Origin of the sequence: Peribacillus sp. FSL K6-5616, assembly GCF_038008245.1 — a bacterium.
GTDB lineage: Bacteria > Bacillota > Bacilli > Bacillales > DSM-1321 > Peribacillus > Peribacillus frigoritolerans.
This window is the reverse complement of record NZ_JBBOYT010000003.1, coordinates 1-57,671: the sequence shown is the minus strand read 5'-3', so window position 1 is coordinate 57,671 and position 57,671 is coordinate 1. Positions and strand designations below refer to the sequence as shown.

Annotated in this window: 65 protein-coding genes and 1 pseudogene (1 of these 66 running past the window's edge); 52 read left to right on the top strand and 14 right to left on the bottom strand. The window is 37.3% G+C overall.

Translation table 11 applies throughout. From position 1 onward, the window contains the following. A protein-coding gene (locus tag MHB45_RS27715) for a formamidase (protein ID WP_048687027.1) crosses the window boundary here: on the top strand, positions 1-680 show its 3' portion. The gene continues 319 nt to the left of window position 1, outside the view; 680 of the gene's 999 nt are visible here — the last part of the coding sequence; its start codon lies off the left edge, out of view; the stop codon is at positions 678-680. A gap of 2,326 nt (positions 681-3,006) precedes the next feature. Here the strand turns inward: MHB45_RS27715 and MHB45_RS27710 are convergent. Further along, positions 3,007-3,429, bottom strand: coding sequence for a hypothetical protein (locus MHB45_RS27710; RefSeq protein WP_260089164.1), 423 nt, complete (start codon positions 3,427-3,429; stop codon positions 3,007-3,009). Between the two features lie 324 nt (positions 3,430-3,753). On the opposite strand from MHB45_RS27710, the gene MHB45_RS27705 reads away from it, so the two are divergent. From MHB45_RS27705 to MHB45_RS27630, 16 genes are all read left to right on the top strand, one after another. Next, a complete protein-coding gene (locus MHB45_RS27705; protein ID WP_181151571.1) occupies positions 3,754-3,921 on the top strand; it encodes a hypothetical protein in 168 nt (55 codons plus the stop codon). Positions 3,922-4,117: 196 nt separating this feature from the next. Beyond that, positions 4,118-4,324: a DUF1657 domain-containing protein gene (locus tag MHB45_RS27700; protein ID WP_048689490.1), complete on the top strand. Its 207-nt coding sequence runs from the start codon at positions 4,118-4,120 to the stop codon at positions 4,322-4,324. A 75-nt stretch (positions 4,325-4,399) separates the two neighbouring features. Further along, entirely contained in the window at positions 4,400-4,873 is a 474-nt protein-coding gene (locus MHB45_RS27695; RefSeq protein ID WP_048689488.1) for a YhcN/YlaJ family sporulation lipoprotein, read from the top strand. Between the two features lie 20 nt (positions 4,874-4,893). Further along, positions 4,894-5,373: a stage V sporulation protein AC gene (spoVAC, locus tag MHB45_RS27690; protein WP_048689483.1), complete on the top strand. Its 480-nt coding sequence runs from the start codon at positions 4,894-4,896 to the stop codon at positions 5,371-5,373. Then, on the top strand, positions 5,373-6,386 hold the full coding sequence (spoVAD, locus tag MHB45_RS27685) for a stage V sporulation protein AD (RefSeq protein WP_338567185.1): 1,014 nt from the start codon (positions 5,373-5,375) through the stop codon (positions 6,384-6,386). The genes spoVAC and spoVAD overlap by 1 nt, the downstream gene beginning before the upstream one ends. Before the next feature lie 2 nt (positions 6,387-6,388). Beyond that, on the top strand, positions 6,389-6,739 hold the full coding sequence (gene spoVAE, locus MHB45_RS27680; protein WP_063596912.1) for a stage V sporulation protein AE: 351 nt from the start codon (positions 6,389-6,391) through the stop codon (positions 6,737-6,739). A gap of 12 nt (positions 6,740-6,751) precedes the next feature. Continuing rightward, the gene (locus tag MHB45_RS27675; protein WP_048883024.1) at positions 6,752-6,958 is read left to right on the top strand and encodes a DUF1657 domain-containing protein; all 207 of its coding nucleotides are present in this window, start codon (positions 6,752-6,754) and stop codon (positions 6,956-6,958) included. A 26-nt stretch (positions 6,959-6,984) separates the two neighbouring features. After that, on the top strand, positions 6,985-7,845 hold the full coding sequence (locus tag MHB45_RS27670) for a DUF421 domain-containing protein (RefSeq protein ID WP_048689589.1): 861 nt from the start codon (positions 6,985-6,987) through the stop codon (positions 7,843-7,845). 260 nt (positions 7,846-8,105) lie between these two features. Further along, complete coding sequence (locus MHB45_RS27665) at positions 8,106-8,681, top strand: YitT family protein (protein WP_338567188.1); 576 nt, start codon at positions 8,106-8,108, stop codon at positions 8,679-8,681. A gap of 210 nt (positions 8,682-8,891) precedes the next feature. Then, on the top strand, positions 8,892-9,233 hold the full coding sequence (locus tag MHB45_RS27660; protein WP_181151581.1) for a hypothetical protein: 342 nt from the start codon (positions 8,892-8,894) through the stop codon (positions 9,231-9,233). Positions 9,234-9,287: 54 nt separating this feature from the next. After that, positions 9,288-9,476, top strand: coding sequence for a hypothetical protein (locus MHB45_RS27655; RefSeq protein WP_048682493.1), 189 nt, complete (start codon positions 9,288-9,290; stop codon positions 9,474-9,476). A 195-nt stretch (positions 9,477-9,671) separates the two neighbouring features. Next, positions 9,672-9,872 (top strand): helix-turn-helix domain-containing protein, encoded by a 201-nt coding sequence (locus MHB45_RS27650; protein ID WP_048682497.1) that lies wholly within the window; start codon positions 9,672-9,674, stop codon positions 9,870-9,872. Continuing rightward, a complete protein-coding gene (locus MHB45_RS27645; RefSeq protein ID WP_048682500.1) occupies positions 9,860-10,183 on the top strand; it encodes a hypothetical protein in 324 nt (107 codons plus the stop codon). The genes MHB45_RS27650 and MHB45_RS27645 overlap by 13 nt, the downstream gene beginning before the upstream one ends. Before the next feature lie 375 nt (positions 10,184-10,558). After that, positions 10,559-11,035 (top strand): hypothetical protein, encoded by a 477-nt coding sequence (locus tag MHB45_RS27640; protein WP_048682504.1) that lies wholly within the window; start codon positions 10,559-10,561, stop codon positions 11,033-11,035. After that, a complete protein-coding gene (locus tag MHB45_RS27635; protein WP_048682507.1) occupies positions 11,001-11,609 on the top strand; it encodes a hypothetical protein in 609 nt (202 codons plus the stop codon). Before MHB45_RS27640 ends, MHB45_RS27635 begins: the two co-directional genes overlap by 35 nt. Positions 11,610-12,751: 1,142 nt before the next feature. Continuing rightward, on the top strand, positions 12,752-12,937 hold the full coding sequence (locus MHB45_RS27630; protein ID WP_048682513.1) for a hypothetical protein: 186 nt from the start codon (positions 12,752-12,754) through the stop codon (positions 12,935-12,937). A 12-nt stretch (positions 12,938-12,949) separates the two neighbouring features. On the opposite strand, the gene MHB45_RS27625 is transcribed toward MHB45_RS27630, so the two are convergent. Then, positions 12,950-13,606 (bottom strand): MerR family transcriptional regulator, encoded by a 657-nt coding sequence (locus MHB45_RS27625; protein WP_048682517.1) that lies wholly within the window; start codon positions 13,604-13,606, stop codon positions 12,950-12,952. A gap of 441 nt (positions 13,607-14,047) precedes the next feature. On the opposite strand from MHB45_RS27625, the gene MHB45_RS27620 reads away from it, so the two are divergent. The 5 genes from MHB45_RS27620 (at position 14,048) to MHB45_RS27600 (ending at position 17,517) form a co-directional block, all read left to right on the top strand. After that, positions 14,048-14,524 (top strand): hypothetical protein, encoded by a 477-nt coding sequence (locus MHB45_RS27620; RefSeq protein WP_048682521.1) that lies wholly within the window; start codon positions 14,048-14,050, stop codon positions 14,522-14,524. A 227-nt stretch (positions 14,525-14,751) separates the two neighbouring features. After that, the gene (locus tag MHB45_RS27615; RefSeq protein ID WP_053087381.1) at positions 14,752-15,117 is read left to right on the top strand and encodes an ankyrin repeat domain-containing protein; all 366 of its coding nucleotides are present in this window, start codon (positions 14,752-14,754) and stop codon (positions 15,115-15,117) included. A 367-nt stretch (positions 15,118-15,484) separates the two neighbouring features. Further along, positions 15,485-15,928 carry a hypothetical protein gene (locus MHB45_RS27610; RefSeq protein WP_048682525.1) on the top strand — a complete coding sequence of 148 codons (444 nt, stop codon included), beginning with the start codon at positions 15,485-15,487 and terminating at the stop codon, positions 15,926-15,928. A gap of 240 nt (positions 15,929-16,168) precedes the next feature. Further along, on the top strand, positions 16,169-16,312 hold the full coding sequence (locus MHB45_RS27605) for a hypothetical protein (RefSeq protein WP_153246113.1): 144 nt from the start codon (positions 16,169-16,171) through the stop codon (positions 16,310-16,312). Between the two features lie 686 nt (positions 16,313-16,998). Then, complete coding sequence (locus MHB45_RS27600) at positions 16,999-17,517, top strand: DUF4367 domain-containing protein (protein WP_053087382.1); 519 nt, start codon at positions 16,999-17,001, stop codon at positions 17,515-17,517. An 85-nt stretch (positions 17,518-17,602) separates the two neighbouring features. Here the strand turns inward: MHB45_RS27600 and MHB45_RS27595 are convergent, their stop codons facing one another. Then, positions 17,603-18,010 carry a hypothetical protein gene (locus tag MHB45_RS27595; RefSeq protein ID WP_048682532.1) on the bottom strand — a complete coding sequence of 136 codons (408 nt, stop codon included), beginning with the start codon at positions 18,008-18,010 and terminating at the stop codon, positions 17,603-17,605. 958 nt (positions 18,011-18,968) lie between these two features. Here MHB45_RS27595 and MHB45_RS27590 point away from each other — a divergent pair. Next, positions 18,969-19,454, top strand: coding sequence for a hypothetical protein (locus MHB45_RS27590; protein WP_048682536.1), 486 nt, complete (start codon positions 18,969-18,971; stop codon positions 19,452-19,454). A gap of 25 nt (positions 19,455-19,479) precedes the next feature. Here the strand turns inward: MHB45_RS27590 and MHB45_RS27585 are convergent, their stop codons facing one another. The 4 genes from MHB45_RS27585 to MHB45_RS27570 all read right to left on the bottom strand — a co-directional run bounded on the left by MHB45_RS27585 (position 19,480) and on the right by MHB45_RS27570 (position 21,434). Continuing rightward, complete coding sequence (locus MHB45_RS27585; protein WP_048682538.1) at positions 19,480-20,079, bottom strand: hypothetical protein; 600 nt, start codon at positions 20,077-20,079, stop codon at positions 19,480-19,482. A gap of 73 nt (positions 20,080-20,152) precedes the next feature. After that, complete coding sequence (locus MHB45_RS27580; protein ID WP_048682545.1) at positions 20,153-20,350, bottom strand: hypothetical protein; 198 nt, start codon at positions 20,348-20,350, stop codon at positions 20,153-20,155. A gap of 448 nt (positions 20,351-20,798) precedes the next feature. Beyond that, on the bottom strand, positions 20,799-21,074 hold the full coding sequence (locus MHB45_RS27575) for a hypothetical protein (protein WP_338567196.1): 276 nt from the start codon (positions 21,072-21,074) through the stop codon (positions 20,799-20,801). Positions 21,075-21,110: 36 nt separating this feature from the next. After that, a complete protein-coding gene (locus tag MHB45_RS27570; protein WP_048682552.1) occupies positions 21,111-21,434 on the bottom strand; it encodes a hypothetical protein in 324 nt (107 codons plus the stop codon). Positions 21,435-21,937: 503 nt separating this feature from the next. Between MHB45_RS27570 and MHB45_RS27565 the strand changes: the two genes are divergently transcribed. Beyond that, complete coding sequence (locus tag MHB45_RS27565; protein ID WP_048682560.1) at positions 21,938-22,147, top strand: hypothetical protein; 210 nt, start codon at positions 21,938-21,940, stop codon at positions 22,145-22,147. 204 nt (positions 22,148-22,351) lie between these two features. Here the strand turns inward: MHB45_RS27565 and MHB45_RS27560 are convergent, their stop codons facing one another. Then, positions 22,352-22,573, bottom strand: a complete 222-nt coding sequence (locus MHB45_RS27560; protein ID WP_048682563.1) for a hypothetical protein — start codon at positions 22,571-22,573, stop codon at positions 22,352-22,354. 173 nt (positions 22,574-22,746) lie between these two features. After that, positions 22,747-23,136 (bottom strand): hypothetical protein, encoded by a 390-nt coding sequence (locus MHB45_RS27555; RefSeq protein WP_142398518.1) that lies wholly within the window; start codon positions 23,134-23,136, stop codon positions 22,747-22,749. Between the two features lie 149 nt (positions 23,137-23,285). On the opposite strand from MHB45_RS27555, the gene MHB45_RS27550 reads away from it, so the two are divergent. Then, complete coding sequence (locus tag MHB45_RS27550; protein ID WP_048682569.1) at positions 23,286-23,822, top strand: DUF3967 domain-containing protein; 537 nt, start codon at positions 23,286-23,288, stop codon at positions 23,820-23,822. 106 nt (positions 23,823-23,928) lie between these two features. Continuing rightward, complete coding sequence (locus MHB45_RS27545; RefSeq protein WP_226990441.1) at positions 23,929-24,204, top strand: DUF5839 family protein; 276 nt, start codon at positions 23,929-23,931, stop codon at positions 24,202-24,204. Between the two features lie 390 nt (positions 24,205-24,594). Here the strand turns inward: MHB45_RS27545 and MHB45_RS27540 are convergent, their stop codons facing one another. Together MHB45_RS27540 and MHB45_RS27535 are read right to left on the bottom strand one after the other, a co-directional pair. Continuing rightward, complete coding sequence (locus MHB45_RS27540; RefSeq protein WP_048682577.1) at positions 24,595-24,960, bottom strand: hypothetical protein; 366 nt, start codon at positions 24,958-24,960, stop codon at positions 24,595-24,597. A 6-nt stretch (positions 24,961-24,966) separates the two neighbouring features. Then, a complete protein-coding gene (locus MHB45_RS27535; RefSeq protein ID WP_048682580.1) occupies positions 24,967-26,139 on the bottom strand; it encodes an Alp7A family actin-like protein in 1,173 nt (390 codons plus the stop codon). A 239-nt stretch (positions 26,140-26,378) separates the two neighbouring features. Here MHB45_RS27535 and MHB45_RS27530 point away from each other — a divergent pair, with 239 nt between their 5' ends. The 18 genes from MHB45_RS27530 (at position 26,379) to MHB45_RS27445 (ending at position 45,640) form a co-directional block, all read left to right on the top strand. Beyond that, on the top strand, positions 26,379-26,945 hold the full coding sequence (locus MHB45_RS27530; protein ID WP_048682583.1) for a hypothetical protein: 567 nt from the start codon (positions 26,379-26,381) through the stop codon (positions 26,943-26,945). A 407-nt stretch (positions 26,946-27,352) separates the two neighbouring features. After that, positions 27,353-29,281, top strand: a complete 1,929-nt coding sequence (locus tag MHB45_RS27525) for a primase C-terminal domain-containing protein (RefSeq protein WP_048682586.1) — start codon at positions 27,353-27,355, stop codon at positions 29,279-29,281. Positions 29,282-29,884: 603 nt separating this feature from the next. Further along, a complete protein-coding gene (locus MHB45_RS27520; protein WP_048682589.1) occupies positions 29,885-32,725 on the top strand; it encodes a hypothetical protein in 2,841 nt (946 codons plus the stop codon). A gap of 11 nt (positions 32,726-32,736) precedes the next feature. Continuing rightward, positions 32,737-33,633 (top strand): replication-relaxation family protein, encoded by an 897-nt coding sequence (locus tag MHB45_RS27515; protein WP_048682592.1) that lies wholly within the window; start codon positions 32,737-32,739, stop codon positions 33,631-33,633. 36 nt (positions 33,634-33,669) lie between these two features. Next, on the top strand, positions 33,670-33,828 hold the full coding sequence (locus tag MHB45_RS27510; protein WP_153246114.1) for a hypothetical protein: 159 nt from the start codon (positions 33,670-33,672) through the stop codon (positions 33,826-33,828). A 12-nt stretch (positions 33,829-33,840) separates the two neighbouring features. Further along, entirely contained in the window at positions 33,841-34,056 is a 216-nt protein-coding gene (locus MHB45_RS27505; protein WP_048682594.1) for a hypothetical protein, read from the top strand. A 12-nt stretch (positions 34,057-34,068) separates the two neighbouring features. Next, entirely contained in the window at positions 34,069-35,232 is a 1,164-nt protein-coding gene (locus tag MHB45_RS27500) for a conjugal transfer protein (RefSeq protein WP_048682597.1), read from the top strand. An 18-nt stretch (positions 35,233-35,250) separates the two neighbouring features. Further along, positions 35,251-35,520 carry a hypothetical protein gene (locus tag MHB45_RS27495; RefSeq protein ID WP_048682601.1) on the top strand — a complete coding sequence of 90 codons (270 nt, stop codon included), beginning with the start codon at positions 35,251-35,253 and terminating at the stop codon, positions 35,518-35,520. A 71-nt stretch (positions 35,521-35,591) separates the two neighbouring features. Further along, positions 35,592-36,029 carry a PrgI family protein gene (locus MHB45_RS27490; protein WP_048682604.1) on the top strand — a complete coding sequence of 146 codons (438 nt, stop codon included), beginning with the start codon at positions 35,592-35,594 and terminating at the stop codon, positions 36,027-36,029. Next, positions 36,026-38,572: an ATP-binding protein gene (locus MHB45_RS27485; protein WP_048682609.1), complete on the top strand. Its 2,547-nt coding sequence runs from the start codon at positions 36,026-36,028 to the stop codon at positions 38,570-38,572. The genes MHB45_RS27490 and MHB45_RS27485 overlap by 4 nt, the downstream gene beginning before the upstream one ends. 48 nt (positions 38,573-38,620) lie before the next feature. Further along, entirely contained in the window at positions 38,621-39,169 is a 549-nt protein-coding gene (locus tag MHB45_RS27480; RefSeq protein WP_048682612.1) for a hypothetical protein, read from the top strand. A 14-nt stretch (positions 39,170-39,183) separates the two neighbouring features. Beyond that, on the top strand, positions 39,184-41,430 hold the full coding sequence (locus tag MHB45_RS27475) for a CD3337/EF1877 family mobilome membrane protein (RefSeq protein WP_048682614.1): 2,247 nt from the start codon (positions 39,184-39,186) through the stop codon (positions 41,428-41,430). Positions 41,431-41,436: 6 nt separating this feature from the next. Further along, positions 41,437-42,051, top strand: a complete 615-nt coding sequence (locus MHB45_RS27470; RefSeq protein WP_048682617.1) for a hypothetical protein — start codon at positions 41,437-41,439, stop codon at positions 42,049-42,051. Then, positions 42,032-43,156 carry a C40 family peptidase gene (locus MHB45_RS27465; protein WP_275452467.1) on the top strand — a complete coding sequence of 375 codons (1,125 nt, stop codon included), beginning with the start codon at positions 42,032-42,034 and terminating at the stop codon, positions 43,154-43,156. Before MHB45_RS27470 ends, MHB45_RS27465 begins: the two co-directional genes overlap by 20 nt. Before the next feature lie 18 nt (positions 43,157-43,174). Next, entirely contained in the window at positions 43,175-43,657 is a 483-nt protein-coding gene (locus MHB45_RS27460; RefSeq protein WP_048682620.1) for a hypothetical protein, read from the top strand. Between the two features lie 129 nt (positions 43,658-43,786). Beyond that, on the top strand, positions 43,787-44,266 hold the full coding sequence (locus tag MHB45_RS27455) for a metal-dependent hydrolase (RefSeq protein WP_048682623.1): 480 nt from the start codon (positions 43,787-43,789) through the stop codon (positions 44,264-44,266). A gap of 52 nt (positions 44,267-44,318) precedes the next feature. Then, complete coding sequence (locus MHB45_RS27450) at positions 44,319-44,597, top strand: AbrB/MazE/SpoVT family DNA-binding domain-containing protein (protein WP_048682626.1); 279 nt, start codon at positions 44,319-44,321, stop codon at positions 44,595-44,597. Positions 44,598-44,611: 14 nt separating this feature from the next. Continuing rightward, on the top strand, positions 44,612-45,640 hold the full coding sequence (locus MHB45_RS27445; protein WP_048682629.1) for a hypothetical protein: 1,029 nt from the start codon (positions 44,612-44,614) through the stop codon (positions 45,638-45,640). A gap of 239 nt (positions 45,641-45,879) precedes the next feature. Here the strand turns inward: MHB45_RS27445 and MHB45_RS27440 are convergent, their stop codons facing one another. Next, on the bottom strand, positions 45,880-46,134 hold the full coding sequence (locus MHB45_RS27440; protein WP_048682632.1) for a hypothetical protein: 255 nt from the start codon (positions 46,132-46,134) through the stop codon (positions 45,880-45,882). Positions 46,135-46,433: 299 nt separating this feature from the next. Here MHB45_RS27440 and MHB45_RS27435 point away from each other — a divergent pair. The 5 genes and pseudogenes from MHB45_RS27435 to MHB45_RS27415 all read left to right on the top strand — a co-directional run bounded on the left by MHB45_RS27435 (position 46,434) and on the right by MHB45_RS27415 (position 52,881). After that, positions 46,434-47,395 (top strand): annotated as a pseudogene (locus tag MHB45_RS27435) (proline dehydrogenase family protein). A 72-nt stretch (positions 47,396-47,467) separates the two neighbouring features. Next, entirely contained in the window at positions 47,468-47,902 is a 435-nt protein-coding gene (locus MHB45_RS27430) for a GNAT family N-acetyltransferase (protein WP_048682635.1), read from the top strand. A gap of 235 nt (positions 47,903-48,137) precedes the next feature. Beyond that, positions 48,138-49,550, top strand: a complete 1,413-nt coding sequence (locus MHB45_RS27425) for an AAA family ATPase (protein WP_053087383.1) — start codon at positions 48,138-48,140, stop codon at positions 49,548-49,550. Positions 49,551-49,643: 93 nt separating this feature from the next. Next, positions 49,644-52,682: a Tn3 family transposase gene (locus tag MHB45_RS27420; protein WP_048682638.1), complete on the top strand. Its 3,039-nt coding sequence runs from the start codon at positions 49,644-49,646 to the stop codon at positions 52,680-52,682. Between the two features lie 13 nt (positions 52,683-52,695). Next, the gene (locus MHB45_RS27415) at positions 52,696-52,881 is read left to right on the top strand and encodes a hypothetical protein (protein ID WP_048682643.1); all 186 of its coding nucleotides are present in this window, start codon (positions 52,696-52,698) and stop codon (positions 52,879-52,881) included. 295 nt (positions 52,882-53,176) lie between these two features. On the opposite strand, the gene MHB45_RS27410 is transcribed toward MHB45_RS27415, so the two are convergent. Beyond that, positions 53,177-53,848: a hypothetical protein gene (locus MHB45_RS27410; protein WP_048682648.1), complete on the bottom strand. Its 672-nt coding sequence runs from the start codon at positions 53,846-53,848 to the stop codon at positions 53,177-53,179. A gap of 286 nt (positions 53,849-54,134) precedes the next feature. Between MHB45_RS27410 and MHB45_RS27405 the strand changes: the two genes are divergently transcribed. The 3 genes from MHB45_RS27405 (at position 54,135) to MHB45_RS27395 (ending at position 56,521) form a co-directional block, all read left to right on the top strand. Beyond that, positions 54,135-55,316, top strand: a complete 1,182-nt coding sequence (locus MHB45_RS27405; RefSeq protein ID WP_048682651.1) for a phosphotransferase — start codon at positions 54,135-54,137, stop codon at positions 55,314-55,316. Positions 55,317-55,540: 224 nt separating this feature from the next. Further along, on the top strand, positions 55,541-56,104 hold the full coding sequence (locus MHB45_RS27400) for a recombinase family protein (RefSeq protein ID WP_048682655.1): 564 nt from the start codon (positions 55,541-55,543) through the stop codon (positions 56,102-56,104). A 210-nt stretch (positions 56,105-56,314) separates the two neighbouring features. Continuing rightward, the gene (locus tag MHB45_RS27395; RefSeq protein ID WP_048682657.1) at positions 56,315-56,521 is read left to right on the top strand and encodes a hypothetical protein; all 207 of its coding nucleotides are present in this window, start codon (positions 56,315-56,317) and stop codon (positions 56,519-56,521) included. 148 nt (positions 56,522-56,669) lie between these two features. Here MHB45_RS27395 and MHB45_RS27390 read toward each other — a convergent pair whose 3' ends face one another. Continuing rightward, positions 56,670-57,530, bottom strand: coding sequence for an aKG-HExxH-type peptide beta-hydroxylase (locus MHB45_RS27390; protein WP_226990442.1), 861 nt, complete (start codon positions 57,528-57,530; stop codon positions 56,670-56,672). Positions 57,531-57,671 lie beyond the last annotated feature (141 nt).

Sequence of the window (57,671 nt, the reverse complement as noted above, 5' to 3'; positions counted from 1 at the left end):
ATCCCGATGGTGGAGATCCCTATAATACAGCGATCATTATTGATCCTCAAGGGGAGATTATTTTAAAATATCGTAAATTAAACCCTTGGGTTCCTGTGGAGCCATGGAAAGCCGGAGATTTAGGGTTACCTGTTTGTGATGGACCAGGAGGAAGCAAACTAGCAGTTTGTATATGCCATGATGGTATGTTCCCTGAAATTGCTCGGGAGGCTGCCTATAAAGGAGCGAATGTCTTAATTCGTATTTCAGGGTATAGCACACAAGTTAACGATCAATGGATTTTAACAAACCGTTCGAATGCTTGGCAAAACTTAATGTATACTGTCTCAGTTAACCTAGCTGGTTATGATGGAGTATTCTATTATTTTGGAGAAGGGCAAGTGTGTAACTTTGATGGGACAACTTTAGTACAAGGTCACAGAAATCCTTATGAGATTGTTACAGCAGAAATCTATCCAGAATTAGCTGATCAAGCCAGAATAGGTTGGGGACTTGAAAATAATATTTATAATTTGGGGGCTAGAGGATACGTATCTACTCCTGGAGGAGTAAAAGAAAATCCATATACATTTGTAAAAGATTTAGCTGAAGGAAATTATAAACTTCCTTGGGAGGACAAAATCAAAATAAAAGATGGATCCATTTACGGTTATCCGGTTAAAGACGAGATTCATTCATAAACATAAAAATTCCCTCCATTACAGAATAGTGGAGGGAATTTTCTCCGCCAAAATATTAATATTATTTTTTACAAACGAGAGGATGAGGAAATTGAAAGTGCTAAGACCTTTAGTTTAGTATTTAATTTTATTACATCTAATCCCAGCATTAATACTCTGATTTCATTTTTAAATTTTTTAACAAAAAAGCTCCGAAGCACCTACCCCATGCAGGCCTCCAGAAACCCTATAGCCTCCCCCACCAAACATTCCACCAGCATGGAATGTTTACATAAAAACATCGCGAATGCTTCAGCAAGATATTCTTGACATGTCAGAAAATATCATCTTGTACCATCCTTCTTTTCTCACTATTCTTAAATATCCAAGTCTTCACATTCGACTATAAACTAATTATATCACTGAAGTGTGCAAGCTTATGCAGGTCCAAATTGACAGAACCTTGCTCTCCTTTCACTTGCTCCGATTTTAACTAGTACGGTTAGTAAGATCTACCATTCCAGGTAAGATTCCGCGTGGTATCTGCATTTAGATACACCTGGGAATTTCATAACAATTATTGTCAATCATCACCATTTAGGAAATGAAAATAAATTGCATGTCGCGGCAATAACTTTTTGAAGAAAAAGGAATCAAGTTCTAATCTTTTTTCAGAAATAGAGGGAGGACACTCGCCGTCACAGCCTGACCGTCTCGAGTAGAATTTCATTACTTCACAGTTTGTGTCACCATCCGACTGCTTTTTTTGATTACCCATCCTTCCGAAGTAGCTTACGGTTTAATTTCCCCTTTTTAGTTATTGGAGTTTTTACCTATTGATGACAAGATCATTTTTGGATACTTAATGAATGTTACCATGAATATAACCAATAAAGAATGGAAAAAAATGAAGGACGAGAGTCAGGGAGATGAAGTGTTTCGGTTGCCCCTGAGCGTTTCGTCCTTCGTAGTTAATATACTCCAATTTTGTAAAAGATATACGAAGATTGTAAAGTTCGTGGTATGCGTGTAAGATTACTGGTTCCTCGGAAGGATGACACGGAGAAGCCAGCAACATTACTAAACTAAGACCAAGAGTCCCCGGGGCAGCTTAGCAGGCCTCCGCCTTATGAATAGACCGAACGAAGGAATGTAAGCGCAAATGACGCTAAGAGACATGGGAGGGTACGTCATCATAAGTTTCGCAGAGATCTATTGTGCATCACATAGTGGAGAAAATAGCTAATGATTTCCATTAGTTTTAGCGAAGCGTACGCACGATTTATATAGGTTCCTACATGTTATTCAAGGAGTAACAATACCTGGGTTTAGTGTTATATTATGGACAACCCAATTAGAAATTTCTCTTTTCCCCTGTATCAGCCTGTAACGGAAGCTGTGCAGGGGTACTCTGTTGTTATAGCTTCTTTTACATTGAATAATATTCTGGTTTTGCGGGATATTAGTGATACACCTGTTATAGTTGAAAGTAGCCCTTGTACCAGCCTTAAAGAAGCTGTACAGGGGTTCTTTGTCGTTATGGCTGCCTTATTTTAGTTACTTAAACTACCGCCCTATCGGTTGCTGAAGGACTGTCATTCTTCTACAACCCAAACTACGAATCCTTATAATAGTAAATATAATGTTATGTAGTTGTGTTGCCTTAACCTCCGTTATCTTAAAAGTAATTCTTTCAACTATTTTAGAAGGTTATCCTTGCTTTTGTTTTAGGGTTTGGCCTGAATGGTTGGCTAAGCGTGGAAAATGGCTGGACATAGTAACCGTAGCAAACTGTTTTAAAGAAAACAGCAAACTACTGGTTACTTAATACTACTGAATGTACAGGAAAGCTATTGTATCCGTATGTATCACTTTGTTTAGTGTGGCTTTCACCACAAGTATCTTTCTACATGAACAGTGTCTGACAATGCCAATCATATTTACCAGCCATAAAACGCTAGTTACTGATACTTACCCTTAACTTAAAGTTCAAGACACTCCACCCAATCACGCTTCTTTTTGTGGTCAATTCCACAAGGCATCAACAGATTATGATTCCCTTAACCCTCACGAAATAGCGTAACAAGGAAACGCTACGCTATATATTCGTTAGGCTGGTTGTGGCATTACCCTGCATTGACACCAGCTGATCTGTCATAGTTTTTGATATTTGGAGGAAAAACTTTGGAAGAAGTTAGTATTAGTTTTAGTTTATTTACAATTAAAACCATCGTAGGTTTTGTCACAAATGGAAAAGTTATTAACATATAGTTCAATTTGAAGCATAAAAAATACCGTTTGAAAACAAACGGTATTGAAACATATTGCTGTTGACCTATTTAAATTATTATTCATCTTTATTATCTGCGTCGTTTAGATCTTTAGGATCTTCAATTGGATCCTCTGTATCAGGGATTGCATCATGATCATCTAAATTATCTGGGTCAGTTGCATCTTGAGGGTCTTCAATTGGTTCCTCTGTATCAGGGACTGCATCATGATCATCTAAATTATCTGGGTCAGTTGCATCTTTAGGATCTTCAATTGGATCCTCTGTATCAGGGATTGTATTAGGATCATCTAAATTATCTGGGTCAGTTGCATCTTTAGGATCTTCAATTGGATCCTCTGTATCAGGAGGAGCTGGATTATTATCCCCATCTGAATTATTACAACCCATTAACATGATTGTAGAAAGAAATACACTTGTTAATAGTTTTAACCACTTTTGATTCATTTTAATCGTCCTCTCTACATTTATTACTTGCAATATTACCTTCTCCTTTTTAACTATTTTTATACAATTTACAATTATTGCATCAACTTTATCTTCATTCTCAGGGAATTTACGATGTTTATAGCAGTTAAATACAACGGATAGGAATAAGGAAAGGCATTCAGATTTTGCACTCTATTTGGTTTCCGAAACCCGGCTAAATGAAATCAGGGCTGGTTATATCAACATCGATTTCCTAATTTTTTTAAATGGATCCTGAAGTTCTTAGCTTTATGATTCATTTTTTAAAAATAAAAATAAAAACATTCTTGATGGATATATTAAAAATGTTTTAAAAATAAAAAAGGAGCTACTGATATGCGGCTAACCGAAGATTTTAAGAATTTTTTAGGAGTAAATCCAGCAAGGCATAAAACAGAAGGGTTAAGTTTAGATCCAAACTTTTCACATCTTATTATACATAAGGAGATACATGGGGATAAAGTATTCGTACCATTAGATTTAAAGAAAATTTGGAATCGTTAATAGTCGTGAAATATAGCAACCGTGTGGATATAAAACGGTTGTTATTTATATTTTTAGGAAAAAGGATAGTAACTTATTTTCAAACATTACCTTTGATTCTTAGTTAAAATGGGAAAAAATAAAAGGGATAAAAATCTCTGTTTTCACCATTCTAAAAGAGTAACAATTTTTTTAAAAAAATAAGGAGGAGACAATCATGACAGTAATCAGTGACGTTAAGACAACTCTTGCAGGTTTGAAAAGTGCACAGGCTAGCTTCGAAACCTTTTCACTTGGTACAGAAAACAAACAAGCAAAGCAGCTTTACCAAGATGCTGCTAAACAAACTCAATCCGTTATAGACACCATTGAACCACGTATTCAACAAATCGAACAAGAAGAACCCCAATATAAACAACAATAATAAAAAAAGCTAGAAAAGGTTGGTTGAGTAAACCAACCTTTTTACACCTTCAAACTAAAACAAAGGGGTGATTTCATGAAAGACAAAACGAACAAATTTATCATTTTTCTTTTATTACTAATTGTTATCGGATTAGGATCAGGATGTAATGGAAAACAGAATCAGTTGGGTGATGACAATGAGGATTTGAGTATTTCACAGGTACATACAAGCAAGCCAATCAATCAATCGGTTGCCAATCAAGCAAAAGAGAAGGTCATCATGGAGGAAGAGATTTCAGATGTGAAGGCTGTGAATACGGATAAAGAGTTGTTAGTAGCGATAAAAGTTGATCAATTTGATCGTTTTCGATTAAAGAAAATCAAAAAGAACGTGAAATCAGACTTAGAAAAAATGTATCCAGATTATAAAATCTTGGTTTCGACCGATCAAAAAATGTATTTTGAACTTGACCAATTAGAACAAAAACTCCAAAAGGGTAACACGAATATGAAGAAATTAGAAAAGGATTTCAATAAAATCAAAAGTCTTATGAAGGAACAATCGTAAGGAGAAAGAGGGCTGGACCCATGTCGAATAATAAAAAGAAACAATTGACTCCTGTTCAACAAGAATACCAAGGTATTCAAAAACACCGGGAAACCAAAAGACCAGTGGTTAAAAATTGCATTAAAGCATTTTTAACGGGGGGGCTTATTTGCCTTATCGGTCAGTTTATTTCAACGTTTTATATTTATTATTTTGATTTTACCGATCAAACGGCTGGAAATCCTACGGTAGGGACTTTAATTTTTATCACGATGCTTCTTACAGGTTTCGGAGTCTATGATCGAATGGCTCAATTTGGAGGTGCCGGTACTGCTGTACCAGTTACTGGTTTCGGAAACGCCGTCATTTCAGCAGCCATTGAACATCGAACGGAGGGGTTGGTATTAGGGGTAGGTGGTAATATTTTCAAACTCGCAGGTTCGGTAATTGTATTTGGCGTCTTTTCCGCGTTTGTCATTGCATTGATTAAAACAATTCTTATAAAGTGGGGTGGTTTGTGATGTTAGAAGGTCATCGTACATGGGTATTCGAACAAAAGCCTGTGATTATTTCAACAGGTACAGTCGGAGGACCATTCGAAGCAGATGGAGCTATCGCGGAAGATTTTGATCTTCTGCATTCTGATTTATGGCTCGGACAGGATTCCTATGAAAAAGCTCATAAAATCTTTTTTGAAGAAGCTTGTCAAAAGGCAATGGAAAAAGGGGGGATTCAAAAGGAACAGGTTCAGTTCCTCCTTGCAGGAGACCTAATCAATCAGATTACCCCGACAAGTTTCGCGAGCCGAACAATTGGAGCCCCTTATTTTGGGTTGTTTGGTGCCTGTTCTACCTCTATGGAAGGATTAGCTTTAGGGGCCTATATTGTCAATACAAACGGAGCCAAATATTTGTTAACAGGGGCTTCCAGTCATGATACAGCCGTTGAAAAACAGTTTCGTTATCCAACGGAATACGGTGGACAAAAACCACCTACTGCACAATGGACAGTGACAGGTGCTGGTGCGGCTTTACTTAGTAATTCTGGGGAAGGACCACGTGTCACTTCTGCAACAATCGGTCGTGTGATTGATATGGGATTGACTGATCCATTTAATATGGGAGGGGCCATGGCTCCAGCTGCGGTCGATACCATTGAAGCTCATTTAAAGGAACGAAACATTGATCCATCTTATTACGATTTAATTGTCACCGGGGATCTTGGCCAGATTGGACAGGAAGTGTCACTTGATTTATTTAAAAAACATGGAACCCCTATTCGTGAAGATCAGTATCAGGACTGCGGATTAATGATTTATCGGGAAGGGCAACCGGTTTTGGCAGGAGGCAGTGGAGCGGGGTGTTCAGCAACAGTCGTCTATGGTCATTTATTGAACCGAATGAAAAAAGGTGAATTTAAAAGAATGTTAGTCGTGGCAACAGGGGCCTTATTATCCCCCCTATCCTTTCAGCAAAATGAAACGATTCCTTGTATCGCCCATGCGGTGTCGATTGAATACGGGGGTGAACAATAGACATGATCTATTTTTGGGCTTTTGTCATAGGTGGTTTGATTTGTGTCATTGGGCAAATTATGTTTGATGTGTTTAAACTTACACCGGGACATACGTTAAGTACCCTTGTAGTGATAGGTGCCATTTTAGATGGGGTAGGTTTATATGAACCATTAATTGATTTTGCTGGGGCAGGAGCTACCGTTCCTATTACAAGCTTTGGGAATTCACTTGTACACGGGGCCATGCAAGAAGCCGAAAAACACGGGTTAGTCGGTGTACTTACAGGGATGTTCGAAGTGACAAGTTCCGGCATTTCAGCTGCCATTATTTTCGGCATGTTAGGAGCTTTGATTTTTAAACCAAAGGGATAAGGGGGATGTAAGATGACCATCGGATCGGAAGTAAAGCAATGTCTTGCCAGCCTAAAAGGCGTAGAAGCTAATCTTTCCAGTTTAGCATTACGTACACAAGATAACGAATCGAAACAAACCTTACATGAAACGATGATGGTAGTGAACGAAGTAGTGACAGATTTGAAAAAAAGGGTGGGAGAGTTGGAGAGGGAGGAATTCCAGTATAAAGGGTTTTAAATAAAGTATATAGGAGGTATTATATAGTGCCTGATTGGTTAGATGTATTTGTACGGGCTTTGTTGTTTCTCATTATCCTTTTTTTAGTAACTAAAATGCTAGGTAAAAAGCAACTATCTCAAATTTCTTATTTTGAGTATGTTACTGGTATAACCATAGGAAGTATTGGGGCAGAAGTTATTACGGGTCTTGAACGAAAAATTACAGTGGGGATTATAGGAATTATAACCACTGCCGCACTACCTTTTATAGTTGGACTTATTTCTGAGAAAAGTAAAAAGTTTCGGGACCTTATAGAAGGAAAAGGAACTGTTTTTATTAAAGATGGAAAAATCATGGAAGATAATTTGAAAAAGGAAAGATACACAACGGATGAATTGTTAGCATTACTTCGAAAGAAAGATGTCTTTCAGGTGTCTGATGTAGAATTCGCGATATTAGAGGCAACCGGAGATTTATCCGTTATGTTGAAGAAAGAGAACCAGCCTTTAACCGCAAAGGATTTAAACTTGACGGTCGCTTCAGTCAAGGAGCCTCAGACTGTCATAATGGATGGTGAAATATTGGATGAACCACTTTCGACGATTGGACGAAGTCGAGGTTGGTTACACACTGAATTAGAAAAATTAGGGGTCACAATTGAAAATGTCTTTCTTGGACAAATAAATTCTTATGGAGAACTAACGGTGGACCTTTTTGATGATATATTGCAAGTACCATCTCCTCAAGAGAGGCCTCTACTTCTTTCGACTTTGAAAAAATGCCAAGCAGACTTAGAATTATTTGCACTAGGAACAGAAAATAAAGAAGCCAAGCAGATATATGAAAAAAACAGTGAAAAACTACAAAAAGCGATTGATAACGTTACCCACATCTTAAAAAATTGATTGTATGATCCGTTGTTCATGGGTTATTTTATTCGTTCTAAAAAACATAGGAGGCAGTTAAATGCCTCCTAAAACTCACCCAAAAGATGTCAAAGGTAATGCAGTAAAAGGAGATTATATATGTATATGTAGACAAAAGGGAAATTCAACTTGTCACGCCCCTTTTTAAAAAGATTGCTTTCAACTAATTACACATCTTAGCCTCATTCTGAAATCATATGCTTGTACATATATTAGCCATAAACACATGATAAAAGGTGATGTATATTTTTCAGAAAATCACGGCTATTATTATAGGAAGTCTATTATTGAGTATCGGAATAAACGGCTTTTTAGTTCCCCATCATTTATTAGATGGAGGGATTACAGGCATTGCCCTCATCATCCATTATTACTTTGAATTTCCGACAGGTTTAGCTATGTTCCTTTTAAGTATCCCTCTGTGTATATTCGCCTGGATCCATGAACGAACATTTTTTTATAATAGCTTTCTCGGTTTAATTGTTGCTTCTATATTCATTGATTGGCTAGAGCCTTTAAGAAACCAATTTTCTCTTTCTATTTTTCCGAGTATGTTAATAGGAGGGGGATTGATTGGAATTGGAGTAGGGATCATGCTTCGATATGAGGTAAGTACCGGAGGAACCGATTTGTTAGCCCAATTTATATCGAAAGCTATGTCCGTAAATATAGGGGTCGTTATTTTCATAATAGATGGTCTAATTGTAACGTCGGCGTTTAAAATGTTAGAGTTAAAAGCTTTTCTTTTTTCTGGATTAACAATTTGTATGATTGGAATCATTACATCTATAATGGCAAGGCCATCGAATAGGTAAGGAATGGAACCATTTTGAATGATTTCATTTCAATACACCTTCGACCGGTTGATTTTACTATTTTAATAAATAACTTATTTCATAAGGCGATTGATAACTTGACTTGAAGTTTATGGTCCTTCAATTGGTATACAAGCTGTCTACCTTGCTAAGTATGTTTTCATGGTTTGTGGCAGAATAGGATTTGTCTTTTTATTAAGAAGCATAGAGATGAGCCTTGTAAAAATGTTTACTTTTATCGGGAAGGTAATTCTGCTTTTTGGTCTAGTGATTTTGGCCCTGCGGTGTATGGGAAAGACTGTACTGGCTCAGTTGACCCCGCCTGATTTGGCGGCTATTGTGTTTGTTGTCACGTTGTCCGTCAGTCCTATCAAGACCAACGAAATTGGACAGACTATTGCAGGAATCATTACCATTGTCTTAATGTATCTGTTGTTTTCTAAATTAAGTCTTTTTCGCTGGTTAAATCAAATGTTCATTGGCCATCCAAGCATTTTAATCAAACATGGGAAAATTTCCAAAAAAGACTTGCGAAAAACTCGCTTTTCTTAGTAAAGTCAATAGGTGGCAAGTGTTCAAAAAGGGTGTTCAATGGGGGGGATCAAAATGAAATACATAGTTAAAGCATTTGATTCAGATGGGAAAGAGCATGGATTTTTGAGTACGGGAATGGAGGAAGAAGGAAACGAGGTTTCCTTTGATAATAAAAAAGCAGCTGAAGCATTTATCGAAGGAATTAAAATTAGTTTGCCTAGTACTTTTCAATATAAAATCATTCCGGAACCTCGGCCGTAATAAAGAAGAAATTCAGGATGAATGGAAAAATATGCTTGATAAAGAAATAGACATTGTGGTCTTGAATATGCCGATTCTGGACACTCGGAAATATAAGGAGCTTGAAGGGATCGGCCAGCTTGTTTCTGACTGCCAAGTGAAGGTATTGCGCTTGCGAAACAAAAGGGAATTTATAAAGGTGGCTCAAAAAATATCATGCAGGTGCAACCGGTCAAGCAAAAAATTATCTATGATGAAGTTATCCGGCTACTAAAATCTGGTCAAAGTATCCTGGGGATTCAAGAGAAAACCAAGTTAGCAAGAAACACAATTTATTCGATTAAAAAGGATGAAAAACCAAACAAAGAAGCAAAAAGTCGAAATGATGGAAATGGAGTGATAGGATGGAATTTGTGAAAAGTACGTTTCACTGTAATCGATGCGGTCGTGTTCATGAAGAGAAAGAGGTCTCTGATTTTTTAGGGAATTTATTTCATAACATGCAAGTCTACTTTGGTTATGCGAGTCCTTTTGATGAGGATATTGTGAAGTTTAGTATTTGTGAGCTCTGTTTATTTGAATTTTTCAGGAGTTTTAAACATCGGCCAATTGTAGATGAGCAAGATCTAGTCGATTGTTTTGACGTCTGTAGAACACAAGAGAGTCCTTATGTTGGAAGAGCTCATATTGAAACTTATAAGCGATTGGAAAGTCTAGAAAAAAAATAAGAATGATCAGTGGAAAAGAGCACCCTTATTTCAGGTGCTTTTTTGAATGTTGTTATGGAATTATAGCATTCTGACTCTAAGATACTACTTCATTTTATTTGTGAGGCTTCTTATTGGGTACTGCCCCCAACTCTTTAGCAGCCTTTTTACCAGCCTTTGCAATCTTTAATGCTAGTTCTTTATCTAACTTTTGTTTGGCCATTATTCAATCTCTCCTATACATGGTTTTGTAGTACCATTATGGCCTTTATGATTTTGATTTATACGTGGTCTACTCCTCCCCCCTACCTCATACATTAAATTGAGTAGAATTATGGGATTGTGATTCTCGGAAATTACTAATTTATTTATAAAACAGAAGCGGGGGGAAGGAAGATGAAACACAAACCGATTGCTCCATTATTGATAGATCCAAACAAGGAACCCTTAAAAAAACCTTCAAATGTTCATTCTAAAAGCTCTTCTGGTGATCGAAAAACAAGATTTGATAAATCTGCTCCCATGAAATTTCCTGTGACTGAAGATGAAAATAGGCAATTCAGGCGGTTGTATCAGTCTTTAAAAAACGAATTACAAGCAGAAAGTATCACACAATTTTTCACAATGCTTGTCAGGTTTGGATTAAGACATCCTGAAATATTAGGGAAACCCTCTACATACAAGAACACGGAAACACATAAAACGGTTAAACCAAATCAAATTGAAAAAGGGTTGTTGACTAGTCTCTCTATTGAATGGAATGTATCCGAAAGGAAAACTCTTCACGGGGTCGTATTCTCTGTATTACGTTATATCGAGAAAGGGGGGCATTTAACGCGTGAGAAAGTACAGCCGTTTAGACCTAATAAATAATGGTGTTATCGATCATGCCGGTAGTCTCATACACCGATTGTTTGAGTCAAAGCATGCTCGGTTGAATATAAAGGTTCCTCTTTACGATTTAAAGCGCGCACAGGTTTTCGTAGGGACCATTAACGAGATTATTGAGGATGAAGTAGATAATATTTTTACTTTAGAGGAATTAATTTATATGTTCTATTTAGATTTCCTTCGTCAAATTGATCGAGGAATGAATCTTGACACATTGGCTAAATGGATTAGAAGTATTCAAAAAGATGAGATCGATTCAGACCTTGAAATTAACCATTACCTTCAGGAGAAAAAAGAATTAAATATAGAGGATTTAAAACAGCATTTCAAAAAAAGAAATACAAAGAAAGAGGAATATACGTATATAAGTGTAAAAATAGAAAAGCAACATGTACTTAGAGGGGAAGTACTTCTTCATGATTTGCACGAGCTTTATCCTGACCTTCATTTGGATGTGGAAGAATTTTTAACTTTACGATTCAAAGACATTATGAGTCAGATTAAATCCGGTGATTATCAAATATTAAGAAACATTGTAGAACTTCTTACTAATTGATGTGTGATGTATAGTGCAGCACAACAACCCGAATCCAAGAAGGAATTCGTACAGAATTTTCAAATTTGTACGTTTGAAAATTTTAGGTATTAGAACAGTGATGTGTTCAGAAAAGGACACTTTTGGAACAAATAATTGCGTTTATGAAATTATCAACAGGTTGGCTTTGGATAAAGTTGTTTTTAGTAGTGGGAAATGTAAGTTTATGGAACTTTGGCTATTGATTAATATGGCTTTTACAATTGATGGTTATTCAAGAAACAAACTTATAGCTCACAGTACGACTAAATCATGACATAAAAAAAGTAACTATTCTCGGAAAAATAGTTACACAATGAAAATGGAGATTTTATTAAGGTTTATGAGCAATGATTTTCTTTTGATCCAGTTGTTTTATCACCGCTGCGAGACTTCAGCGACTATTTTATCTAATCGTTCATTAAACTTTTTATCTCGTTCTTTTTCATATTTAGATTTTTTTTAAGACGCTCCATTAAAACGCGGATCAATTCGGATTGCTTTTCTATGGTTTTGTTTTGTTGGTCCATTCTATCCGTTACAGCTCGTTCAAGACGCGTTATATCAGAGGGTATAAGTGTATCGGTAGGGAATACAGAATTACTTTCATATATTACTACAATTGACTTTGCGGCAGATTCAAGGGTTATGCCAGGGCGGTTCCGTTGCTTTATAAGTTTTTTGAACATCATAATGTTTGAATCGGTATAAGTACGGTTCCCTTTTTCGTCTTTCTTGAAGTTATAGCCGTTTTGTTCCATACTTGGTTACGGTTTGTCTTTCTATACCTATATAATCTGTGACTTCCCCAGGAGAATAAAGCCTTTCTATTTGATCTATACTGTTTATACGTTATAAATACCATTTCTTTTAATTACAATTAGGATTATAACATTCTACAGCAACCGTTTTTTCCTCCTTCATTGGTTCATTAACTAATGCTCTCTATAGAAGATAATGGACAGACACAAACGCGACAAAATTCGTAAGGCAAGGGTAAAGAGTGGGGATTTTTGGAGTAATTTTCTCTGAAAAATACTACCTGGCCCTTTCCTGGAGAATAGCAATTTTTGTTTTGTAACGAGAACCGGGGGTTTCTTTAAACCATTTAAGGGAGAGTTTATATGAGTTTAGAAAAATATTGCTTGTATTGTCAGAGAAGATTCCCACAGGTTGAATGGCTAAAACCTCTTTATAGTTGGACCAATGTGGATCTTGAAGGATATTTTTGTGAGCAGCATTATTATCAAGTTAAAGCTTTCAATGACCGTCAAAAGAAAGCGTATGAGGAATATAATAAAACAAAATAAGGGCGTCATTGTTCACTTTCCGAAAAGTCGAGCAATGAAGCCTTTTTTTTCTGTTTTTTCTGCTTCTCTTTCTGCTTTAATAGTTTCTATTTCCTCCACAGCAGCAGCCACTTCTTTTTTAGTGGATTCCACTTCTTCCTTGGCCATTAATAAAAGCTGTTCGTCTTTCTGTTCCAGCTTCTTTACCACAGCAGCGGATACTTCAGCGACTATTTTGTCTAACCGTTCATTAAACCTTTTATCTCGTTCTTCTTCGTATTTAGATTTTTCGTTTAAACGTTCCACTAAAACACGGATCAATTCGGATTGTTTTTCTATGGTTTTGTCTTGCTGGTCCATTCTATCTGTAATATCTTGTTCAAAACGCGTTATGTCAGAGGTTAGGGTTGTATCGGAAGGAATTATACCTTTACTTTTATATATTGTTACAATTGACTTTGCGGCCCCTTCAAGGGTTATGCCAGGGCGGTTCCGTTGCTTTATAAGTTCTTTGAACATCATAATGTTTGAATCGGTATAATTTCTATTTCCTTTTTCGTCTTTATGGAAGGTATAGCCGTTTTGTTCCAGCAGCCGCGCATACTTGGTTACGGTTTGCCTTTCTATACCTAGATAATCCGCGACTTCTCCAGGAGAATAAAGCCTTTCTATTTGTTCCGTATCGTCCATAACGTTAAAAATCCCCCTTTCACTTTAAATTACAATTAGAATTATAACATTCTATTGAAAGAGATTCTTTTCCTTCTTCTTATTATGAAAAGAAACGTCCGAAAATGGCAAGTTACGCGGCATACATGGTAAGGTGCGCGAAAACGTTAAGTCGTTCTTATTATCTATTAGGCGTCCGAAAACAGTAATTTGTGCGACATATATGGTAGTTCGGGCGACATAATAAGTAAGGAGATGATTTGGATGTATTTCAAGTACAAACAAAAATAGGAATTAGTATTATGTTAACTAGATTTGTATAGAGTATTCATTTGATACTTGAGGATATTGGAATAAAGAGAGAGGTTAGTCAAAAAGGAATTGTATGTGAATTGGTTGAAATAATTAACAAAGGCAGAGAAAAACATCGTCTTTATAAATGGGGAAAAAGGGGGATGAATATTGAAATGGTTTACTTCTTGTATTCTTTTATTTTTGTTTGTTTTAGTGGGCTGTTCGAATGAGACAGAAACAGTAAAACAAGAGGATTGGAAAGTAAGTCCGACGTTGACCAGAGAAATCGTTGTTACTGATAAAGGAGATAAAGGTGAATTTGTTTTTAGCATAGAAAATAACGGAAAATTAGGAGTACAACAACCTGATCCTGATAATTCATTTATTGTGGGTAAACCTAATAAATACTTTTGGATGTTTTGGGGAGATAAAGAAACATTAACAAAGCCAATAATGATTGTTGGTATAAGTAAAAAATCAGGAGAATCACTAAACGTTTTTGAAATTCCTCAAGGACAATCATCATTAGCACCACTTTATGGAGCCGATCATACAATGCCCTCTTCGATAAAGCTGCCAGAAACAGGTTTGTGGCGATTAGAAGTTCATTTTGGTGAGGAATTGGAAGCATCATTGTTAACGTAAAGGAAAAATAGAGTCTGTTGAACTAACGAACAAGCAGCGAAAAGGATCTTCCAGCTGATTCTATAACGATGTTTATGTAACCTAGATTTGTATAGAGTATTCATAAGATATTTTGGGGTTTTGTTCAATTGAATATTCGAAATTTTAAATAATTGTATAAAGAAAAAGGCAATTTTGTTAGGGAAAAGAAATTGTATAAATACAAAAATTTTAATGGAGGATTTAATATGAGTGCAAATGTGAGTGAAGTATTTCAAGCTATCGAAACAAATGATGCTAATGCATTGAAAAAAGCAATTATTTCTTACCCAGCCTTAGTGAATGCTGAAAATGAGCAAGGATTAACTCCTCTTGGATTTGCGTCGCATTTTGGTAATAAGGATTGTGTACTAGTCCTATTAAATTACAATGCAGATTTTAATGCCGTTTCACATTCTAAGATAGAATATATCCCTTCAAATACAGCTCTTCATGCAGCAAGTGCAGGAAAACGGAATTTAGAAGTCATTGAACTACTTTTAAATAATAAAGCTAAAACGAATATATTTGATAGCAACGGTCACACAGCTCTACCATACTGCTGCATTTCATGACAATAACACAGAACTGATTAGTCTTCTTATTACAAATCTAATTTACACAATGATTCTTATTGGCACTGAAAAAAGGATTTTCCAATGAAGATCCTTTTAGCTACTTGTTCAATTAAAGCGTCCATTCGTGAAACAAGGGAAATTTTATTAAGGTATTAGGCTGGTTCAACATACTGTCGTAATTGTTCAGCTACTTGATTGTTTCCTTGTTCTATTGCTAATTCCATTGCAGTTTTTCCGCCATCAACCTTTGCATGAACAGAAGCTCCATGTTATAGAGTATTCATGTCTAAAGGCCATGTTTAGGATGAATTAACTTTTAAAATAAAGGAAAACTAAAATATCCAAAAAAAACGAGGTGATTCTAATGAAAAAGTTAATTATATTATCTTTTGTAACAATGATTGTGTTTTCCACTAGTGTAACTGCTAATGCAAAAGAAGCTATTCCAGAAAGAGTAGACGGGTATTTCACAACACAGGACATTTTATCGGCTATTATTGAACCGAAATTAAACAAGATTGTTAAAGATCAATACGGGAGAGAAATGCTTGTTACCCCTATGAAGGTAAACGAGGTTTATTTTATGGATAAACTTAAATCCACTAAAGGTAAGGATACATATGAAGGTTGGATAGAACTAGATATGTTTATCATGGTCGGTGAACGAAAAACGGATGAGAATTTTAAGATGGACAGAGTTGTATTAAAAATAGACGCACCAAATATCGGTGGAACAGCACCTCATTTAATTAGCGATGAAATAGAAGGTATTCAAGTTGAGTTAGCTAAGTATTATAAACATAAATAGCATAAAAAGGATCTTCCTGTCGGGAAGATCCTTTTTCAATGCCAATAACATCTGATTATGTTTTAACTATAGTCCCTTACAAACGTGGTTTAGGTTGCCTTAAAGGCAAGTAGTATATCTTTTAGTTTTTCCCCCTTGTTTTACTAAAGGGGTACGCGACAAGTTCTGTTATAAGCGCTTTGTAGCGTGAAATACAGGAAGTTTACTTGATTAACTTCAACTTTACAACGGAGGATAGGTATGATGGAACTATGTTTCCTGAAACTATCCCATCAATACTCCTGCGTGCGTCATGATTGTCAGGTCATGGGGTATGAAGCACAGGTGGATTCGGTTGAACGAAGGCTGAAGCCATTCCTATGGAAAAGGTATGCTGATGGATAGACCGCATGGATGAAAAACTAGACAAGGTGAGAATGTTCCACCAGAAGGGACTGACGAACTTCCGAACGTACGGGTCTAAAGTAGAACATAGGAAAAGCCAATGTACCATCCATCGATGGGGTGAGTGGTGTTGAGTAAAAATGCGCCCTCTGAAATACGCTATACCGAACAATGGCGGTATCCAGCTACTAAATCACAAGAAAAGAATTCATTTTGATCAATCTTTATTTCAAAGCTACATCTGCTTCAAAAAAAACGGCGTCTAAAAGTTATATATTTTCAACAAATGCGTCTTATAAGGTGTGTCAGGAAAATGGAAAGGCTAAAAAGTTGCATCTTCTAAATATGAAAATAACTAATACATTATATAAACTGGAGATTGTACTAAAAGATAGAAAGGGTGAAAAGTAAGTATAAAGAAAAACAGCCTAATGACTGTTTTTTATGAAATTTTTAAGAAATGAACCAATACAGAGAAGAAGCATGAATATAGTGTGAACCTCAACTTAGATGATAGTTGTTTCCTCCTTATTTGCTTACTGTGATTTTACATTAAAAAGACATAGCCCAGGTAACAAAAAGTATTGTTCCATTGCCATTATTATTTGCTTTTAAACGATTTGTTGAATATAAAATAATAATTATAAGAATCCTAAGGTATATAAAATTAGTCCAGGAGGAGTTTAATGCGAATATCAAAAAAGAAATATTTTTTTGTCTTATTTTCATCTTTAATTATAGCTTTAACTTGCTTAACACAAATTACAGATGCTCAATTTTCAACTAAAGAGAATATTGCTAAGTTAAACAAAATTAAAAAATCAACTGATTTTAATCTTTTATTGCCTTCTGAAGACATATCAAAAGAATGGGTATTGGAAATTAAAAACCCTGAAAATGAGTCTAATAAAGTAAATTTTGTTCATTTGAATTATCTAGATAAAACAGATACGTTTTTAAAAGTTTCTATAACCGAAACTAAAGCAAAAAATGATTTCAAAGAATTAGATGATTATGGCGAAACTGTAAAGATTAAAGATATGTTGGGTGTTTTTCATGCCTTAACACCAACTGAAAAGGAAAAAGATGTACAAGGTGGAACTTTAAGTTGGATACAGGATGGAACAGTAATTACAATTTTCAGTTCAAGACTATCTAAGGAAAAGCTAATTGAAATCGCTTCTTCAATGGAAAAACCTAAATAAATAAAAAAGATGTATAGAGCCACATTTGAAGTGGCCTATACATCTTTTTTATTTATAGTCACAAATTTTCAAGTTTAGATATTACTTACCAAATACTACCTCCGTTGCTAACAACATAATACCAACCCTCTGTATCATTATTAGTCTCAGATCTCCATGTCAGAGTATAATCACCTGCTGGTATACTAGTCATGCTAAGTGTAGAGTTAAAATCACCGTTCACATATTGGGTCCTCACTACCTTACCAGTATTAGCATTTTCTAAAGTCCATTTTGTATATGCTTTTTGACCACTATGTATACCCTGTTGGAAGAGGCGTATGGATATAGTCCCACCCTGATGGTTCTCAATAGTGCAGCCAGACCAATCTCCAATGCTGTCTGGTCTGACTGGCCATGTCTTACTGACGGCTGCATCAGCGGAAATAGGAATAAAAGATAGCCCCATTAGCAAGACAAAAAACACAACGACATTCCTTTTTAATACTTTCATAAGACCATCTCCTCTAATCTATTAATATATTTCCAATTGTAACATAATATACCAATTTGTAAAATTATTTAAATATCAGTAACATTTTTGTAATATCAAATTTTACGTACACCTTTTTTTACAAATGTCTAAAAGTTAAAAGTTTTAGACGATTCTGTTTAGTAGCAAGGGGGATACCCCACCAGAACCGCAAAATAAGTAAAGAATAAGTACTAAAATTGCAAAAATGACGAAAAAACCGCATAATATTAATATAAATAAAAAGGCTTAAAGTGTCCCTCAACACTTCAAGCCATAAAATTAAACTGCTAAGTTGATGATAGAGATAATAACAGTTAAAAGAGCGCAGACCGCAATTACTGTATCTTTGTCCATTTAATCACCACCATTCGTGATAATGGTCTATGTACTAGATAAGTGCATAGGCCTTTTTTCTATAAATTAATTATAAGGTACAAAAAACGCTAATATCAAAGTGATAACTAAAATTATATTATTCTTTTTGGCATTTGTATCATATTGCGTCGTCAACTTTTAGAATATTATTCTCAAACAGTGGTAAAGGCGGAGTTCTGTTATTAGGATTGTAATATACTTTCATTGTTGTCCTTTTTAAAAATTTTATACATAAATTTGCTCATTTTGTTATTGATTAGGCAACCTATAGTAAGGCTAACAATTTTAAGTTTTGGATGTTTCTATCCACAATAAGAAGAAGGAAAAGATTCATTTTAGATATAATGTTATAATCCTAATTGTAATTCAAAGAGGAAAGGTTTTTTTTCCGTTATGGACGATACGGAAAAAATAGAAAGGCTTTATTCTCCGGGGGAAGTAGCTGATTATCTAGTATAGAAAGACAAACCGTAACCAAGTATGCGCGGCTCCTGGAACAAAACGGCTATACCTTCCATAAAGACGAAAAAGGAAACCGTAATTATACCGAACAAACATTATGATGTTCAAAGAACTTATAAAGCAGCGAAACCGCCCTGGCATAACCCTTGAAGCGGCTGAAAAGTCGATTGTAGCAATATATAAAAGTAAAGGTATAATTCCTTCCGATACAACCCTAACCTCTGACATAACGCGTTTTGAACAAGATATAACGGCTAGAATGGACCAGCAAGACAAAATCATAGAAAAACAATCCGAACTGATCCGCGTTTTAATGGAACGTCTAAACGAAAAATCAAAATATGAAGAAGAACGAGATAACAGGTTTAATGAACGATTAGATAAAATAGTCGCTGAAGTATCTGCTGCCGTGGTAAAAAAGCTGGAAAAGAAAGAAGAACAGCTTTTATTAATGGCAAAGGAAGAAGTGGAATCCACTAAAAAAGAAGTGGCTGCTGCTAAAGAGGAAATAGAAACTATTAAAGCAGAAAGAGAGGCGGAAAAAACAGAAAAAAAAGGCTTCATTGCTCGGCTTTTCGGAAAGTGAACAAAGGAGCCCTTATAGCTTAAAGTCAAAATGGTTGTTTAGCATCATCTTTTATAAGTAAACCAAAACAAATAGTACGAGTTCCTTGTTTTCTGCTAGCGATATGAGTTGTGATATAAAGACGATACCCTTTTAGGTCTTGTAATGCCGATAACTTTTTGATGGTGGGAGTGTTGAGTATAATAAATTCAAGTGTTGTATCTCTCGTCGGTTTTCCAAGAGTATAGAGATCTTGTTGTACATATAGCCTAGGCGTTAATTGTAATTTTTTTAATAGATCCTCTCTCTGAAAAGTTGTCAGTGTTATTAAAGAAAAATTAGCACGTGGACTTCTTTGTTGAACACTTTTCAACCAATGATTTTTGGTAAAGAACCTTTCAATCACTGCTTCGTTCTTTTTAAATTCGTATAGGATATTAACTTCTTTTTGGAGGTAATCATCTGCGATGTCTATTTTATCTTGAAAAATCCTCACTTTCTCATCGTGAATTTTTTGATTTTGTTGATGCTTTTCAGTATGAATCTTATTGATTTCACGGTCTTTTTTCTTCTGTTTTGCTCGTTGATCTACATACTTAGATACCTCTTTATAAAAGATTTTTGAAAACATCTTTTCGAAACCCATCAAAACATCTCCTTTCTAAAACGCATTTTACACAAAAAAATTCCTTAAAAATACTAACTAACCAGAACGCATTTTAGTGAAGGTCTTGTTTATTTTTTTTGTAATCTTCATAGGCTTTCTTTTGACGGTCATTGAAAGCTTTTACCTGGTAATGGTGCTGCTCACAATAATATCCTTCCAGCTCACCATTAGTCCAATTATGAAGAGGTTTTAGCCATTCAATCTGTGGGAATCTTCTCTGACAATACAAACAATAATTTTCTTTACTCATATAAGCCCCCTTAAAAGAAAAAACCTCCAATTAAAGTTACAAAATGAAATAGCTATTCTCCAGGCAAGGGCCAGGTAGTATTTTTTAGAGAAAATCACTCCAAAAATCTCCATCCTTTACCCTTGTCTTACGAGTTTTGTCGAGTTTGTGTCTATCGCCAAGCCGAACATACCCAAAACGAGGATTAAGATATCCGGCTTGCTCTGCCAATCGTACCAAGCAACGATTGCAGGCCCCGTATTAAGCTTAAAGGCTAGTACGGGGTTTTATTTTGCCATGAATAGAATTCGGGTTCCCGGTACAGTATTTAGTACACCTAAATGTCTCCGCCCCTGTGGGTTTGCAGGGGAATACTTATTGTACATGCCAAGTTACAGTAGTAAACATATTCAGGAAGGCCCGCCCCTGTATTAGCTGTAAATAAGCTGGTGCAGGGGTTATTTTTTATTTACCCTTTGAAACCAGGAGGTAGCTGCGGAATCTCCGGCACTTTTCCAAAGAATATGAACTCATCAAGCATTTCTTCAATGATTAGCCGGACGGAAACCGGATCTGCCAAGTGATTGCCGTCTAAGGGACAATACATAATGTCGCCGACTGCGTTGCCTTTATTAGCCGCCAATTCCTCTAGAATACATTGTACAAGCATCTTTTCACCAATTAGTACCCCATCGAAGTAATTTAACCAACCAGAAATACCGTTCTTTGTACCTTGAACCAACATACTGAAACCTCCTAGAATAATAAAGTTGGTACGGGGTTATTTTGTGTTTAGCTTCCCGTTTTTCTTAGCATAATACTCCCTAGCACGTTCACGTACCTGTTCCCCATGTTTCTTATAGTACCTTTTGGTGTACACAGGTCTTTTCTCATTGTACCTTTTCCCATATTCAACAAGACATGGTCTACATTTGCTACGCGTACCGCCTAAACCTGCCTTTAAATTAGGGAAGTGTTCCAACTCCAGCATTTCACCACAACCACTGCATCGCTTTGAGATAATTTCACCATTAGCCTCGATGTATTCAGTGCCTCTTCTATTTTTCTTTATGACTTGATTAACTTTCACATCTATTTCATCCACGCTGACACTCTCTCCCTCCCTGATCTCGCCAATCCCAAATCTTTTCCTCTTATCATACCAACAATCTTTCCATTATTTAGCTGATAATGCTTGACTTAGGTTTTGAGGGTTTTCATACTCGGGCTTCGAGGACAGGAATACGGCTGGTAGACAGACTAACCCCTGTGAAAATTATGAGGTTGAAAGTCTGTCTATCATACTATCAAACTCGTTGTGATTGAGTTCAGGTATCCGTATGTTCAGACGTTGTATAGACGTTTTAGCGTTATGGACGATACGGAACAAATAGAAAGGCTTTCGGGCATAACCCTTAAAGCGGCTGCAAAGTCTATTGTAGCAATATATAAAAGTAAAGGTATAATTCCTTCCGATACAAGACTACCCTCTGACATAACGCGTTTTGAACAAGATATAACGGCTAGAATGGACCAGCAAGACAAAACCATAGAAAAATAATCCGAACTGATCCGCGTTTTAGTTGAACGTTTACGAAAAGTCTAAATATGAGGAAGAACGAGATAAAAGGTTTAACTGACCGTTTAGATAAAATGGTCTCTGAAGTATCCGCTGCCGTGGTAAAGAAGCTGGAACAGAAAGACGAACAGCTTTTATTAATGGCCAAGGAAAATATGGAATCCACTAAAAAAGAAGTGGCTGCTGCTAAGGAGGAAATAGAAGCTATTAAATCAGAAATAGAAGCAGAAAAAAACTAAAAAAAGGATTCATTGCTCGGATTTTCGGTAAGTGAAGACACAAACTGTGCAGCACAACAACCCGAATTCAATAAGGAATTCGGGCCAAATCTTCAAGGGTTCTTTGAACATAACTTTCCCTTATTGGGTCCTGCCAGCAAAAGCGAATAACATACGTTACAGCCTTCACACCCCAAAAGAAGGGGAAAGGTTTGTTTTAACAACTTAATTACTTTCCTCTTGATCGCCTTGTTCGTTAAAAAAATGCAATGCGATATACTGTGACCATAAGCCATACCCAAAATAAAAAAGCATGGACTTCCAGCCTTCCGACTCAGGAAAACCTACATTTGGATAAAACATAAGATGAAAACCTATCAACACTCCATTAAAAAGCGAAAGTGTGGAAGCTGCTACAAAAATCCCTTTGACTATTCTCTTATTCATCCAATACCACCTTTTTATATCCTAGGGGGACAGCCATATGAAACAGGTCATCCCCAAAACGATAAATGCTACAAGAAGTCCAAAATTGCGTTTTGAGTGTGGATAAAATTTAAATTTGATAGCGATGTTGTGGTACCCGCATTAAGTAAAAGTTAATCGCCTCCAGCGACACGTTATTTTGAAGAAGAACCACTACTATTGGAAGAACTAGAAGAACTAGAAGAACTAGAAGAACTAGAAGAATTGGCTGATACTGCAACCGCACCAGCACCACTTGAACTACTTGAACTACTTGAAGAACCATTAGAACTACTGCCTGAACCAATATTAGAAGAACTGGAACCATTGGTTGCTGTTGAATCCTCACCTGTACCACTTGAACTTGACTCAGATGAAACTTCAGAACTACCTGAACCTATATCATGAGAGTTTGTTTTCTGTTTATCATCTATTTTACAGAACCACCAACACAATAAAATATTAAAGCCTATTCCAGTTACTAATAGAAATACAATTCCAAATTCAGTATTTAAGAATTTCTGATAAAAAGCTGTATCATACATTTCATCACCCATTTTAGTATGTGTAAAACATGTATTTTAAATAAATGTAAAAATATGGTATGAATGCTACTGTTGGATTAGTAGTTTAACGGAAAAGGTTTTTTGGCTCATCTGACGAATTATTACTATAAAGAAAAGAGGTGAACGCGGTGAAAAACGCTGAAGAATTTGGTTATTTTGCGAAGGACGTTGCAGCAGATATTGAAATTACAACCTCAACATTAAGGAGATGGTCAATCGAATTAGAAAAAGAGGGATATACCTTTCAACGTAATGTCAAAGACCAACGTATTTACTATGAGCGCGATTTTAAGGCGTTCAGGGAGTTAAAGAAAATGCTAGGAAATCAGGTTCCGTTCGTAGACGCTGTAAAAGCTGTTTCATCAACGGATTTATCAAAGAAAAATGCCTTAAAGTCGCCTAACGTTTATACGGATGAATTGCATTTATCAAGGCGTGAATTAGAAGAGATTGTGACCCAATCTGTAAAAGAGGCCATAAAAAGGGATCGAGAAAACATGTTTCAACTGTTTGAGAAGAAACTTGATAATACGATTGAGCGCCGGGATAACTTTTTAATGGCAGAAATCCAGAAAGTCCGAGAGGAAAAAAAGCAATTGATTGAAGAAGTAGCAGCTGCAAAAGAGCAAGAAAAAAAGCCTTTTTGGAAAAGGCTTTTCACATAAATCTATATCATATTAGTTTAACTTATAATAAAATGATTTTTTATATGAGTATCGAAAGTAGAAATAGGGTAACTAAAAATGATTATGTGAAATAAGGGGGATAATGATGGAAAATAATACGATAGCTGCTTTTCATGTTTTGAGCAAAAAGGACGGAATTATAAAATTATATACCAAGAAAATGTACAATTGGCATATACCTAAATTTTTGAGAAAAGAGCCAATTCAACAAGGAGATATTGTTTTAGTTCGTACTGCAAATGGTGTAGCACGTGTGTTAGTGATGCAGGCATTTCGAGAAGAATTTGAGGAGACACAAAAGCGATATAAAAGAGTGATCAAAGTAATAGAAAGAGCACCCAAAAAAGAACCTGTTAGTTAAGTAATGAACGTGATTTTAAGAAGTTCAGAGAGTTGAAGAAGTTGTTAGGGGATCATGTCCCGTTTGTAAACGCTATAAAAGTAGTTGTATCAACGGATCTATCAAAGAAAAACACTTCGCAAACCCAAGCGTTCAGACAGATGAATTGCGTTTGACAAGGCGTGAATTAAAAGAGATTGTGAGCCAAGCTGTTGAGGTAGCCGTGGAAGAAGATCGGGAAAAAATGTTTCGAGTATTTGAGAAGAAAATTAAATAACGCAATTGAACGCAGAGACAACTTTCTAATGGAAGAAATCCGAAAAGGCAGTGGGAAAAAACTTATTGAAGAAGTAGCAGCTGCAAAAGGGCAAGAGAAAAGCCCTTTTGAAAAAGGCTTTTCAATTAAAGGGATTAAAAATCTATATCATATTCCTCATCGATGGATCCAGTTACTTCCTCGGTGGCTAGATCACCTTCTTTTATATCCTGCTTTTCTTGAAATTGAATGGCTTGCTGCTCGTTGGCCACAGCAAAAATTTTTTGATCGATTTTTTTGCTGAGCTCTTTAAATTCTCTTTCCATTTGTGCTTTCATTTCTTTCATTAAATCATACATCGTTTTTTTGTCTTTATCTTCGTTCATATCCCGTTCAATCAACTCAAAAGCATAAGATCGAAAAGACTTATCCGGCATTTGCTTTAGGCGTTTTTCAACGTAATTATACATTTCATCGGACATCTGACTTGTCCGACAATTGAAAACCGGTTTTCGTTCCATCTGTTCTTACCTAGACCCAACGGATTGGGATTGATTTCTTTTTGCTTCTTCAGCACGGCTAAGAATTTCTAGGCCGAATAAATTTACTTTTCGTGCTTCAGGGTGAACGATGTGATTTGTTTCCGCGATCTCACGGCCGTAACGTTCTTCAGCTACTTCTTGAATGGCTTCCTCGATCACAGGAGCCACACCGCCAATATAGACGTATTTATAAACGCTGTCTTTTGGAGCTGGAAACGCACTTTCGCTTTGAGTGATTTTAATGGTTGCATATTCTTTCAATGATTTTTTTATCGTATCCGTTAGATCATATGTTTTACCTGTGTTTCCGTCACGGCGCTCAAGCTTTGATTTATTGATATTCGTATAAATGAATTTTTCAAGCGCTCTTACTTCTTCGAAGTGCTCAATTAACTTACTTTTACGTAAGTCCTCTAAATGGCTAAGGAATGGAACATTCGTGAAGTAATCGAAAGAATCACGGTTTTTTGGAGCCTTTAAGCCGGCGGGTAATAGTACTAGGTCGTCCGTTCCTCCGCCTAAATCTACTAATACGACATCATAATTTTTGAATTGTTCAGCTTCCTTGTTATCTTCGAGATCGAAATTCTTTTTAATTGCCCACCTTGCAACTTCAGACTCAACTCGACATTTAGATGCCTTCACTTCTATTTTGATTTCTTTTTCCATTCCGAAAGTGAGAATTTTTACTTGATGTTCTCCGGAAAAGCGCGAGGCCATGTTTTCTTGCATTTCACTGAATTTGTTTAATTTCTTCAGAAGCCAAATTGGCAGCATCGTTTGAAAATATTCGATCGTTACTTCGTTATCACTTTTTTCACCTTTAATAGCTTGGTAATAAGCTGTTGCTGCAAGGAATGTAACTAAAGGGATGTGAGATTCAACTTTATTATGTAATTTCTTGATGTGGTTGTTTCCTAAGACTTCTTTTTCTGCAATTTCACCAACTAAGAAAAAACGTTCTTTTCCCTCGATTGTAGTAGAGATTAAAAGTCTTTCTAAAAGCTCTTCTGGATCATCGATATTAGATGTGAAATACCCAGCTGCCTTTTCTTCTGAAAGCTCGACTACATTTGTAGGGATTTCAAAATAATATCCATCGATTAGATTCATATACATGCTGTTTCCAAAGTCTACGTTAAAACGTGAGATATTCATTGTAACCTCTCCTTTAGTGTATACGGTTTTTATTATATTATCATCTAAAAACCTAATTTTCAAGTTTGTGTATACAGTAAAAAATCCTCATTTTAAAGGAACTGTAATATGTTATTATCTATTATGTATACATTATTAATAAGTGAATACACTGATATAGAATGACGCCAAAAAATAGTGGGAAATATAATAGTCATGCTATACTAAGTGACAAGTTTGATGTAAAGGAGTTAATTTTTATGCCGCATTTAATTTCGCTTACGGGAAAGCCGACCGGTAAGTTACGGAAGAGTCGAGTAGGGTTTTCGTTTGACTTAGAAGAAGCTGGGGCTGCGGATGCACCAAAAGGCTTACCTAAAAGTAAAAAAATTACCTATACGGTATTTATGAATCAAAAACAGTTTAATAAATTAGGAGTCACACAAGGAGAATTTCACCAACACAGGTATGTGGTTGATGGAGAGCCTTATTTGGATTTTTCAATCGAGGATTGTCCTGGGGAAATAGGGGTAATTACCTTTACAATCAACTTAATTCCCGAAAAACTGAAGAAAGATCAAATTTATCCTGAAGGAACAGTTGCTATAATACCGATGAATGCTATTAAAATTCCTCAGGAGTTTAAGCAGAATCCACCTAAAGAGGAGAAAATAGAACAAATCATTGCTTTTTATAAGGAGCACCAAATGATAGATAAACCAATTCTAGTCACTAGAAATGGATTTAAACTTGTTGATGGTTATACTCGGTACATGACTTTACGAAAATTAACTCAACAAAAAGCACCAGTTTCTTTTGAGGTATAAAAGTGAGTCGAAGAAGTGGTTTTTAAATTTAATCTTGTCGAATGTTTGGATTTCCTATATCATTAGAGATGAAAACTTTACCAATTCAATTAAGTAAACGTTAACATACATATTTTTAGGCAAATAAAAACAGAACAGCGTTATTGACGCTGTTCTGTCTGAACTTCAAGCTTACCGAATTAAGCTCGAAGTCATGCCTGTTGTTTACAAGTTGCACATTTTATAGTGCATTAATGTAAACAGTATACCATCAGTATTGCCTTTTTTTCAAGGGGAAATACTGGTTACAGGCATGATTTTCTATGATTATATGGCATTTTTTTGCTACATAGAATCCTAGATTTCGAGATTAGCTGGTGGGCTTGAAGCCCACCAGCTTTTTTTATTTCTAGGAGGTGTATCATGCAATGAACGCATTAACAAGCATTTATAGGGATCAGCTATCCGAAGCACCAAAAAAGAAAAAGGATAAGAGCCAAACGGGTTACAGCAGCCATTTAGGATGGGTGTTTGTTTGCAATCGTTTCAATGAAAAACCGAAAGCCATACGTACATACCACTCTTTATACAGCGTGGCAGAAGCTTATACATATTTCACTCCTAACACGTTCTATCGCAATGATAGTCGGGAACAAGCCACTTTACGATGGGTCAATGCTTTGTCTGTTGATATTGACGTAAAGAACGGACAAAATGAACGCTTAACCGTACCGGAGGTATTGGATCAGGTGACAGCTGCGGGCTTAGAAACCCCTTCTTTAATCGTTCAAACTCCTTCTGGTGGTTTTCATGTTCATTGGTTCCTGGAAGCGCCTAAACGCGCATTCAAGCCAGTTATCAAGCATTATGAACGCGTTCAACGCCTGATCGCTACGGCCATAAAGGGGGATGTTCAAGCAGTAGGAGCTGAACGCTGGTTCCGTATGCCGACTGAACAAAATACGGTTTTCCAATCCGAAGCTCGTATTTCTTTTGATAGTCTATGTGACTGGTACTCTATTCAAGTGGAAGAGCAAGAGGAAGAAAGAAAGGCTATTTGCGTGAATGCGTCTAGCCTTCTTTCTCATCCGGCCATTCGGCACCTTCTGAACGGCGTAGAGGAAGGACAACGAGACAACACTTGCTATACGCTTGCTTTGGCTTTTAAAGTCGCAGGATATGACGAGATGGACACTGAAGGGCAGCTGCAAGACTGGAATACTAAAAATACGCCATCTTTGTGTCAAATTGACATTAAACGTAAGGTAAAGAGCGCGTTTAAACCAGGTGCACCGGCTGCGCCTAGTTCCTATTGGATTTGTACGCTTTCCGGAATGCCATTTGCGTATCAAACTTGGGAAGAAGCTAAGCCCCGTACGGAACGAAAATACAGTCATTACAGCGAATGGGAAGAGGATGTGATTGCTCACATCCAGTTTCGTGGTGGCTCTATTTCCGGTTCTCAACGGGATTTAGCTGAAGAAATCAGATCCTCGGCCAACAAAAAACAAACCATTTCCTATTCCACATTTAAACGGGTTATTGATCGCCTCGTAAATAGCGGTCAGATCGCTAAAATCGTTGAAGGGAAAGGCCGAGGTCAAGTTACGACCCTAACTATTCAGGAGCAATCAAACGTTGTAGAAATGACTTCTGTAGCTTCTGTTGAGGCGGTGGAAGACACCCCTAAAGAAAATGGGCTCAATTCAAATACATTTATAGATCAGGTGGTGGGTGGGGCCGCACTCTCTTCTGTTGGTGCTGGTGTTATTTTAAAGAACAGTCCCACAAAGACTATAGTTACGTATTCTTCTTCTCCTTTACTTGCGCCTATTCCTACTAATGTTCCTGATCGCTTTGTTAGTGCGTTATGGAATAGAGGTTTTAAGGATGGACGGTTTATCTTTGGTGCCTGGGGGAAAGTGCAACTGGCGTTTAAGGCTTATTCTATCCCTTACAAGGCGATTGCTGGTTCTGTTGACTATATGCAGCTTGTGAGTGAGGCTGTCGAGCTTACTGCGGTTAAAAAGGGTTCTAACCTAGATGGGGATTTCAATGATTCAGACAGCTTTTTCAAGTATTTATATGGCACGGTAAAAGGGCTTCTTGCTAACTATCGAGCTGAAGAACTGGCTTGTTTTGTTGAAAGTATTGAGGGCTTGTACATGGCCGAATTGCTTTCAATTGGATGCGATTTAGAAGAACAGCTACAGGAAAAGCAGGTCGTAGATCGAGGGTTACTTGAGGAAAAATTGTTTGAATTGGAGCGTGAGGAATCGGCAGTTAGACGCCGTGAAGTTGCTCGTAAAAGACGGGAAAAAGGGTTGACTCCTTTACTGTTTGATTGGGTTGAATAAGCAGGAATAAAGGGTTGAGTTCTATCCTGTTTTAGATTTTTCAGGCATAAAAAGTGCCAAAATCAATTAATGATTTTGGCCCAAAACTACAACCTGTTCAATCTCCACGATCTCATTTTACATTATAATTAATCTATAATATTAGGTGATGTTTAATGTATTATTTAATGCATAATATAGCCTATTATATATGCTAATTTTATCAACTAAAAGCAGTATAAAAGTAGCGTCTTTGGTGTTTTATGGTAAACATACCATGAAATTAGGTTTAACACCTTGATACATATGCTTTTCTTGTATATAATGGAAATAGGGGAAATTTTTAAGATTCTCTTACTGAGGATACTCCATATTAAACACTTTTAATAGGAGTTCCGATGTAAGCAGACGGCTCTTGATGCTCCAAGTTCGTCCAAAATCGATTATCCCCCCGGTGGCCCCCCCCCCCGGCCAAACTGGCGGAAATCGCGCTTGAATGTTCAACACCTATTACCCTCTTTTTTAATCAGCTTAGACGCTCTTACATCCCAGACTTACGTTCCTTGACAACTTGATCTCTCTCTCTTGCCTTCTGCTTTTCTGTCGAGTAGAGGAGGCGATCTATTGCAACCGAAAGAAAATAAAAAATCTAGCGACAATCTGTTTAATGATTTTATCGATATGATGCTGGATCACCCGAAGCGATCTTTTGTTTTTTTGCTTTTGGTTGGAACAGCAACTGGTGTATGGAAAAAGGAATGGGTCCTTTCCCTGCTCCCATTTTCAGAGCAGGATGTGCAGCGTTGGATTGAATTGGCACAGACTGCGTTTTTAATGGCTTTGATTACTTTTCTCGTTTTATGGGGCGTTCGCTATTTGTTTTATATTTTGAGGATTCAGCGGACCTATACGTATATTCAGTTGTTGCCTCATGCGGATGATGGTTCCTCCAAAGAGGATTTATCCAATTTAATGCGGCGTATTCACGGATCCAAACGAAAATGGTTTGAGCGGCTTTTTAAAGGGCGGGAATGGTTTTCTTTTATGATCTATCGCAATACCGAGAATGAAGGCACGAAGTATTGTTTTTATCTTGGTGCTGAACGCGATTATTTGGAAACTTTAAAGTTTACGTTTAAGACCGTGTATCCCCGTCTTGAATTTTTTCCTGTGGAAGAGCTTTCTATTCCAAGTAAAAAAGCGGTTGGTGGTCGGTTAAAACTAAAGAGTAATAGTTTGAAAAAGTCCTTGCCTTTATCCCGGTATAAAGGCGATCAGCTGCCAGCGGTTCTTTCCATGATGGAGCGGGATACCTGGCTACAAGTTGGATTCAGTCCGAATGATGGCTGGAATCTCCGAAAAGCGATTGAAGAACTTGAAAGTGACATTAAAAGTGATGGGAAGGCTAGCGAGCGTTCGACCTTTGAACAACAAGAGTTAAAGAGCTTAAAGCATCGCTACTCCGGAAATGAGGTGGCTTTTGACTGTACAGTGTCGATGGCTTCTGAGTACCATCCTGGCGTACGGGTGATAAAAAGTGTAGGGAATACCATCGCCTCCATCGTCAATGACATTAATCAGCTGCGATATAAAAAATTGCGGCGATCCGTGCAATGGTTCCCAACTTCTTTTCCTTATCGGATGGTGTGGACTGGTTCGGAGTTGGCCAATCTCATTCATTTGCCGAATTTTAAAAATGACACGATGCATAATCTTTCTAACCTGGTGATCCATGCTGAAAGAGGGACAGAATTACTTCCAGAAAATGTTTTGAGCAGTGAGGGAGGTATTTCGATTGGTCATCTTTATCATCCTTTCGTGAAAGACCGTGAGGTTTGTGTACGTCCGGATTCATTAGGAAAACACTTTGTTGCTACTGGTTTAAATGGATCCGGAAAATCGTCTCTGGTCAATAAACTACTGATGAGTTTTTTTAAAGAGTTTTTAACGAAAGACCTTTCACCGGGCGTTTCATTTATTGATCCAGCAGGCGAAACGATTGTGACCCTTTTAAATCAGTTAATGAAGGCGGAAGCAGATGGCCATACGGTGAATTGGGATAAGGTCCATTGGATAGCCTTACGAAATACTGAATATCCTCCGGCGATGAACCTTTTGCAGAAGCTTCCAGGAGAAACGAATCAAACGGTGACCGATTCGGTTATGCGGATCATTCGGGAAAACTTTCAAATTGCTCCACAGGCAGAACGCCTACTCCGGAATTGTGTTCATTCCCTTGTGATGGATCCGGGAGAAACGCATACGATTCTTGGTGTTAAGCAGCTTATCAATGATTATGTATTCCGGGAACGTGTCATTTCTCGATTAAAGACGGTTCCAGAAGCTTTCGACCTTGTGGAGTTTTGGCGTAATGAAGCACCTGATTTAATCGAAATCAGTAAAATCCCTTTATTTAACCGGCTTGATACCTTTACCTCTAATCCTTTATTGCGGCGGATGTTTGGCCAAAAAGATTTTGGTTTTCCGGTGCGGAAGTGGCTTGATGAAGGTCATATTGTTTTATATGATTTCAGGGGTTTAGATGCTCAAGTCACATCCTTAATTGGAGGGTTTTTAACGTACTTGTATTATCGGGTCGCAGACACACGAGACGAAAACGGGGATCCGTTGCTGCATCAGTTTGTGATTGATGAAGCACCAAGGCTTCCTTCTTCGATTCTTCCTTTTATCATTCGGGAATCTCGGAAAAAGGGATTAAGTCTCGGGACCTTAACGCAATCTTTAACGCAGCTGACCCCTGATTTTCGGGATGCTCTTAAAGAAGCCCAAGGGAATTTCTTTGTTTGTAAACAAGGGAAGGAAGGCGCGAAAGAAGCAGCTGAGACGTTTAAAGTGACTGTAGGCGGCAAAGATGTGCCGATGTATACCGAAGCCCGGTTTAAGAGTCTTCCAACCTTGGTCGCGGCTATTCGTACCGAAGATACGATTAACGGTGTGAGTCAAACGGTCCAATGCCTGGTAGAAGCACCTCCACTGGATTTATACTTTCCGGATGGTCAGAAAGTTGATTTTGAAAATAAACCGGCACGAGCCGAAGCGAAACGACTGACTCATGAGAAAGCAAAAGAGCTTTCTTCCAAAAATGGATTTCATGAATCGGAAGTGGATCTATTGATTCAAGCGTATTTGAAAGGTGAAGAATATGTGCCGAATGAAGGCGGCAAGGTAAAGCGGGTGCGAAAAGCACCGATTACCCAACAGCCGAAAACACCTGTTCACCTCATGAAAACAAAACTGGTGGCAGCGGCAGCCGAAAAAGTGAGTGAAGAAGAGCAAGGAAAACAAGTTTCACCTGTTTTACAAGAAGTACCTGAACAAAAACAAGCGGCAGAGAAGCAAGAAGAGAGAGAAGAGATGACTATGGCAGCGTCGGGTAACCGGAATTATACAAAAGGTTCCATCTTACAACGACTTCAGCAGAAGGAAAAGGAGGATCATGAGTAAGGGGTGATCGGATGAAAAACATACAACCTGCCAACCTCCCCGATATAAAAACAGATAAGGGGAATCAAGTAAAGATGAAATATTTAGTTTTGACCGAACATGACAAAGATTTATTAGTGAAGTTGCATGATTTTATTTATTTAGACTCTGATTTTATTCAAGAGTACGTCATCACGGTATATGCGAGTAAATCAACCCTTTTGCAGCGTTTGAGGGCGCTGGAAGAAGCGGGATATATCAAGAGTTTCAATGTCCCTGTAGAAGGTGTTAATCGGGCTATAAACGTCTATACGCTGAGCCCGTTTGGAGTAGAAATTGTAGAACAGATTCAAGGTTTTGTGAAATGGAATAATCGGTGGTCTAGTCGGGTTCTTCCTTGGTATCAACACCAACTGATGTTAAACCGTGTGGTTATGAAATTTTCGATTCAAGCAGAAGAAGCGGGTCTTCTCGTCAAGGAGTGGATTCCTGAAGCACGTGCCACTTGGACCTATACCAAGAGTAAAACCGACGTCATTAAGCCGGACGGCATCTTGGTTATCGGAGCTGAAGGAAGTCGGGATAACATTGGGCTTTTTATAGAATTAGAACGTAGTGTGGCCAAACGGCAAAACACGATTCAAAAGGTAATCCGGTATAACGATTTTTTAAATCGCGATCAGCGATTGTTTGATGATTATGATATGTATGTGGGTTTTGAAGCGCCCATATCTGATTGGCGGGTTCTTTTTATCGGCGGAAACGAAGCGAACACGAGAAAGACCATTCATGATATTTTAAGCATTAAAAATATGGAGATTGAAGCGCCTGTTTTAGTAGCTAGTTTAAAAGATGTAGAAAGTCAGGCGTTCGGTGAAATTTATCACCACGTGCTAGATGAAAAACCACTTCAAAAGAAAATGCTTTAGGAGCGATTGGCTTTATTTTCAAAGGAGGTTGAAAACGTGGATGAAAAGGGATTTTTTCTAGGGGATATTAAAACTTCTAATACGATAGTTGTTCCTTCAATTAAAAAGAAAAACGAAAATAGTCTTGTTACTGGGAAAGTCGGTATGGGAAGAAAATGGGGAAGAAAATGGAAAAGTAAAGGGATAAGGCGCTAGGGAGGTTGCATCATGTTGCGTTCTCTGTTTAGAGGGCTCATATACATTGCCGGGATTTTGTTTTTAGGGAGTTTTATCCTTCAAACGTTCCCGGAAACCAGAGGGGTTTTAGGGGCTGCAAAAGATCAGGTCTCTTTTTTTTACTCTCTATCACTGGACAAATATGGGTTCATAGGAACATTTGTTATTATTTTGGCCGTAATCTTCCTGGTATCAGGAAAAAAGTAGAGGTGATGAACCATGAATAAATGGGGAAATAAACGCAAGGCAAAGCCGTCCACCGACAAAAAACAGTCAAAAGAATGGATTCAAGGATTTAAAGATCAAATGGAAAAACGCAAACTATACTCACCCAATAAATTGAAGAAAGATGAACAAGAGAAAGCCTATCAAATTAAAAAGGAAAAACGAGTAGCTCTGAAAAAACCAGTAGCTCAACGAATCGCGAATGCTTCCTTTCTGGTTCTCTTTCTTTTATTGATACTTGGGGCGTTCAATGCGTTTCGGCATAACGGTGAGATTTCCAGTTTAGAAGATCAAGTGTCGGCCGTTTCTTCTGGAGAAACGAAAAATCAGGAAAATTATGCGAGCCGGCCAGGCGTGAATTACTTTGTTGAAAACTTCATGAAAACGTATATGACTGTTAGACCTGGGGAAGAAGAGCAAACCAAACGCCAAGAGGAATTAACACGGTTTTTAGCAAACGGCCTTGATAAAGATGCGGGGATTGATTACAACGCCTTAAAAGGGGAGCAAATCTATACGAGTAGCCGTATCCTTGAGGCGGAAGAAGTGGACCAGAATCAAACCGATGTATATATGGATGTCAACTTTACCTTTATCTCTAAACAGGATAAGAAGGTGAAGGAAAAGAAGAAAGGCAAGGACGGAAAAGAAAAGGTCGTTGAAAAGACTGTTACGGAAACAAAAGAAACGGCAGGGAAAGCGTATTATGTGGTCCGGATTTATAGTGATGAAAAAGGCTATACGGTGATGGATTTGCCGCAGCCGTTCATTCCGAAACAACATGAACAAAAATCGGTTGAAAGTGCCTATGCGAATCAAACAAAAGATGAACATGCGGCTGGGAATGTTCGTTCCTTTTTAGAATCATTTTTTAAAGCCTATGTTTCCAAAGACCGCAGCAAGGATATGAAATTTTTCTTTGAACATTCCGAGGATGCACAATCGCTGAATGGAGCTTATCAATTTGTTTTGGTGGATGATGTGGACGTGTATCCAGGAAAAGGGAAGGATCAATGGATTGCCCGCAGCCATGTGAAGCTGAAAAACCCAGTTACTGGTGTGCAAAGTAGCCATGGATATGAATTTGTGTTGAGGCAAGAAGGATCTGACAAATTTGAAATTTTGTCCATGGAAAACTTAACGAATAACGTGGAATAACGAAATGGAGGAAACATCATGCAAACAGTATTTGATCTTTTACTACTTGGAAACGTGAATCTCGAAGGGATTTCAAACGAAGGAAACAGCAATGTTTTAGGGGTTATTCAGACGATCTACATTTGGGGTCTTCTGGCGATCTTAGTCATGTTGATTATCTTTAAAAAGTTCCGTGCGGCGTTGGGTGTTTTGGTCATGGGTGCGATTTTAGGAGTGTTTATATACGGTCCAGATAATATCGTGAGTTTGGGAGAGAGTGTATTAAAATTCCTGGGAATCATGAGCTAATTCAAGTTTGGTAGGTAACAAAATGAATTTACAGGAGGGAAATTAATGAAAGGAACCGAAGGGGTGTTTATATGGCGAAGATAAAAGGCAGATGCACAACCGCGGTGTTTAACATTCCTAATGTCATTCGTGGACTTGCGGGGGGAAAGGAAGGGATTTCACTTCCCTTTTCGGCTACAGTGACACAAGTCATGTTAATTCTAGTCTTTTTCCTGGTGAGTTTGCCCGTACAATCTCTTATGGCCGTCGTATTGCCGATTATGCCAGCTCTTGCAAGGGTGATGATTATTTGTGTCATTATTCCTTGCTTTCTCGGTTATATGATTGGGATAAAAAGAGAGGAAGAAATGAACATCGTTCGATATTGGTATGTGAAAATGAAGACCAAATATGAGCCGGCTGAACTGATTCGATTTGAGGAAGTGGAACAATCCAAAACGATTCATTTTCAACAAAAAATTCGCATGAAACGGCATGTTCCTATCAGTAAAAGAGGTGAAACAGAATGAAAGTAGAAAGTGATATCTTAGCTGTTATTGGGAATGTGATTCATACAAAAGATAAACGAAAACAAGCCTGGTTTGAATTCAAAGGGTTCCATACAAGCTTTGATTCTGAGGCCCAATTAACGAAGCATTTCGAAGATTTGAAACGGTTGTTTAAGGACCTGAAAAAGGAGCTCCATTGTCTTGTGGTTCCGGTTCGTCAATCATTAGACGATGTTCGCCAGGATTATATAAAAGAGTTTCGCGGCAATTTAAAACATGTGGGTAAAGAGCATACGAATTCGATTTTTAATTTCTTGAAGTCCAGTTCGGAGCTTGGGGCCGAAGAAAACAAGGTGAAGTATTATATTGGCGTTGAACTTGACCGTAGTACGATCATGGAGCAAAGTGCTGAGGAGATGACGTATTCAGAGATTTTTTCCATGTTGGGTGAAACTTTTCAACGTTGGATCAACAAGGCAAAGGGGCAAGAGTCGATTTACTTAAGCCGTGACATGTTGGAATCAGCCACCCGCAGCGCAAGGAGCGTTGAAAATACATTGAATGGATTTTCGATGAATTACACGCCATTATCTTGCGATGAAATGGCCACGATTCTTCCTTGGGTCTTTAACTTTGGGATTCGTCACCTTCCGAATCATGAAGGCTGGAGCGATCGGTTTACACCGGTCTATGGCAAAGGCGGGGAGATTGTTGCACGTGTTCAAACGGAAGAGGATGTGCTGACCCTTCAAATGACCGGGATTGAGAATCCGAAAAGCCGCCGCCATTTAGTGCTTCACCAAACCGATGATAACGGCGTGAATCACGAAACCAAGATTGCTTTTCTTCATATGACCAGCATGCCGGCGGAAATTCACTTTCCTGAAGTAAGATGGCTGGAACCATTGCGAAGCATGGATTTTGGCGTAGGTGTCAGCATGAAAATGAGTTATCAGGATGTAGACAGACGTTTAGGGAAGTTAAGACGAAAAAAATCAAACTTAGAGGATCAGGCCAACCACCTCCAGCAATTTGGAGAAAGCGCCAGTTCCAATGTTTATGATGGTATTTCCATCGCCGACGAAACGATTGCCGAAGTAGAAAAATCGAGGGAAGCGAGTTTTTTAATGAGTGCTATTTTCATTGTGAGTGCTTCCACTTATGAAGAATTAGACAAACGAATTAAAGATTTGATTGAAGTATATGCCAGCATCGGGATTAAGCTTCAAAATACGTATGGATTGCAGCTGCGAAGTTTAATGGAATGTCTACCGGGTTCCCGGAGATATGTGACAGAATTTCTGCAAGACGTGGACATTAATGCCGTTACATCGAGTTTTTTCGGAAACCTTCAGGAGCTTGGCGATGATGTCGGGGCTTATCTAGCAAGAACGACAACGGGTGAACCGGTCTTTATGAAGCCAGGACGCGCTGCGGCAGCTAAAAACATGAATCAGTCGCTTGTTACGACTTTCTCCGGGAAGACTGGAACCGGAAAATCGATGGGAGCCAATCAGTATCTATATGAAAGTGCCTTGTACGGTGCAAAAATATTGCTGTTGGACCCTAAGAGTGAGAGAAAGGACCTGTGCCATTGGGATGAGAAATTAACGGAACTTGGTACGGAACTAAACTTTATTTCTTTTACCACGCAGGATGAAGATGCAGGGAAGCTTGATCCGTTTCTCATTTTCGAAAATCGTCAGGATGCCAGCGATGTTTCAAGGGAGATTATCAATTATTTATTAAACATTAGTATTCGGAAAGACAGTGCAAAAAGTGCGCTTGTAACATCTGCTGTGCGCCGTGTGGCGGAACGCAAGGAGCCCTCTATTCGTTTTGTGAAAGAAGAGCTCAGGAACTTGGTTCATGAAGATCAGGAATTATCTGAGGAACATCGTCAGATGGCTAAGGATTTAGCAAACATTCTGGAACAGTTTGAAAGTGTATCGTTAGCCCGTCTATTTTTCGCAAAAAGAGCCAATAACAACAATCGGTTAGACTATACCAAACAATTTAACATCTTACAGGTGAACAATTTGAGCTTACCAGCAAAAGACGCTGATCCTGATGAATATTCCGAACAAAATATTATATCCGTGGCGATTTTATTTGGCCTCACGGCTTACATGATGAAATTCATGCGGATGTTCCAAGATGATTTGACCGTTATTGCGGTTGATGAAGCCTGGAACTTCTTCCAAAATCCAGCTGGTGAACGTCTGATGGGTAAATTATTCCGTGAAGGAAGAGTCTTACTTTCGCCAGTTGTGATCATGACACAAAATATTAAGGATATCCCGCAGGATTTACGCGGACAGATTGGAAATGCCTATTGCTTCCGGGCCGAGGATAAAGAAGAAATTCATACTATTCAGGAATTAATGGGGCTGGGAGATACGGAAGGTGTTGAAAATCTGATGCCGACTCTTCCAGCAGGTTATGCTTTATATCGTGACTTAGATCATCGAACCGGCGTGATACAGTTTAGAGTGCTTCAGGATCATTTATATGATGCCTTTGATACCTCTCGGAATCTTAGTGAAATGATGGTGAATGCATAATACATTGGAGAAGGAATTTCCTTCTCCCATTTGAAAGGATGCAGTGAAATGAAAAAAATGAGTAGTTTGGTTGTTGTATTGGGATTGTTGCTGTCAGGATGTGGTGGGAATGAAGAAGCTACCAGCAAGCCCAAAACATGTGAAGAAGTAGATCCGTGTAAAACAGCGTTAAAGTATGTGACATTTGAAAATCAAGGGGCTAATGACAAGCTTTATACACTGGAATTGGATGGTGAAAAAGGGAGGTCTTTTGGGAGTTTACAAGAAGCTAAAGATTCAATTCCAGAAGATTATGAGAGTGTCAAAGATAAAAAAATCGAGAAGTATGCCATTTTAGAATACGAGGTTATTACCGGAAAAGAGTTTACGTACAAAATTGAATTTAAAGATTTAAGAACAAATGAAAATGAAGCTACTAATGTAAAAGTTGTAAAACAAGACGGTCAATATCTAGTTGAAAATTATTATAGATTTGTAGGGAAATCGGATGTTGAAAAATCGAACGGTGAAGTGTCTCCACCGACCAAATACTACTCAAAAGGATTGAGTCAGGCAGAAAAAGATGAATTGGAGCCAGAGCCTGTTGAGATTAATTAGAAAGGGTGGGGGAAATGGTAAAAAAATATGGACGGCTGTTGTTGCTTGTTTTTAGTTTGTTTTTGTTGCCTATGCCGACTGTCTCAGCTGCCCCTAATGTGATGGATGAATTCACACCTGAAAGCGACCTTCCAGAGACGTCAGCGCCAGTGGTTCGCTACAATGAATTTCCAATCGATCATTATCAAATGGATGTTTATATGAAAAATAAAAAGAAGGAAGAAGGCTTTTGGTCTTCAATGAATCCTTTTCAGGTTGACGACAAAATCATGGACAGCATTTCAACCTTTCAGCACCAAACTCTAAACGGAATTTGGTACGGTTATATAGTTTTGGTGAATGCGGGTATTTATGTGATGGAACAGGCCTTTACCTTTGATCTTATCGGGTCTATGCTTGGCCATGTAGCAACATTTATCAGTGAAATTGGTGGACCGTATGGTATGGGTCAGTTCATGTCCTTTATCCTGATTTTGACGGCAGGATGGCTCGTTTATGTGTTTGTGAAACGGCAATTTCGCCATGCTTTCGGTGGACTCATTATCGCAGCGGTCTTATCCGGTGTTTTTACACTTTATATTCAGAATAGTGAAACACTGCTTGGGTGGATGAATGATACTCGAAATCAACTTTCAAACAGTGTGTTGAATGCTTCTACTTATAACCTGGACACATCAGGAGAAGAACAAATTAAGACTGATAATGAGAAGTATGATGGTGATATTACAGATGATAATACGGTTCGATACGGTTTGTCTCGTATTCGTAATTTAATGCATGATTTACTGATTGTGAAACCATACTTATTACTTGAATTTGGTAGCACGAATTTAGCTGTTATAGGAGGCGCACAAAACCAGAATGACTATACACAAGCGAATATTCAGGCTGGTAAGGATAAAGTGAAAATATTACTGAAAGCAAAGCTTGGAAGCGCCGAAAGAGAAAAGTTTATCAAAGATAACAAAGCCAACTCTATGTTCGCCGTAGACAAAATGAGCCAACGAATTGTCTTAGCACTTTTGGTTTTTATTCCGGCTATTGCTATTTTAGGCATGACAGGCTTTATGGCCGTCCTGGTTCAGGTCTATGGAATTGCCTTCTTAATTACGGCATCTATCGGCGTATTTATCTTAATGCTGAGTATTTTCCCTGCTTTACGGTCTTTTGCATTTCAGTGGGTTGGAAGATTGTTAAGATTCTTACTTATGAGCGTAGCGTTTACCTTTGGCTTGGTGTTAATGTTTAGTTTTGTAAACATCATTTATAAGGTGGCCGAAAAAAACAATTGGAATTATGTACAGATTATCATTGCTGTGCTCATTGTCGTAGCTACAATGGTCTTCTTAAATAAGCTGCTGTGGGGTTATAAGGTTATGAAACAAAATATGGACCGGATCAAAGCTCATACGCAAAGTCAGGTAGATGCAATTACAGAGCGAAGACGGATTCGTCAAGAGCAGGAAGAGTTTGCTACATCTGGCGGATATCGAAGCCCTGGAATGCAGCCTGTAGCCCGGAGGGGTTACCAGGACCGAGCAACCAGCCGGATTATGGAGGCTATGCAGAGACAACATGCTCAATCTGAACATGGTCCAATTAAGTCAAACGGCAAAAACACGGATCCAGCAATTGCAAGAACCATTCAACAAGCCAATGCTAAAAAGGACGATAAGGGTGGCGTGCTGAAAAAACAACCGCAGTCAGAAGAAAAAGCCGAAAATCCAAATTCGAATCTTGCTGTGATGAATCAGATTCAAAAGCAGCAAGGTAATGAACCAGAACGTATAAAAAAACAGCCTGGCGGTGAAGAGAATACTCAAAATCCGGCTGTAGCTTCTGATCAAGGTTCCGGCCGATCTAATCAGGATGAAATGAAGAAAATCCAAAAGCAACAGGCGCAAGAATTTACCCGTATTAAAAAGCAACCTCAAACGCCTGAACAATTGAAACCAGAACGAGAACCCTCCACAAGTAAAGGGCAGAATCATCAGGAGTTGCAGAAATTAAAACGTGCGGAAGCCAAGGATAAACAGGAACAAGGATCCTTGCAAAGTAAAAACATTATCACCTTCCCAACTCGGCAGGATCAGGTAGCACAAGAACAAGAGGTACAAAGGCAACAGCAGTTTAATGAACATATGAAGGCCCGGAGGGAAAGTGCGGCTGCATCTAATGAAGACGAAATCAAAAATCGCAGCCAGGACCGGCAAATAGAACAAATTCAAAAACAGCAATCTAAACAGGACAACAAGGGGTGATAAAGGGTGAGTGTTCAACAGAAAAAGGTGATAACCATTGCTGTAGCGGTTGTCCTGATGGCTGTATTCGCCTTTGTGTTCTATTTTGATAATAATAAGCCTCCTTCTGCTCAAAAGAAGGAGGTTGCTACAAATAACACGGAAACAAGCGATATGGAGCCCCGTAGAGAGCTGGAAACAGATTCTGAAATAGAAAGTGAAAGTGCCAGAGAATCCGAAATCACCTCAGATCAAACGAAACGCCTTTCTGAAGATGAAGTAACGGAATCACAAAAAATAGCGGTTGAGTTTGTAAAGCACTATGCGGCATTTGATGCTTCCAATCCTACTCAAAATATCGAAAATGCCAAGCCGTTCATGAGCAATGACATGTATCAGGATTATATTAAAAACCCTGAACGAGGGACCCTTACCAGGGTTAAGGTCATTCCCGAATCATTTGATTTAACGAATGTATCAAATGATGATCCGGAATTGATTCAATGGAATGTCATTATGAGAGGTAAAGTCCTTGATAACGAAGGGAACGAAAAGCCGGAGGAAGATTGGTATTTGGTCACGATGCAAAACGTATCCGGTGAATTAAAGGTGGTGGGCGTCCGTGTCAATCTCCCAAATTAAGCCGATTGAAGCGCTGCAAAACACGGGAAGAAAAACAGGTAAATGGATTTTTGTTGGTGTGGCTGCCCTTGCTGCGTTAGGCGTTATATTGGCCATTGTTCTTATGATGGGAGTTTTTTCTGTCCTATTTCCAGAAGAGGAGGCAGTACCAGAGGGTGGGTACAGTAATATTGTTCTTTCTGAGATTGGAAAAAACGAAATCCCGGCGGATTATATTCCGATTTATAAGGCGGCAGCTGAAAAATATGATGTCCCGTGGACACTTATAGCTTCGATTCATCGCATTGAAACAAAATTTTCAACGATAAAAACCATGGTTTCACCAGTCGGGGCCGCCGGTCCGTATCAGTTCATGCCTTGTACTTTTGTAGGCTGGGGACATCCAAGCTGTTCCGGAGTGGGGAAAGGGAATATTTCCGATAATGAACGGAGTGATCCGGCCGTTATTAAAAAGTACGGAGGGTATGGAGTAGACGGAAATGGCGACGGCAAGGCTGATATGTGGAATCTAGAAGATGCAGCATTTTCAGCTGCAAACTATCTTTCGGCCAGTGGAGCTAGTTCAGGAGAATTCCAGAAAGCGATTTTTGCTTATAACAGGGCTGATTGGTATGTGGATGAAGTCATGGAATATATGAATCTATATGCGGCCGGTGGAGCTATTGAAGTAGATATAACACCTGGAGGGTCTGGTGGTGGTCCAGAAGCTGCTGAGAAGGCCATTGCTGCAGGAATGAAGCTGGTCGGTAAAAGCCCGTATAACTGGGGTGGAGGGAGAAACCCGGGGGATATTAGCCGTAAATCTTTTGACTGTTCTTCCTTTGTTCATTGGATGTTTACGCATGGTGGATTGACACTTGGAAACTATCAATCTGTTGTCACGGATTCTCTTGTAAAAATGGGAAAACCGGTCAAAGCTTCTGAGATGAAACGCGGAGATCTTGTGTTTTTTGATACGTATAAAGTAAATGGGCATGTTGGAATTTATTTAGGTGAAGGAAAATTTTTGAATGACAACAGCTCAAAAGGTGTATCGGTGGATAAAATGGATAATCGTTATTGGAAATCAACCTTTAAAGGCGTGGTACGGCGTGTTGCAGGGTGAAAGGAAGGAGATCAAGGTATGAACCTAGAAGAAGAATGTCAAAAAGCGATTCAAGGTCTTAAAAGCATGGCGGAACGACATTGGCTCATGATTTTAGCTGGTTCGGTTCTATTGCTATCCTCCTGGATGTATACGCTCACGTATAGCAATTTCTTATGGCCATTCATGTTTTTCCCAATGTGGTATATTTCAGCTGTAGCGTTTAAGAATCGTGAAGAGGACCGGGCGCGGGCGCGGTCCCAGAAGCAAAGCAGAAGAGAATCTATTCAGTTGTTCACCGTTTATCGTGTGTACACGAATGATTCAGATTTTTCAGATTACATGCACGATGAAACGTATTTTAATTCTCAACTTGTCTATACGGAAAACCGGGCGTTGGATTTGTCTTATGATATGCGTTCACAAATTCCGTTTGTTGAAAGAAAAGGGTATCGATTTTGTTATCATCTTGTCCTGGACCAGGACGATGAGCTTTATTTTGCTGGAAACTATGAGGTCTGATAAAAAGACTGTTGCTGAGGGCGATTCTAAGCGAATTAACTTTTGTTTGTAAGGGTATTACCTTCTCGTTGCAAATAAGAACTTTTTAATAACAAATACAATTCTCATACAGAAAAGGAAAGTGAAGGAATGACAGGAAAAACTCATATTATGGGCGGTGTAGCAATTTGTGTTGCGTTAGCAAGTATCACAAACTATGATCCGATTCTTTTAACAGCAGCTGGAGCAGCCGGGGGATTAATTCCGGATATTTGTCACCGAGGAAGTAAGATTGGGCGTAAGTTTCCCATTCTATCAAAAGTGATTAGTGTTCTTTTTGGCCATAGAACCTTTACACATAGTTTGCTTTTTTTAGTGATTGTTGGTGTACTACTTTCCATGTTCGTTCCTATCCAAGCTGTTCAGGTAGGCGTATTGGTTGGGATGGTCAGTCATTTAATTTTGGATGCTGCCACGAAGAATGGAATTAAGTTGTTATATCCTTCAAAAAAAACTGTACGGCTGCCATTTACAACGACCACCGGTGGAACCGTTGAGTATATTATCTTAATTGGTTTAACTATGATTGTTGTCTATTTTGGTCAAGGTGTATTCACTAATTATCTATAACGAACTAGCCATTGTTTTTAATTTCAAAATTACTCAAAGGGGATGTTGAATAATGAAAAGTACAGGTATGGTTCGTAAAATTGATGATCTAGGTCGTATTGTTATTCCAAAGGAACTTCGTTCTACACTTAACATTAATGTAAAAGATCCAATAGAGATTTTTGTGGAGAGAGATAAAATTATCCTTCGGAAATACGAATCTGCTAGAGCTTGTCAGATTACAGGGGAAATAACAGAGGATAATTTTCTCTTTGCTGACGGAAAGATTGTACTTAGTCGAGAAGGCGTTGATAAGCTTATTCAGGAACTGAAATCCCTAGCTAGTTTTTGAAAGGGGGAATGGATATGAGAAAAAATGAAATTGAGCGCCTTTTCAATGAAGAGATTAGAGACAAAAAGAAAACTGGATCAGGATCCTTCAAAAGAACAGGAAAAGGCGTGAAAAATGGTATTAGGGGAGGTATGCGTTTTCCATATCAAAATCTATCTAGAAAAGAACAGAAAGAATATACCAAACCAGGGGAAGTGAAGGTGTTTAATTTGAATGATGTATTACCAATAAAATCATTGGTCAATAAACCTGAAAAGGAACAAAGGGAATTATTGGAGCGTTGGAGGAATCTCTATACGAATGAGGTCATTTATAAAAAGATGGGAACGTCCCAAAATAGGTATTATAAGTTGCTTAAGAAATTGAATGTAGAAAAAAAGCCAGCCTTTTCAGGGAAATCAAAAGAAAAGAAAAAAGTTGAGCTGAGCCTACTTGGGCAGTTTAAAGAGGATATACCAGATTATCAAACTTTTTTAGGAATTGAACGTGCTCAGCAAATAGAATTAATGGCTCATTATGATAAAAAATACACGGTTGAGCAACTAGCTGAAAAAATGGGTACCCTTGCAAAAACCCTTTATCAATTACGTTATCGTATAAATAAATTCAATGAAAAACAACCTACAAAAGAAAATGAAGAAATAAAATCAGACTCAATATTTGATGTATTTGAAAACCCAGTGACCAATTCAGAAGTTGCTGCGGGAGAAGATCATCATGACCATTCAACTGAAAATGTAGCTGTTCTTAAGCCTAATGTTAAAACCTCTTCTATAAAAAATGACTCCCAGCAAGAACAACTATCCTTAGAACTCGAGGGGAAAAATAATCTAGAACTCAAACAAACCACTACTTATACAATAAATGGTTTGTATTCAGGCACTGAAGTCAGTGAAAAATTGAAAAAAGTGAGTGATCTTCTCTTAGGTGAAGCAAATCAATTTGACATTCAATTGACTATACATGAAATTCCCAATTCCAGTAGGAATCCTGAAATAGATAAAGAAAAAATCCTAAAAGCGTTACTTAAAATGTTATCTTAAAAATGCTGAGAATAATAAAAGGGGGAAGCTATGTTTAAAACATGGAGGAATATTCTATTTATTAGTATTGTTAGTATCTTTGTTGTTATGATAGTTTGCTTTCCGGAAGAAGTAAGAGAAGTTTTTCCGACTATAGGTGGCCCTATAGCGCCTGCGGGGAATTAATACGTTAAAGCCCCCAGGTACTGTAATTTCCATAGTATCTGGGGATTTATCTGTTTATATACGGTTCGGAGACTTTAGTCCATTTCCAAATGATGAACAAGTTCTTTCAATTCTAGGATGTACTCATAATATTTTTCGCCCATGTCATATTCATCAAAGTGTTTCTTGTCTATAGAACAAAGTAAAGACATAACCGCTTTAAATTTTAAATCATGATTCCAACTTGGCATGTTGGTATCGCCTTCAACGGTAACTTTGGTTATTATCTTACCTTTTTCATCCATAGTTGTCATGTCAAAACATGTCTTTTCTAAACATCTATTTTCCATATGTGTCACCCATAATCCATTTTAGTAAAAATATCCCATAACCCACTCTAAACCAACAAGTAACTGCTTGTCCATTAAAAAACACATCATACCCTGTTCGTAAATATACATTTGCGAACGTTCATTGTTCATCTTATATGTTTACGAACGTTTAATGGACGTCTTTAAAATGGTTGATGAACAGAAACATTAAAAGGCTTTGAAAATCGCTTCAGGCTTTCTTTTTTTTGGGGAAAAGAGATAGAATAATAGACAGAAGGATTTTATTTTTAAGTAAAAATTCAATGAGGTGAGGAAAAATGGAAAATCCATCAGTTGAAAAACAATTTGAAGATGCGTTGAAATTCATTGCGCGAAATTTAGAGATAAAGAAGTATATTCAGCAGTCTTCTGAACTTTATCCATTATTTCAGAGATCAGCTAAACGTTTTGTAACAGGCGAATCAAAAGAAGACGGTATATCTGTTGGTGACCAACTTATACATAAGGGATACCGCATTTCTCTTGAATTCATTGGGGAAAACACAGTTAACAGAGAAGAGTGCGTTCAAGCAAAAAATGAGTTTATAGCTTTAATAAAAGAATGCGGAAATCGAGGTTTAAATTCCCGTATTTCCTTTGATTTATCTCATATTGGTTTGTCATAGATCCTGAACTTGCCTTTCAAAACTTGTTAGAAATGGCTGAAGAAGCAGAGAAATATCATTTGTCTCTTATGATTAGCATGGAAGAATCGGGTAAAACGGATCAAATACTATCGATTTATAAAAAAGTTGTAGTCAAATATACAAACGTCGGAGTCACGCTTCAAGCACAATTGCATCGAACGCTTAACGACCTCAAAGATTTACTTAAATACTCCGGTGCGATTCGTATTGTGAAGGGAGCATACCAAGAGCCGCAAGATATTTGTATTCCTCGATCAGAAAGGTTGGATCAACGTTATCTTGAATTAGTGGATTTATGTGTAAAAGCAGGTCATCATGTTTCAATTGCTTCTCATGATGAAGTTATTTATAAACAAATCATCGAAAGTGGTTATTTACAAAATCCATATGTAGAAGCAGAAATGCTATATGGTATTCGTCCTGAACTCTGTAAACAACTTAAAGATGATGGACTCCCTGTTCGTGTTTATTTAACATATGGTAGTGAGTGGTACTTATATCTAGTCCATAGGATAGCTGAATATCCACCAAATATTTATGTCGCCATTACAGACATGATTCGGGGGGCTGAAGACACCTCGGTACTTTATTAAACAAAAGGGCGCGTTGGTTGAAGGAAAGATTGTATTATTCTCATAAGAAAACTAGTAAACGAGGGATATAACATGATAGAAAAAGCTAGTCAAAGTGATTTAGAGGAGATTCTAACAAAATCAGTCGATGCCCTGTTTGAAGGAACTGCTAAGACTTTTAAGCCTTCTGAAGAACGAGCAGAACAGATAGTCCGTGCAACCTTGGAACAAGGAGGATACTATCTTGTACTAAAAGAAGATGGGGATTTAAAGGGCTGGGTACTGATAGGAACCAGTAAAGATTACTTTTCTCAAGAAAGTGTAGGCTTTATTTATGAAATGTATGTTTTACCAATTTGTCGTGGTAAGGGACTCTCAAAGATTTTAATGAAGGCTGCAATTGATGAATTGATTACTAAGGGTCATAACGAAATAAGACTGAATGTACAGGCTAAAAACTTTGCTAAAGAATTATATAAAGAATTTGGGTTTGTAGACCGGCAGATTTCGATGAGCTTAAAGGTTTAACAGTTACCTCCTGAAAAAGTATCCTTCTTCAGCAATAGGGCGCGATTATGGAGTAACATAAATGATGAGTGTTACAAAACTAATATTTTAGGAAACTTTTGAAATTCCCTATTTTATCAACTTATTGGGGTACGGCAACGATTAGTTTCTTTTCATGTCAAAAGAAAATATTTTCCGTATGCAGTGTGGATTTTAAAAAAACATACCAAACGAAATTGAAAGAGGTGTAGATTGAATGAGTCATGAAACGGAGAAAAGTAAACTCTTACATATGATTTTTGAGAACCTCAATCGTTCGTACTATAAACGGATTGAAAGTAAAAAAATTAAGATTAGAAAAAGACGAGGGGAAATCAAAACGGATGAAATGATCGAAAGATACCCTAAACTAAAATACTTCCGGTACCTTTTTCTAGGGTATTTTTCAACAAAAAAAATCTTTAAGCTGGTAGCACTTATCCCCATTGGGATCTTGTTGTTTTCTTTTGTAACGCATCACTTTTCTTTTGAGCCGATTAGCTCTCTTATTTATCTTCTCTTTATTTATGGGGTATTGGCTGCCGGAATCGGTGGGATTATTACTGGATATCAACGAATATTAGCCTTTTTAAGCAAAGGAAGCGAAATTGAAACCTATAAAAGGAACCTGGTTAACCATGTAAATCGTGTGATGGATTTGGTGGAACACTATTCGTTCTTTACGGGATATGATCTTTCTTATGATTCGGTTGATTGGCTGACCATTAAATTTTACAAAAAGAGTAATAGGCAGGATCATGACGTACTTTCCTATTATGTTCAAGCGTATTTAAACACGGGTGTATACGGATGTACAGAAGACCATGACCAATTACGCTTCAATTTACAAATCAATGGGAAAGAAAAATATTCTGCTGCCGAAAGGGGAAAAGAACTAACGTATCTTAAACAACAACTCAATGAATGTAAACAGGTTGAACCTCAAGTGTATTCAGAAGGGGAAGGAAAACCGATGGACGTTTCTTCCAAAGAGGAACACGAACAACTCAAAATCGAGGAAATTAATTCAGAATCGCTATTAGATGAATCTCTCCATGAGTTGGAGAAAATGACGGGATTAGAACCGGTGAAAGAAAAGATCAAGGAATTAACCGATATGATTTCGTTAGAAAAGGAACGAAATAGGATTGGCCAGTCCCTCTCTAATCAAAGTCTACACATGATGTTTACTGGCAATCCCGGTACGGGCAAAACAACCGTTGCACGAATTATGGCGAAGATTTTAAAAGCCATTGGGGTAATATCCAAAGGACATCTTGTTGAAGTGACCCGGCAGGATCTCGTCGGAGAATATGTCGGGCATACAGCTCCTAAAACACGCCGCATTATTGATAAAGCCATTGGTGGAGTGTTATTTATCGATGAAGCGTATTCCTTATCTCGCGGCAGCAACGATGATTTCGGAAAAGAGGCCATTGATGAATTGGTCCGTGGGATGGAGGAACATCGGTCGGATTTAATTGTCATTCTTGCGGGATATACGAAAGAAATGAATGAATTTTTGAAAACCAATAGTGGTTTAAAATCACGAATGCCTAATGCTATTGAGTTTCCCGATTATAGGGGTACGGAAACGATTCGCAGATTGAGGGGCCACTATGGAAAATAACGGAAGATGCAACCGAACCTATCAAAATGATAGGTTTTTATTTTATTATAAATATAGAATTGTAGAAATCTTTAGATAAAGAAGGGATAGAAATTGCCAAGTATTCAGGATACCATTTACCCCAGGTTTAAAAGTAATCTGACAGAGAAGGACTTGGAAGAAGTATATACCCCAAAAATAAATGAAATAGAATGGGCAGAGGCCAAGTCTAAAGGTACCTTACAACAATTAGCATTATTAGTTTTAGCCAAAACCGTACAGAAGCTTGGATTTTTTATACATATTGTCGATGTTCCAGAAGCGATTGTTATACATATTGCGAAAAAGGCACACTTGCCTTTGCCTACCAAAGAAGAGTGGAAAACGTACAGTGAAACGAGAACTGCTAAACGCCATTTTCGCTTTGTTCGGGATTTTCTTCAGCTTCGACCATTTGATCATGAGGCCCATCATATTCTAACCGATACAATGAATAAACTAGCATTTAGCAAAGATGATCCGGCCGACTTAGTCAATGCTGCAATTGAAGAATTAATACGACTACGATACGAATTACCCGTTTATAATACCTTAAAAGATGCAGCAAACGATGTTCGAAATAAATCATATCGTGCCATCTATCATCAGATTGACCATGCACTAAATGATGAACAAAAAAAGAACATAGATCAACTTTTTCAGATACCTGAAGGCGCTACCTACAGTCCTTGGAATGAAATAAAAGAGGACGCGAAAAGAGCCACTTTATCACATCTAAACGATTTAATTGTACGCCGGAATTGCTTAATAGACCATCACATTCCTACCGATTTGCTTCAGGACGTTCCTTACATCAAAGTGAAACAAATGGCAGCTGAAGCCAAAACATTGGGCGCTTTTCGTATGTTAGAAATGGAATCTAAAAAAAGATATGCGCTTACACTTGCCTTTGTATCTATGCAATTGTCTAAAATTTTAGATGATATTGGAGAAATGCTCATTAAAAGAATGATGAGTATCCATAAAAAAGGCCGTCAACGTTTAAAGGATCATAAAGAAAAGACGCAAAAACGCACAGATTCGTTAATATCAACCCTCCATGAATTACTGCTTGCTTATCAAACAGAAGGGAATCCTGAAGATAGAATTCAGGCCATGCAAAAGGTACTCAAAGAACAAGAAGCACAGGTTTTACAAGATTGCGAAAACCATTTAGCTTTTAGTGGAGACAACTACTATTTATTCTTATGGCAATTTTATAAAAGTCACCGTGCTACATTATTTAAAATTCTTAAAACTATTCCACTCCGTTCAACTACACAAGATAAAGCACTGGAAGAGGCGATTTCTTTTCTCCTTACACATCAATATACAAAAAAGGAATTTATACCAGTCGTTCACATCGAAAAGAACGGAAAGTGGCGAAAGGATTGGGAAGTTACTCCTTTATTAGACCTATCTTGGGTTCCAGATTCCTGGTGGCGTTGGATCAGTCCTAAAAAGAAGAAAGAAAAAATGCCTGATGAAATCAATCGCCGACACTTTGAAGTATGTGTCCTTTCGCAGATTATGTTAGAGCTTAAGGCAGGTGACCTATATATAGAAGGAAGCGAAAAATATGCAGACTATCGAAAGCAACTCATTACATGGGAGGACTATGAAAAGAATTTAGCTGATTTTTGCAAGCATGTGAATTTGCCTGTTTCCGGGGTCGATTTTGTTAGAAAGACACAGCAAGATTTTAAACAAGTCACAAGCCAAACAGATCAATCTTTTCCTCGTAATGAACAGGTACGGATTGAAAACGGTGAAGTGGTGATTGGAAAGTTAAAGAAGAAAAAAATCCCCCTTGGTTTAAAGAAGCTTGAAGAATATATAGCCGGAAATTTAGAGCCCATTAATGTACTGGATATGCTAGCTGATACCGAATACTGGTTAAACTGGACTCGTTTTTTTGGTCCCATTTCAGGACATGAGGCGAAATTAGACAAAGCAGTTGAACGATATATAACGAATGCCTTTTGCTATGGTTGTAATTTAGGACCGACACAAACAGCTCGATCAATAGGAAGTTTAGACAGAAAACAAATAGCATGGATTAATCAACGTCATGTAACTATTGAAAACTTAGACAAAGCGATTCAATATATCATTAATGCCTATAACCAATTTGATCTTCCAAAATATTGGGGTGATGGAAAGAGTGCTTCAGCCGACGGAACCAAATGGGATTTATATGAGCAAAATCTTCTATCCGAAAACCATATTCGTTATGGAGGATATGGCGGGATTGGCTATTATCATGTTTCCGATACCTATATTGCTTTATTCAGCAATTTTATTCCTTGTGGAGTATGGGAAGGGATCCATATTTTAGACATTTTGATGAATGATAAAACCGAAATTCAACCTGAAATTCTCCATTCAGATACTCAAGGGCAGAGTACAACAGTATTTGGGCTTTCTTCTTTATTAGGAATTCAGCTGATGCCTAGGATACGTAATTGGAAAGATTTAAAATTATTCCGTCCCTGTAAAGAAGAGGTGTATGAACATATTGATGAACTTTTTTCAGGAGAAATCGATTGGGAGCTCATTGAGACTCATTATCCAGACATGATTAGAGTTGCTATGTCGATCCAGTCAGGTAAAATTACTCCATCTACCATTCTCAATAAACTAGGGACATACAGCAAAAAGAATAAGTTGTATCAGGCGTTTCGCGAGCTTGGAAGAGTAATACGAACTATGTTTTTATTAAAATACATGGCTGACGAGGAACTGAGAGGAACGATTCAAGCAGCTACCAATAAAAGTGAAGCCTTTAATGGGTTTACCAAGTGGCTATTCTTTGGTGGTGACGGGATTATCGCTGAAAATGACCGGGAAAAACAGCGTAAGGTCATTAAATATAATCATCTAGTAGCCAATTGTCTTATCTTTTATAATGTGTTCTCTCTATCTCGTATTCTCCATGACTACATGCAAGACGGAAATGATTATGATGAAGAGCTGATTTCCTATTTAAGCCCCTATGTTACAGCTCATGTCAATCGGTTTGGTAAATACCGTATTGATCTAAACCGTAAACCTCCTAAACTTCCGTTTGAGATGCCTGTAGCAAGAGAAAAAAGTATGCCTTTAACAAAGTGAAGGAGTGACCTTAATGCTAGATATTGATAAAATTCGCTGGATGATGAACCGAAGAGATTCAAGATGGTGGGAAGAAGACTCATGGGAGATTTATACTAAACTTCGTAATGATATGTATGATACGATGGACTTTTTAAAATCCTGTTCAACCCATGAGTTGGAGACTATTGAATGGGAACTTAATGACTTAATGACTTAATGGACGATTTTGACGATGAAAATGGCGAAGGGGAATTTATTGAATTTCTTGAAGATCTAGGAGAAAGGAAATCTGACAGTTTGCTAAATCAGTTTGGGAGTTCAAAAACAATAAAAAAGAAGAAGCTGTTGATTAACAGAAATGTATTTATGGCTTGTTCAGCAAACGGGCAGATTGTGGAAGATTGAACGTAAAGTGGGGAACTATTTTTGATGTAAGTAATGGAATACAATTAAACTAAAGGAGCTTAGTGCAACAAGAAAGCTTGGCATCTCTACCAAGCTTTCTGAAACATTTATACTTCCTTATCAAATCCAAAATGTTCTTCAACTTGCCTAATTAGATGCATTGGATCAGTTCCGAGAGTTTCTCTTTTAAAACATTTAAATCCACTTTCTTGAATAGCATTTTCTAACTCATCTGCTTTATGAAACATCGTACGGAATACATTTTCAAATGCTGCCTCTGAATTTTTTAGTCCTTTTATACATTCGTACATATCTCTTTTATCGGCACGATTAAAATAATCATGGCGTACCACTTTTTCTGATGAAATTAAAAAAACAACTTTGCTGTAATCAGATATTCTTTTTAGTAATTCCACTGAGAAGAAGCCATCCACTATTATTTTTTTACTGCCTGCTCTACCCGAAATTCTTAATAAATCCGTTACCACCATCTCAGTTTGTTCAAGGAAGGTAGCATCTAGCCATTCTGAATATTCTTCTACTGGTCGCATGAAATATTCTTCCCATGACGTAAAATTAGGACGTTTACTCATCGCTGGTTGATATTCAGAGCTTGCTATTTCTTGATATTCACTATGATGTTCGTCCCAATTGTATAAGATAAAGTTATATTTATTTGCAAGGTATCTAGATACTGTAGTTTTTCCACCACAAGCACCACCAGTAACAATATAAATATTCTGGAAATGGTGTTTAATAATGTTATCAGCAATAAGCATATATTTAATCCCCCATTAATTAGTATTTTTATTAAATTAAAGGGGTAAATTGTCAAACATACGTAAACCTCCTTTCAGAGAGTGTTTTTAACTATAAAGTAAATTGTCAAACACAGCTAATCCCTCCTTTACATGGAATACCATATTAATTCTATGCTTTTCTAAAATATTCCTTTACTAAAAAAAGGAATTCATACTTTAATATCTAAAAAAATATGAAAAGGGTTTAACTTAAACTAACCCAGCTAATAGAAGATCAATTGTATTCCATTATAGGGCGCCTTTCTTGAATAAGAAGATGTCTTTTCTTCTAAAAAGGGGACCAATTTTCTATATAGAAATAAGTAAAAGCAAAGTAACCCTTTTTTATAGAAATACAATGAAAATATTAATAAACGGAAGTGATTTCAAAATGATTTCAAAAATAAAAATATCGGAAGAAAATTTAATAAAATATGTTCAATTACATACTGGAATGAAACATATTGTTCTTGGTGATTGGTCATGCACATCACTTGGATGGAAGGCCTCTAATGACGTTACAGGAGGGGTTTACCGTGTTAATGGAGTAGCAAATACTGAAGAAAACTCTATTAAATGGTCGTTTATATTAAAAGTTGTAATCCCTTCCCCTAATTATAACGAACCAAGTCGCTACAACTATTGGAAACGGGAAATTTTAGCTTATAAATCTGGACTACTTGATAAACTTCCTAATATAATACACGCTCCACGTTGTTTCGGTATTGATGAACAAGAGAATCAGGTTTGGTTATGGTTTGAGGAGGTAAGTGATTTTTACCACGGTGATTGGACACATAATCAGTATGAAAAAGTTGCACGGTTACTCGGAAGATTTAATGGAGCTTATTTAGTTGAAAAAGACTTACCAACTGAAAAATGGTTATGCAAGGAATGGTTATCTTCTTGGGTGAGAGAATGTGATAAATTTGATGATGGTACGGCCCTTAAAGAAGAATTTTGGGATGATGAATACATTTCCAGTATGTTTCCACCTGACATGTATAATCGATATTGTAAGTTCCATGAAAAGAGAACACAACTATTAATGAGACTTCGAGAACTACCAAAAGTGTTTACGCATAACGATGCATGGGCTCCTAACCTTTTTCTCCAAGAGAATGAAACCATTGTTGCTATTGACTGGGCTTTTGCAGGTATAACAGGAGTGGGTGAAGAGTTGGGGCGATTTTATGGGCTCTGCTTACATTCTGGTATTGACTATTATGATATGAAACAATTATCAGAAATTCTTTTTGAAAATTACTGTAATGGTCTTTATGAGGCTGGGTGGACTGGGGATAAAAAACTTGTTCGTTTTGGATTTACGACTTCTGCTGGAATTCGTTGTGGCATGATTATTCCAAAAATTATTAGAGATTTTTCTAAGAATAAAGAGAATGGGGAGTTGAGTTCATGGATAGGCTGCAAAATCAATGCAAAATAGCCATTCAATTGCTTAAATTAGCAGAGGAAGCAATTTCTTTATTAGAAGCTCCGTTGCTAAAAACTTAGTAAAATAATTATTTATAGACTGATAGGTTTTTACCGTTCAGTCTATTTTTATCAATAAGGTACACCCTATTGATAATATTTTGGCTCCTTGATAGTATTAGCTTGATAGACTCTCAATAACACCTATCAAAAATACATATTAAAAGAGGACGAAATATGATCTATGGATATGCCCGGGTAAGTACACAAGAACAAAACCTTGATACTCAAATTGAAAAACTTACAAAATTTGGAGTTGACGAAATTGTAAAGGAGAAAATCAGTGGTGTTTCTAAACATAAGCAACAATTGGATGAGCTTCTTTCCAAGATTGCTACTGGTGATACCTTAGTTGTGACTCGGATGGATCGTCTTGGTCGAAACACTGTTCAGTTGCTGCAATTAGTTGAACAGCTTCGTGAAAAGAACATTCATTTTGTGATCCTAAACTTAGGAATTGATACAAGGACACCTACTGGTAAGTTCTTTTTAACAGTAATGGCAGCATTTAGTGAGCTAGATCGTGAAATGATTAAAGAAAAGCAACGTTCAGGAATCAAATTGGCCAAGCAAAAGGGCAAATATCGAGGAAGGGTAAAAAAATATACAGATAAACATCCAGGAATGAATCATGCCATTGAATTACGAAAAACAACAGATAAAACTGTTAAGGAAATCTGTACAATTACAGGAGTCAGTCAGGCGGCGTTTTATCGAAAGTTAAAGGAAATGGAGGAATAGTAGGGATAACTGGAAATTATTTCATATGTGACCCCTCAATCCTCGAATCGTTTCCGTACCCCAAATAGATTTTAGAAGTGGTTACATTCAAGGCGAAATGTCTGCTTATCAAATGATCAGAGAGGAAATCCAGGTTGTTTTTAGAACAGAACTAATCTAGAAAATGTAGTGCTTTTAATACAAAACGTAGCCTAAAATAGGGGAGATTTAATGGATTTTTTAAATTGGTATGACTGGATTCAACCAACTAATCCTTATGCATCAATATTTTTCGGAATTATTTTCACAATTCTAACGGGGTTAATTGCGTGGTTTGATACGAAAAAAATCAGAACATTCGTCTTAATAATAGCTGGAGGATTAAGTTTTACCATCATTGGCGTTATAATCTTAAACTCCGTCGGTTATTATGGCTAATACACTTCATCCTTAATGAACTAACGGGTGCGTTAGCTGAAGATCGGAGCTGTCTTTAAAGGCAGCTCTTTCCTTATGGAACTAAAGGGGCAGGTTAGATTTATGAAAAAAAAGAAAAAGAGAGGGCAACAATGCCTTCTCTTTCTTTTCATTCATGTATTAAGGAGTGAATATCATCATAGTTAAGATGTTCTGTGAAATAGTTCATTCCCTCTAAAATTTCAATCCCACGTTCACCTAAAAATTCATGTTTGGTATTTAATTCTTCAGACGTTCTTTTAATATTCGGAAGGAAAGTTAATGCTTTTTTATCATTTCCTAATTTGTGATACATATACATAATCCCTATAGCTACAACAGCTGAATGGTATGCTTTGTCTATGGATCTTTTTGTTGTTAAAATACTTGATATCGTCATTGCTTCAGGGCTATTTGCTACTTCTTGATTAGGAAAAATTGCATATATCATGTCATCTAAATATAAGCAATGATGAATAAATTCGTGATAAATTGCTTCTGCATAGTCTTCTATTTTCCAGTGCTTTGGTGGATGTAACCAAATTACACCGATAGAACTAGATACAGAGCCCCCAACATATCCTTCTACTTTATAACATGCAATTGCTCCAATGACTTTTCTCATTGTGTTCATGATACTAGGATTTATAGTATTTAAAAGTTCAAAAGCTTCTTCAATATTTTTCATAATCTCTTGTTGTTCGTCAATTGAAAAAAGATGATCTGTAAATTTAACATTCTTATCTTTGAGTAAGTCTTTAATAATTAATCTATTATATAAATCTTCATGATCAAAAGTAACCTCAATTTTATCATTAACAGGTATAAAGTTCCCTTGCATGCTATTTAAAGCATTTATGTAATCTTTTTTATTATAAGCAATCCTATCTTGTTTGAAAAATCTAATTAGTTCTTCCATATTTGCAATAATTTCTTTTGTATTGAAAAAATGCAACTTTTCATTAGGAGTTTGAACAGCTATATTTGTCATTAAATTCACCTCATTATTATAGTAAATAAGTATAGGAGAATAAAATTCTCCTATACTTATTTATAAAAAAAATCTTTTACTTTGCAGAAACATGGTTGTAGTGATCTTGTGATTTGCCTTCAGAGTTGCTCACAAAGTTCT

Bases quoted from the DNA above. Each gene is read 5' to 3' on its own strand.
- MHB45_RS27705 (WP_181151571.1), top strand. From the start codon at position 3,754: ATGCGGCTAACCGAAGATTTTAAGAATTTTTTAGGAGTAAATCCAGCA.
- MHB45_RS27700 (WP_048689490.1), top strand. From the start codon at position 4,118: ATGACAGTAATCAGTGACGTTAAGACAACTCTTGCAGGTTTGAAAAGT.
- MHB45_RS27695 (WP_048689488.1), top strand. From the start codon at position 4,400: ATGAAAGACAAAACGAACAAATTTATCATTTTTCTTTTATTACTAATT.
- spoVAC (WP_048689483.1), top strand. From the start codon at position 4,894: ATGTCGAATAATAAAAAGAAACAATTGACTCCTGTTCAACAAGAATAC.
- spoVAD (WP_338567185.1), top strand. From the start codon at position 5,373: ATGTTAGAAGGTCATCGTACATGGGTATTCGAACAAAAGCCTGTGATT.
- spoVAE (WP_063596912.1), top strand. From the start codon at position 6,389: ATGATCTATTTTTGGGCTTTTGTCATAGGTGGTTTGATTTGTGTCATT.
- MHB45_RS27675 (WP_048883024.1), top strand. From the start codon at position 6,752: ATGACCATCGGATCGGAAGTAAAGCAATGTCTTGCCAGCCTAAAAGGC.
- MHB45_RS27665 (WP_338567188.1), top strand. From the start codon at position 8,106: ATGTATATTTTTCAGAAAATCACGGCTATTATTATAGGAAGTCTATTA.
- MHB45_RS27660 (WP_181151581.1), top strand. From the start codon at position 8,892: ATGAGCCTTGTAAAAATGTTTACTTTTATCGGGAAGGTAATTCTGCTT.
- MHB45_RS27655 (WP_048682493.1), top strand. From the start codon at position 9,288: ATGAAATACATAGTTAAAGCATTTGATTCAGATGGGAAAGAGCATGGA.
- MHB45_RS27650 (WP_048682497.1), top strand. From the start codon at position 9,672: ATGCAGGTGCAACCGGTCAAGCAAAAAATTATCTATGATGAAGTTATC.
- MHB45_RS27645 (WP_048682500.1), top strand. From the start codon at position 9,860: ATGGAATTTGTGAAAAGTACGTTTCACTGTAATCGATGCGGTCGTGTT.
- MHB45_RS27640 (WP_048682504.1), top strand. From the start codon at position 10,559: ATGAAACACAAACCGATTGCTCCATTATTGATAGATCCAAACAAGGAA.
- MHB45_RS27630 (WP_048682513.1), top strand. From the start codon at position 12,752: ATGAGTTTAGAAAAATATTGCTTGTATTGTCAGAGAAGATTCCCACAG.
- MHB45_RS27625 (WP_048682517.1), bottom strand. From the start codon at position 13,606: ATGGACGATACGGAACAAATAGAAAGGCTTTATTCTCCTGGAGAAGTC.
- MHB45_RS27615 (WP_053087381.1), top strand. From the start codon at position 14,752: ATGAGTGCAAATGTGAGTGAAGTATTTCAAGCTATCGAAACAAATGAT.
- MHB45_RS27610 (WP_048682525.1), top strand. From the start codon at position 15,485: ATGAAAAAGTTAATTATATTATCTTTTGTAACAATGATTGTGTTTTCC.
- MHB45_RS27605 (WP_153246113.1), top strand. From the start codon at position 16,169: ATGATGGAACTATGTTTCCTGAAACTATCCCATCAATACTCCTGCGTG.
- MHB45_RS27600 (WP_053087382.1), top strand. From the start codon at position 16,999: ATGCGAATATCAAAAAAGAAATATTTTTTTGTCTTATTTTCATCTTTA.
- MHB45_RS27595 (WP_048682532.1), bottom strand. From the start codon at position 18,010: ATGAAAGTATTAAAAAGGAATGTCGTTGTGTTTTTTGTCTTGCTAATG.
- MHB45_RS27590 (WP_048682536.1), top strand. From the start codon at position 18,969: ATGTTCAAAGAACTTATAAAGCAGCGAAACCGCCCTGGCATAACCCTT.
- MHB45_RS27585 (WP_048682538.1), bottom strand. From the start codon at position 20,079: ATGGGTTTCGAAAAGATGTTTTCAAAAATCTTTTATAAAGAGGTATCT.
- MHB45_RS27580 (WP_048682545.1), bottom strand. From the start codon at position 20,350: ATGAGTAAAGAAAATTATTGTTTGTATTGTCAGAGAAGATTCCCACAG.
- MHB45_RS27575 (WP_338567196.1), bottom strand. From the start codon at position 21,074: ATGTTGGTTCAAGGTACAAAGAACGGTATTTCTGGTTGGTTAAATTAC.
- MHB45_RS27565 (WP_048682560.1), top strand. From the start codon at position 21,938: ATGAGGAAGAACGAGATAAAAGGTTTAACTGACCGTTTAGATAAAATG.
- MHB45_RS27560 (WP_048682563.1), bottom strand. From the start codon at position 22,573: ATGAATAAGAGAATAGTCAAAGGGATTTTTGTAGCAGCTTCCACACTT.
- MHB45_RS27555 (WP_142398518.1), bottom strand. From the start codon at position 23,136: ATGTATGATACAGCTTTTTATCAGAAATTCTTAAATACTGAATTTGGA.
- MHB45_RS27545 (WP_226990441.1), top strand. From the start codon at position 23,929: ATGGAAAATAATACGATAGCTGCTTTTCATGTTTTGAGCAAAAAGGAC.
- MHB45_RS27540 (WP_048682577.1), bottom strand. From the start codon at position 24,960: ATGGAACGAAAACCGGTTTTCAATTGTCGGACAAGTCAGATGTCCGAT.
- MHB45_RS27535 (WP_048682580.1), bottom strand. From the start codon at position 26,139: ATGAATATCTCACGTTTTAACGTAGACTTTGGAAACAGCATGTATATG.
- MHB45_RS27530 (WP_048682583.1), top strand. From the start codon at position 26,379: ATGCCGCATTTAATTTCGCTTACGGGAAAGCCGACCGGTAAGTTACGG.
- MHB45_RS27525 (WP_048682586.1), top strand. From the start codon at position 27,353: ATGAACGCATTAACAAGCATTTATAGGGATCAGCTATCCGAAGCACCA.
- MHB45_RS27515 (WP_048682592.1), top strand. From the start codon at position 32,737: ATGAAAAACATACAACCTGCCAACCTCCCCGATATAAAAACAGATAAG.
- MHB45_RS27505 (WP_048682594.1), top strand. From the start codon at position 33,841: ATGTTGCGTTCTCTGTTTAGAGGGCTCATATACATTGCCGGGATTTTG.
- MHB45_RS27500 (WP_048682597.1), top strand. From the start codon at position 34,069: ATGAATAAATGGGGAAATAAACGCAAGGCAAAGCCGTCCACCGACAAA.
- MHB45_RS27495 (WP_048682601.1), top strand. From the start codon at position 35,251: ATGCAAACAGTATTTGATCTTTTACTACTTGGAAACGTGAATCTCGAA.
- MHB45_RS27490 (WP_048682604.1), top strand. From the start codon at position 35,592: ATGGCGAAGATAAAAGGCAGATGCACAACCGCGGTGTTTAACATTCCT.
- MHB45_RS27485 (WP_048682609.1), top strand. From the start codon at position 36,026: ATGAAAGTAGAAAGTGATATCTTAGCTGTTATTGGGAATGTGATTCAT.
- MHB45_RS27480 (WP_048682612.1), top strand. From the start codon at position 38,621: ATGAAAAAAATGAGTAGTTTGGTTGTTGTATTGGGATTGTTGCTGTCA.
- MHB45_RS27475 (WP_048682614.1), top strand. From the start codon at position 39,184: ATGGTAAAAAAATATGGACGGCTGTTGTTGCTTGTTTTTAGTTTGTTT.
- MHB45_RS27460 (WP_048682620.1), top strand. From the start codon at position 43,175: ATGAACCTAGAAGAAGAATGTCAAAAAGCGATTCAAGGTCTTAAAAGC.
- MHB45_RS27455 (WP_048682623.1), top strand. From the start codon at position 43,787: ATGACAGGAAAAACTCATATTATGGGCGGTGTAGCAATTTGTGTTGCG.
- MHB45_RS27450 (WP_048682626.1), top strand. From the start codon at position 44,319: ATGAAAAGTACAGGTATGGTTCGTAAAATTGATGATCTAGGTCGTATT.
- MHB45_RS27445 (WP_048682629.1), top strand. From the start codon at position 44,612: ATGAGAAAAAATGAAATTGAGCGCCTTTTCAATGAAGAGATTAGAGAC.
- MHB45_RS27440 (WP_048682632.1), bottom strand. From the start codon at position 46,134: ATGGAAAATAGATGTTTAGAAAAGACATGTTTTGACATGACAACTATG.
- MHB45_RS27430 (WP_048682635.1), top strand. From the start codon at position 47,468: ATGATAGAAAAAGCTAGTCAAAGTGATTTAGAGGAGATTCTAACAAAA.
- MHB45_RS27425 (WP_053087383.1), top strand. From the start codon at position 48,138: ATGAGTCATGAAACGGAGAAAAGTAAACTCTTACATATGATTTTTGAG.
- MHB45_RS27415 (WP_048682643.1), top strand. From the start codon at position 52,696: ATGCTAGATATTGATAAAATTCGCTGGATGATGAACCGAAGAGATTCA.
- MHB45_RS27410 (WP_048682648.1), bottom strand. From the start codon at position 53,848: ATGCTTATTGCTGATAACATTATTAAACACCATTTCCAGAATATTTAT.
- MHB45_RS27400 (WP_048682655.1), top strand. From the start codon at position 55,541: ATGATCTATGGATATGCCCGGGTAAGTACACAAGAACAAAACCTTGAT.
- MHB45_RS27395 (WP_048682657.1), top strand. From the start codon at position 56,315: ATGGATTTTTTAAATTGGTATGACTGGATTCAACCAACTAATCCTTAT.
- MHB45_RS27390 (WP_226990442.1), bottom strand. From the start codon at position 57,530: ATGACAAATATAGCTGTTCAAACTCCTAATGAAAAGTTGCATTTTTTC.